Origin of the sequence: Marinobacter sp. SS5-14b, assembly GCF_030541005.1 — a bacterium.
GTDB lineage: Bacteria > Pseudomonadota > Gammaproteobacteria > Pseudomonadales > Oleiphilaceae > Marinobacter.
This window is the reverse complement of sequence record NZ_JASSVM010000001.1, coordinates 1-57,205: the sequence shown is the minus strand read 5'-3', so window position 1 is coordinate 57,205 and position 57,205 is coordinate 1. Positions and strand designations below refer to the sequence as shown.

Below are 57,205 nucleotides of genomic sequence, written 5' to 3'. Positions count from 1 at the left end.
TCGTGGCGCTGAACGCCAGGGCTACAATGGCCAGGCACTGCTGGCGCAGGCCAACATACCCGCCAGCTGGCTGAATACCCCGGAACAGCTGATCACCGAACACCAGCTGACCCAGCTGGTGAAATCGGTATGGCGAACCACCCAAGACGAATTTCTGGGACTATCGACTGAGCAGTGCAACAACGGTACCTTCGCACTGATGTGCGAATACTGCCTGGGCTCGGCCACACTCGGCGCAGTGCTCAGAAAAAGCGCGCATTTTTACCGGGTGATCTGTCGCAATCTTGATATTGCTCTGGAAGAGCAAGGCAAGCAGGTGTTCTTCCGCCTGCACCTGAAAGACGCAAGTAATGATACCGACCACCTGCTGCAGGAATTCCTGATTCTGATGTGGGAGCGGCTGTCCTGCTGGCTGGTCGACCAGCAAATCCCCTTCGCCTGCACCCAGTTCAACTACCTTGCCCCGGCCCACGAAGCCGAGTACCGGGCCATGTACCCGGGCGAGCTGAAGTTCGGGCAGCCAGTGTGTGGCTTCCTGCTGCACGAGAAATACCTGCAACTGCCCATCGTGCGCACGGAAGATGAGCTCCGGCAGTTCCTGCAGGCTGCACCCGCTTACATCCTGCACCGCCCCAGCCAGGACGAAAGCCTTCGCTCCCGGATCAACGCACTGTTATCCAGATTCAACTACCGGGACATGCCGGGGCTGGAGTCCATCAGCCGCGAACTGCATATGACGCCCCGCAGCATCGGCCGAAAATTGCAGGACGAAGGCACCTCGCTACGCAAGATCAAGGAAACCCTGAGGCGGGAACACGCCATCCGGCTTATCACGCTGGAAAACCTGAGCATCGCCGAAGTCAGTGAGAAAGTCGGTTTCTCGGAAACCGCCTCCTTCTCCAGAGCCTTCAAGCGCTGGACGGGCTCCTCTCCGGCCCGCTGGCGCGGCAACCTTCAGGGTTAACGTGCGTATTTGAACGCCAACCCGCTGGTCACAATTTCACACTCAAAATACTTTACGTTTACGTAAACTTTATCTAACCTAAGTCTAACAGAGGATATCAACATGAGCGAAAAGCGAACCTTCAGCATCAGCGAGCTCTCGCAAGAGTTCGACGTAACAACCCGAAGCATCCGGTTCTATGAAGATCAGGGCCTGCTCAAGCCCGCCCGGCGCGGCCAGACTCGCATCTTCAGCACCAAAGACCGGGTTCGGCTAAAGCTCATACTCCGTGGCAAACGCATGGGCTTCTCCCTGGCGGAAACCAAGGAACTGTTCGACCTGTGGGACGAAACCCTCACCGGCAACGAAAAGCAGTTGCTGAAAATGCTGGAAATCCTGAGCGACCGGCGAGCACAGCTCGAACAGCAGAAAAACGACATCGCCCAGGCAGAAATGGAAATCGACACCGCCGAAGCCCGGTGCCGCGAATCACTGGAAGAACTGCAGAAAAAAAAGAAGCAGCAGGTCGCCACACCCAAAGAATCCGAACAAACCGCCACCTGAGGGTGGCTGCGAACTCAGAACCCCATTGAATAACAACAAGGCAGACAACAATGAAATCACAATACTCAGAACTCAACTTCGGCCTCGGTGAAACCCTCGACATGCTGCGCGAACAGATTAACGGCTTCGCCGCCGCTGAAATCGCACCCCGCGCCGAAGACATTGACCGCAACAACGAGTTCCCCATGGACCTCTGGCGGAAAATGGGCGACATGGGCCTGCTGGGTATCACCGTGAGTGAAGAATACGGCGGCTCCGACATGGGCTACCTGGCACACGTCATCGCCATGGAAGAAATCAGCCGCGCCTCCGCCTCTGTTGGCCTGTCCTACGGCGCCCACTCCAACCTGTGCGTGAACCAGATTCACCGCAACGGCACCGAAGAACAGAAGCAGAAATACCTGCCGAAGCTGGTCAGCGGCGAACACATCGGCGCCCTGGCCATGTCTGAGCCCAACGCCGGCTCCGACGTCATCTCCATGAAACTCTCTGCCCGCGACGAAGGCGACCACTTCGTGCTCAACGGCAACAAAATGTGGATCACCAACGGCCCCGACGCAAACACCTACGTCATCTACGCCAAAACCGACGTCAAAGCCGGCTCCAAAGGCGTCACCGCCTTCATCGTAGAACGCGACGCCCCCGGCTTCAGCCGCCACCAGAAACTCGACAAACTCGGCATGCGCGGCTCCAACACCTGCGAACTAGTGTTCGAAGACTGCAAAGTACCCCGTGAAAACATCCTCGGCGGCGAAGGCAACGGCGCCAAAGTCCTGATGAGCGGCCTCGACTACGAACGCCTGGTACTCTCCGGCGGCCCACTGGGCCTCATGCAAGCCGCCATGGACGTCGTCGTCCCCTACATCCGCGAACGCAAACAATTCGGCCAGGCCATCGGCGAATTCGAACTGGTACAGGGCAAAGTCGCCGACATGTACACCTGGATGAACACCGCCAAATCTTACGTTTACATGGTCGCCATGTCCGCCGACCGCGGTGAAACCACCCGCAAAGACGCCGCCGGCGCCATCCTCTACTCCGCCGAAATGGCTACCAAACTCGCCCTGGACGCCATCCAGCTGCTGGGCGGCAACGGCTACATCAACGACTACCCCACCGGCCGCCTGCTGCGAGACGCCAAACTCTACGAAATCGGCGCGGGCACGTCTGAAATCCGACGGATGCTGATCGGACGAGAGCTGTTTCTGAACAAATAGAGTTTTGCGCGGAAATCACTGACCGACTCAAACGAGGCCCTGCGGAAAGCACAATTACCCAGACGGCCAGCACCTAAAGTCAGACAAGGTGCTGGCAGGATGCCCTTCCGGGAATCTCGAAGGCCATGGATGGCCGAAGCGAAGCGCACATGGATGTGCTCGTAGCGTTTCCCGGAAGGGCATCCTGCCAGCGCCGCGCCCCCACAAAAGGGCCGATGCACGGACTATTAAAATGACGATACTCCAAAGCAAAATAAACCCAAGGTCAGACGAGTTCCTGGCCAACCAGAACGCCATGGCCAAAGCCGTCGCCGACCTGCGCGACAAAGTCGCCACCATCCAGCAAGGCGGCGGCCCAAGCTACCAGGAACGCCACATTGCCCGCGGCAAACTGCTGCCCAGAGAACGCATCAACCGCCTCCTCGATGACGGCTCGCCATTCCTCGAAATCGGCCAGTTCGCCGCCTACAACGTCTACGACGAAGAAGTCCCCGCCGCAGGCGTCATCGCCGGCGTAGGCCGCGTGTCCGGCACCGAATGCATGATCATCGCCAACGATGCAACGGTAAAAGGCGGCAGCTACTACCCGCTCACGGTGAAAAAACACCTGCGCGCCCAGGAAATCGCCCTGCAGAACCGACTGCCCTGCATCTACCTGGTCGACTCCGGCGGCGCCAACCTGCCACGCCAGGACGACGTCTTCCCCGACCGAGACCACTTCGGCCGCATCTTCTACAACCAGGCCCGAATGTCTGCCGACGACATCCCCCAGATCGCCGTCGTTATGGGCCTGTGCACCGCCGGCGGCGCCTACGTACCTGCCATGGCGGATGAATCCATCATCGTGCGCGACCAGGGCACCATCTTCCTGGCCGGCCCGCCGCTGGTGAAAGCCGCCACCGGTGAAGTGGTCAGCGCCGAAGACCTGGGGGGTGCCGACGTACACTGCAAAATCTCCGGCGTGGCCGACCACTACGCTGAAAACGATGCCCACGCCCTGGACATCGCCCGGCGCTGCATATCCAACCTCAACCGCCGCAAACCGGTGGACGTGGAAATCCGCAAACCCAAAGCGCCCCTGTACAGCGCCGACGAAATCTACGGCATCGTCGGCACCGACTTGCGCAAACAGTTCGACGTGCGCGACGTGATCGCCCGCATCGTCGACGGCTCCGAATTCGACGAATTCAAACGCTACTACGGCCAGACCCTGGTTACCGGATTCGCCCACATCCACGGCTACCCGGTGGGCATCATCGCCAACAACGGCATCCTGTTCAGCGAGTCCGCGCAAAAAGGCGCGCACTTCATCGAGCTGTGCTGCCAGCGCAACATCCCGCTGCTGTTCCTGCAGAACATCACCGGCTTTATGGTGGGCCAGAAATACGAGGCTGAAGGCATCGCCAAACACGGCGCCAAAATGGTCATGGCCGTGGCCTGTGCCAACGTACCGAAAATCACCGTGCTGATCGGCGGTTCTTTCGGCGCGGGCAACTACGGCATGTGCGGCCGCGCCTACAGCCCGGACTTCTTGTGGATGTGGCCGAACGCCCGCATCTCCGTGATGGGCGGTGAACAGGCCGCCGGCGTGCTCGCCACCGTCAAACGGGAAGGCATGGAGCGCAAAGGCCAGGACTGGAGCAGCGACGAAGAAGCCAAATTCAAGCAGCCGATCATCGACACTTATGAGCACCAGGGCCACCCCTATTACGCCAGCGCTCGGCTGTGGGACGACGGCGTGATCGACCCGGCCCAGACCCGTGAAGTGGTTGCCCTGAGCCTGTCTGCCACCCTCAACCGACCCGCCAAGCCAACACGCTTCGGCGTGTTCCGGATGTGATGGAGGACATCGCCATGACCGATCAGGAACCAGCGGTTCGCCTCAACCACCGCGCCAAGGGTGTCACCGAGGTAATCCTAAACCACCCTGACAAACGCAACGCCTTTGACGACGTGATCATCCAGCAACTGATCAAAGCGCTGGAACAGGTAGACGCAGACAACAACACCCACGTTGTCATCCTGCGCTCCGAAGGCAAACACTTCTCCGCCGGGGCGGATCTGGGCTGGATGCGCCGCATGGCGGACAACAGCCGACAGGAGAACCTGGACGACTCGCGGCAGCTGGCGCGGCTGATGAACGTGCTCAACCACCTGTCCAAGCCGGTGATCGGCCTGGTTCAGGGTGCCGCCTTTGGAGGCGCTGTTGGTCTGGCCGCCTGTTGCGACATCGTATTGGCCACCGAGAAAGCCAGCTTCTGCCTGAGCGAAGTCAAACTGGGCCTGATTCCCGCCGTGATCAGCCCCTACGTGGTGCGCGCCATCGGTGAGCGCCAGGCCCGGCGCTACTTTATTACCGCGGAAATCTTCACGGCCCAGCAAGCCGAACTCTTTGGCCTGGTGCACGAAGTGTGTGAGGACGAAGCCGCCATGGAGCGCCGCTGCGACGAACTCCTGCTGCAGCTGGCCCTCAATGGCCCCGAGGCGATGAAAGCCGCCAAAGATCTGGTCTTCGCCGTCAGCCATAAAGTCATCAGCAAAGACGTGATCGACGACACCGCACAACGCATCGCGGACATCCGGGTGGGTGCAGAGGGTCAGGAAGGGCTCAACGCCTTCCTGAACAAACGCAAGGCCAACTGGGTTCCGGAGGAATAACAACAATGTTCAGCAAAATCTTAATTGCCAACCGCGGCGAAATCGCCTGCCGGATTATCCAGACCGCCCACCGCATGGGCATCCGTGTGGTCGCCGTTTACTCAGATGCAGACGCCGACGCCCGGCACGTGGCCATGGCCGACGAAGCCTTCAACATCGGCCCGGCCGCCAGCTCGGAAAGCTACCTTCGGGCCGACAAGATCATCGAAGTGGCAAAGGAAAGCGGCGCCCAGGCCATCCACCCAGGCTACGGTTTTCTGTCCGAGAACACCCAGTTCGCCGAAGCCTGCGAAGCCAACAACATCGTGTTCATCGGACCGCCCTCCTCGGCCATCGCCGCCATGGGCTCCAAATCCGCCGCCAAAGCCATCATGGAAAAAGCCGGCGTGCCCCTGGTGCCGGGTTACCACGGTGACGACCAGTCCCCGGATACCCTGCGCATCGAGGCCGAAAAGTGCGGCTTCCCGCTACTACTGAAAGCCGTCGCCGGCGGTGGCGGTAAAGGCATGCGCGTGGTCGAGCGCATGGAAGACTTCGACGATGCCCTGGCCGCCGCCAAACGGGAATCCAAGAACGCCTTCGGCAACCCGGACATGCTCATCGAACGTTACCTGACCCAGCCGCGCCATGTGGAAATTCAGGTGTTCTGTGATCAGGAAGGCCACGGCGTGTACCTGGCCGAGCGCGACTGCTCCGTGCAGCGCCGCCACCAGAAAGTACTGGAAGAAGCCCCGGCGCCGGGCCTGAGTGAAGAAACCCGCAAAGCCATGGGCGAAGCCGCTGTCAAAGCCGCCCAAGCCATCAACTACGTGGGCGCCGGCACCGTCGAATTCCTCTACGACGTAGACGGCTCCTTCTTCTTTATGGAAATGAACACCCGCCTGCAGGTGGAGCACCCGGTCACCGAAATGGTCACCGGCCAGGATCTGGTGGAATGGCAGCTGAAAGTGGCCTGGGGTGAGCCGTTGCCATTGGAACAATCCCAGGTAAAAACCCGGGGCCACGCCCTGGAAGCCCGCATCTACGCCGAAGACCCGGACCAGGATTTCCTGCCCGCCACCGGCAACCTGCGCTACCTCAGCACGCCGGATGAAAGCGCCCACGTGCGGGTGGATACCGGCGTGACCGAAGGCGACGAGATCAGCATCCATTACGATCCGATGATCGCCAAACTCATCGTGTGGGACGAAACCCGCGACCAGGCCATCAACCGCATGGTCCAGGCCCTGGAGCACTACCGCATTGCCGGCGTCAAAACCAACATCCGCTTCCTGCACGCCCTGGCCGATGCCCAGCCGTTCCGGGAAGCCGACCTGACCACCGGTTTTATCGACGACCACCGAGAGCTGTTGTTCCCGAAATCAAAACTCGATACCCACAAGGCCCTGGTACTGGCCGCCGGCTTTGTGCTGGAACAGCGCAAATCCCGGGAAGTGATCAGCACAGATCCCTGGTCGCCCTTCGCCCGCCAGAACAGCTGGCGCATGAACTCCGAATACGCCCAGCCATTACAGTTGCAGGTTGGCGAAGAGATTCACGACCTGAAAATTCTGGAGCGGGACGACCGCTACCAGGTCTACGTTGGCGGCAGTGTGTACAACCTCACGGCCAAACTGGACGACGACTACCTGCAGGCGGTCATCAACGGCCATCGCATCAGCATCCACGGCAACCTGCACAACGACCAACTGGTGCTGTTTTACGAAGGCGACACCTTCAACTGCACCGTCTACAAAGAAACTTACGGCTTCGAAGAAATGGCCGGCGACGGCAGCCTGGCCGCGCCCATGAACGGCGCCATCGTGGCCGTGCAGGTCAAAGTGGGCGACACGGTGACCGCTGGCCAGAGCCTGGTAATCATGGAAGCCATGAAAATGGAACACGCCATCAAGGCCCCGGCCGACGGCGTGGTCATCGAGATCTTCTTCGCTGAAGGAGACCAGGTGTCCGAAGGCGCCGAGCTGATCGCCATTGAAGTGACCGAAGACGCAGAAGAGGAGGCCAGCTGATGGCCTTTCCCAAACAGGTACGCCTGGTTGAGATGAGCCCCAGGGACGGACTCCAGAACGAGCCCGGCGCGGTGATTGCCACCGCCATCAAAACCGGCCTGATTGACCGCCTGGCCGACAGCGGCCTGAGCCACATCGAGGCCGCTAGCTTCGTGTCCCCGAAATGGGTACCACAAATGGGTGACGCGGCCGACGTGATGGCCGGCATCAACCGCAAGGCTGGCGTTCGCTACTCCGCCCTCACCCCCAACCTGAAAGGCTTCGAGGGCGCGCTGGCCGCGAAAGCAGATGAAGTCGCCGTGTTCGGCGCCGCCTCCGAAAGCTTCACCAAAAAGAACATCAACTGCACCATCGCCGAAAGCCTCGAACGCTTTGCCCCGGTGATCGAACAAGCCCGCCAACACGGCATCCCCGTGCGCGGTTATGTTTCCACCGTCATGGGCTGCCCGTACGAAGGCGACATCGCCCCGGAACAGGTGGCTAACGTGGCCAAGGCCCTGTACGACATGGGCTGCCACGAAATCTCCCTGGGCGACACCATCGGCGTGGGCACCCCGTTAAAAGCCAAACGCATGCTCGAAGCTGTCTCCGCCCACGTACCCATGGACAAGCTCGCGGCCCACTTCCACGACACCTACGGCCAGGCTTTGGCCAACCTGTACGCGGTGCTGGAAGAAGGCGTCTCGATCATCGACGCCTCCGTCGCCGGCCTAGGCGGCTGCCCTTACGCCAAAGGCGCCTCCGGCAACGTAGCCACCGAAGACGTGCTATACCTGCTGAACGGCCTGGGTATAGAAACGGGCGTTGATCTCGAAAAGTTAGTAGCCACCGGCGACTGGATCAGCAACCAACTGAACCGCCATAACGGCTCAAAAGTCGGCCAGGCATTAGGCGGAAACTGCCAATGATCAAAGTGGAGGGCGGGTACTCCTTCCCGGGACTGTCTGCAGCATGGATGCTGCAGCCAAGCGTACAAGGACGTATTCACAGCGTGTCCCGGGAAGGAGTACCCGCCCTCCACCACCCAGAATCAAGCAGGCTAGGAGCCCAAAAATGAGCAACAAAAACGTAGTGGCCCTCGATCTCCCCATCCCGGAGATCAGCGACATGCCCGAAGACACCCAAAAGTACTTCCAGATCTGCCAGGAGAAACTCGGCATGATCCCCAACGTACTCACCGCCTATAGCCACAACCTCAAACAGCTCGAAGGCTTCACCCGCCTCTACAACGAACTCATGATGGGCGAAAGTGAACTCAGCAAACTCGAGCGGGAAATGGTGGCCGTTGTCGTCTCCTCAGAGAACAAATGCTTCTACTGCCTGGTCGCACACGGCGCCGCCGTGCGGGTACTGAGCGGCGACCCAATCCTGGGCGAACACTTGGTGATGAACTACCGCAGCGCCAAACTCGACCAGCGCCAGCGCGCCATGCTCGATTTCGCCTCCCTGCTCACCCGCACACCCGCCCTCGTCACCGAAGAGCACACCCAGGCCCTGCGAGACGCCGGCCTCAGCGACCGGGGCATCTGGGACCTGAGCAACCTGATCGGCTTCTACAACATGTCCAATCGCGTGGCCATCGCCAGCGATATGCAACCGAACCCCGAATACCACAGCCAGAGTCGCTAGCAGGAATCCAACCCTGCTCGCCCTCAACTACAAAAACAATGGAGGCAGAGAAATGAGCAAGACTCTCCCAAGCTATACCAGTGGCATCGCCGACAAGCCCCTGCTGGGCATGACCATTGGCGACATGCTCGACCGCACCGCCGACAAGTTCCCCAACAACGACGCCTTGGTGTGCTTGCACCAGGACATACGCTGGACCTACAAAGAGTTTGTCGAGAAGGTCAACGAAGCCGCCCGGGCCTTCATGGCCATCGGCGTCAAACGCGGCGACCGCGTGGGCATCTGGTCCCCCAACCGGTATGAATGGACCGTTACCCAGTTCGCCACCGCCAAAATCGGCGCCATCCTGGTCAACATCAACCCGGCTTACGGCGTGCACGAACTGCAATACGCCCTCAACCTGGCCGGCATCACCACCCTGGTCACCGCAGACGCCTTCAAAGCCTCCAACTACCGGCAAATGATCTACGAGCTGGCGCCGGAGCTGAAACGCAGCGCCCCCGGCAAACTCAAAGCCGATCACCTGCCAGACCTGCGCGCCGTGATCAACATGCACGAAGACAAACACGAAGGCATGTGGACCTGGAAAGAGTTTATCGGCTTCGCCAATCAGGTCTCCGAGACCGACCTGAGCGAACGCCAGGGTGAGCTGCAGTTTGATGACCCCATCAACATTCAGTTTACCTCCGGCACCACTGGTAACCCGAAAGGCGCCACCCTCACCCACCACAACATCCTGAACAACGGCTACTTTGTGGGTGAAAGCCAGCGCCTGACCGAGAACGACCGGCTGGTCATCCCCGTGCCCCTGTACCACTGCTTCGGCATGGTGATGGGCAACCTGGGTTGCATCACCCACGGCACCGCCATGATCTACCCGGGCGAAGGCTTTGACCCCAAAACCGTACTGCAGGCCGTGCATCAGGAAAAAGCCACCGCTCTGTACGGCGTACCCACCATGTTCATCGCCGAACTGGCCGACCCGGAGTTCGACACCTACGACCTTTCCACCCTGCGCACCGGCATCATGGCCGGCTCCATCTGCCCGGCTGAGGTGATGAAGAAGGTCAACGGCAAGATGAACATGAAAGAAGTGCAGATCGCCTACGGCATGACCGAAACCAGCCCGGTCTCCACCCAGACCAGCTCCCATGACCCGTTCGAGAAACAGGTCACCACCGTAGGCCGAACCCAACCCCATCTGGAAACCAAACTCGTCGACCCCGGCACCGGCAACGTGGTGCCCCGGGGCGAAATCGGCGAACTCTGCACGCGCGGCTACAGCGTGATGCTGAAATACTGGAACAACGAAGAGAAAACCCACGAAGCCATCGACAACGCCGGCTGGATGCACACCGGCGACCTGGCCACCATGGACGAAGACGGCTACATCCAGATCGTTGGCCGCATCAAAGACATGGTGATTCGCGGTGGCGAGAACATCTACCCGAAAGAAATCGAAGAATTCCTCTACACCCACCCCGCCATCGAAGACGTGCAGGTAACCGGCATACCCGATGAAAAATACGGCGAAGAACTCATTGCCTGGGTAAAACTGTCACCCGACGCCGCACCGGTCACCGCAGAAGACCTGCAAGCCTTCTGCAAAGGCAAGATCGCCCACTTCAAGATTCCAAAGAACTACAAGTTTGTGGATGCCTTCCCGATGACCGTCACCGGGAAAATTCAGAAGTTCAAGATGCGGGAGATTTCCATTGAGGAGATGGGGTTGAGGAAGTAGGCCATCCCCTGCTCCAGTCGCACCCTTCAAACCCCGGCCTTGTGCCGGGGTTTTCTGTTTCTGCGGACGACTTTGCCTTGGGGGGAGTTGTAATCATGAAGCGCGCTTCGTTTTACGCATCGATATTACGAGAATTCTGGCCAGCTGCTTTGCAGGGGTATGATTCATGGGCTATTTTGTTGATTAGCTTACAAACCAAGGCGTGATTGTGGAGCGGTCGCGGGTTTGTTGGCGGTGTGACCGTTATCTAATTACCGTTATGTATTACTGCCAAGGAGTAGGTTCTTTTGCCTGATTTGAAAACCATTGGCCTTTTTCTCGTTACCGCATTGGCAGAAATTGTCGGCTGTTATTTGCCTTACCTCTGGCTGCGCGAGGGCAAAACTATCTGGCTTTTGGTGCCCGGCGCGCTGAGTCTTGCGGCATTCGCCTGGTTACTGTCATTGCACCCCACCGCCGCTGGCAGGGTCTATGCTGCCTATGGTGGCGTTTATATATTCATGGCCATACTCTGGCTATGGGCGGTGGATGGCATTCGTCCAACCGCCTGGGACTTGGTTGGCTCAGGTGTTGCCTTGTTGGGTATGGCAATCATCATATTTGCGCCGCGCACCACATAATCAGTGCATTAAATTCGTTCCGGCCCGATGGGCCTCTTCCGGGAATTTGGCCTGAGCAATGCGCAGAACATATGAGCCTTCTCCCCAGCTGAGCTTGAGCGTTAACTGCCACGGAAAGCCACAATGAAATTTCAAGTATCGAGCAACCTGGACCTCAACCCAGAAGATGTCATGGGGCTGCTCACCATGGACGGAGTGAATGGGGAACTGGGCCCTTTCGTACATATGACGGCGCCTCCGGAATGGTCAAGCAAGGCAATTTTCGAGTGGCCCACAGGCAAAGTGCTCTTTTCAAGCTGGATACTTCTGTTCGGTATTTTCCCCATAGATCGACACAATTTCTTTCTGCAAAGTGTCGATCGTCAATTGGGTTTTGCGGAGAAGTCCAGTTCTTTGACCAATAAGTCGTGGCACCATCGTCGAAGTATCGATAGAAGCGGGGCATCATATCGGGTTACCGATACCGTCGAGTTCCAGTGTCGGTTACCTTTATTGTCATACATTCTGGCACCTGTTTACCGGTTCATCTTCAAGCACCGTCATAAGGTGCTGAGGTTATACTACGGTGGTAGCGCCAGTTAACCAGTCAATTAGGACGTGGACTTCCCCCAATTCAGTGGACACGCATCGCCCGGGATGCCAATAGGCACACACTCTGCTAGACTCGTCCTATGAAGCAAGTTAACTGGAATGCTGAAAAGAACCAGCAGTTGATGAGCGAGCGCGGAGTTTCCTTCGAAGATGTCCTGTTTGCTCTTCAGTCTGGTGGTTTACTTGATGATGGACCTCACCCCAACAAGGACAAGTATCCGAACCAACGCCTGCTTGTAGTTCGGGTTGACGATTACGCCTGGCTGGTACCGTACGTCGAAAATGATAGCGAAATTTTTCTCAAGACGGTCATCCCCAGTCGCAAGGCCACCAAGAAATTTCTAGGGAGGTAGCATGGCTAAGACCAAATTAGATCCCGAAGAGCAAGAACTGCTGGAGGCTTACGAATCCGGAGAGTTCGAGTCAGATCTGGATGCCGATCGTCGGGAGTACTTGACGAAGGCAGCGGAAGAAACGTTCAAGAAGGACAAGCGGATCAATATACGCATCTCCAGTCGAGATCTGGAAGCACTGCAACGTCGAGCCCTAGAAGAGGGACTTCCTTACCAGTCCCTGGTTTCCAGTGTACTGCACAAGTATGTATCCGGCGGCCTCAAAGACATCTGTGCTAACAAGTCGGGCCAGCGGACGCGCTAAAGCGCGCCACCGCCTTCTGCGTTAGCCAGGAAAGATAGCACGGTAATAACGGGTACTTCTTGAAAATGCTGGCGCTGGTAAAAGCACTCTCGCAAAGAGATTAATCGCCAAGCAGCCAGCCCCTCGCCTTTCTCTTGACGAGGTGCATTTCACAACGGGGCCCAGCGGCGTCCGATCCAAGTCTTTTCCATTGGGGCTTCGTCTCCACTCCAAGGCTACCCGTGTTGATAGCGCCAGACCGAAACGAAGACACGGAGCGTCCTCCTGAAAACAAGAGGTCTAACCCGATACGTTTGCTGATGCTCATATTTGTTATCTGAAACAGAGAAAGCCCGGTTTGGCTGTGGCAACCTATGCGAACGGTGTACTTCAGGGAAGAATAGTATTTATGTCAGGAAAAGAGTGTCGTGAACAAAGTCCACAAACAATTTCCATAAGTCGGCGAAGCCCTGTTCTGGGCTTTAGTGTGTCATACAAAAAAGTCATTCCAATCCCCGGCCTGAAACCAAAGTCCCGTGAGGAGCTGGGATATCCGGGAGTTGGCCGTTGGACGCGCAGTGCGCAGGCAACAGGCTCAAAGATTCAGTATCTTGTCGGGCTGTTTTTTCTGCTGTTGCCACTGATTGTCTACGCGGTAACGCTGGGCAACTATTTCCATCCAAATTTGTTGTGCGGTCCGTTTTTCGGCATTTGCATGCTTTCCTCTGGACTGAACACCACCCGGAAACTGTTCAAATACGGCGCCACGCTACTTAAGCTGGACACGGAACCTGAGGTCGGTGGCAACGCTTCAGGAATCATACGTTTCCTGAAGCCTCTGCGAGGGAACCAGTCAATAGACGTGGAGGTGAAGCTGGCTTGTTATGAGAAAGACGCAATCAAGAATGGTGATTATTCGTCGCGTGACGCCGAATACTGGAGCATAAAGCAGCAGATCCGGGTGAAACCCGAAGGCAGGGAGCGTGTTGTGCTGTTCAGTTTTGATATACCTTCAGGACTGCCCGTTAATGACTTTCCATGTTATTACTGGCGACTGGAATTGCGGGGAACGCATGGTCAGAAAAGCCTGTATCGCTCCTGGCGCATGCCGATCGACTCCACCAATAGTGACCGCTCCGAATAGGACTGAGAGGCCGCGCGGAGTGGTGATTTGCCCCTCCCCCGGAAATACCGGAGAAAAGTGCGGGGTATGTGAAGTGGTCAATGAAACCGCATAGACAACAAGGAGGTACCGCCTTGAAAACCATAGGCCTGATCGGCGGAATGAGCTGGGAGTCAACTCAGACGTATTACCGGCTAATAAACCAGAAAGTCAGAGACGAACTCGGCGGGCTCCACTCGGCAAAACTCGTTCTCTACAGCGTGGATTTTGCCGAGATAGAAGCATTGCAACACCAAGGGGATTGGGAAGCGACAGCGGACATACTTGGCTCTGTCGGGCGGTCAGTTGAATCGGCAGGCGCCGACTTTCTGGTTCTCTGTACGAACACGATGCATAAGGTCGCCCCCGAGATTGAACGGGCGGTGAGCATTCCCCTTCTTCACATTGCAGACGCCACCGCCAAAGTCCTCAAAGAGGATGGGGTCACCTGTGTGGGGCTGTTGGGCACACGATTTACGATGGAGCAGACGTTTTACCCGGGTCGCCTCCAGGATCACGGCATTCGGGTTGTTGTGCCAGATGAGCCCCAGAGAGAGTGCATCCATTCTGTGATTTACACGGAATTGTGCCGGGGGGTGGTCAAGCCTGAGTCAAAACGCGCGTATCTGGACGTAGTGACATCATTGGCTGAGCGTGGTGCTCAAGGCGTCATCCTGGGGTGCACGGAGATCGGGCTGCTGATTCAGGGCTCGGATACCAACGTCAAACTCTATGACACCACAGAAATACATGCCGAACAGGCGGTTCAGCTTGCCTTGGGACTAACCCCGGTTCCTGGTCATTTACGGCAAACATAACTCCCCATGGTGCGCCTCCCCCACATAGAACGCCGGTTTGGTTCCGGGAAACGCCCAGAAAGGCGTCATTTCCGAGGAAGGAAACAGGTTCGGGAAGCGCGGGTCTCTCAGTGAGGGGCCGGCAATGGTTTTCTCCTGCACCATGGAGATGTACTGGTCGATGGAGTTCTCCAGGGTGTTGCCGTTTATGATGACTTCCGCGCCAAGCGCTTTGGCGTAATCGGCCACGCCGCTGGCACTGGACAGGTGCGGCGCATAGGCGTCCACACTCACTCCGTTTTCACTGGTCACCCAGAGTCCTTCGTCGGTATGCACAACGATGGAATGGTTGCCTTCGGTATGGCCGGGGGTGTGCACCAGCGCCACGCCGTCGCCCAACATGACGGAACCGTCAAACTGGATGACTTTGCTCTCGGCAATGCCAGCGATGCCGTTGGGGCAGTACCAGTCCGCCTGGTAGGGGTTCAGATCCTGGGTGGAAGCCCATTCCCGCCAGTGCACCAGCAGTTTGGCATTGGGGAAAACGGCGGGCTCGGTACCCGTGCCTAACCAGCGGCGCAGGTCCTGGGTGTGCAGGTGGTCGTAGGTGATGTAGTCGATGTCTTCCGGCTTCAGGCCGATGCTGGCAATGATCTCCGGAACGGTGCTTTGCCTCTGGGTGATCAGTTTGGTGAGAAAATCCGGGTTCTTGTCCTGCAGGCGTCGGAAGAACGGCGTTTCGCCGCCCCTTTCGTGGTCGGAGGGTGAAACCAGCAGGGTCTTTACACCGTCGGGGGTGTCGAACTGCACCACAAACAGGCGATTCTGGATGTGCATGAATTCCACCCATTTTTCCCGGGAAAAGGCGTTGCGCAGGCCGAAACGGGAGGGGTAAGGAACCTTGATCAGATCAAACGAACGAAAGTAGCGAGCCTTGGGCCCGGCCAGCATGGCGGCACGGAAGGTTTCTGCTGCAGCGCGTGTGTCTTCCACCCGGGCCTGCTGGCCGTAGGCGTTGCGCGACCGGTCAAAATCGGTGATTTGCTTGAACGTGGTCATATGTCTTTTCTCCCTGCGTTCATCAGAAGTTGTCGGAACTAAAATTCTTGCGGCCGCGCTTAAAGGCGCGTCGGGTCATGTGCAAAAAGAAGCCGGGCATGACGTTGCAAACCTTACCCACGATGCCTTCATGCCAGGGTAAGAAACACTCCAGCGGGCGTTTCGCTAGTACCGGGCCCAGGATTGTTTCAGCCACTTCTTGCGTGGTGAGCGCCCGCTGCCCGGAAAAGGTCAGCGCGGCATTGTCATCGCCCCGCTGCTGTTCCAGCATGCCGGTTTTGACCGGGCCAGGGCCCACCAGGGTGACCGCAATGCCATGGGGACGAAGATCACCGGCTGCGGCAATGCTGAACCCCCGCACCGCAAACTTGCTGGCGGCATAGATGGTCGTGCCTGGTGTGGCATACAGAGAGGCGATCGAGCCGACGTTGATAATGTGGCCTTTGATACCTTGAGCGATCATATGTGCGGCAATGGCGTTGGCACCCAGAATGGCACCCTGCACATTCACGTCCAGCATCAGGCGAACGTCCTCACTCTTGATATTGCCCGTGCGCCCGCTTCGCAATACGCCGGCCACATTCGCCAGCACGTCGATGGCCTGGTCTTCACTCTCAAGCTTGCGGACCAGGCATTGCCACTGGGCGTCGTCGCGCACATCCAGAGCTTCGCAGCGCACGGACGGCTGGTTTTCCCAGCGCTGCTTGAGCGCCGTAATATCCACATCGGTCGCGATAACCTGATGCCCTTTATGAACCGCCAGCTCAGTCAGGCTGGCACCGATACCGTTGGCTGCGCCGGTCACCAATAGCTGCATGTTTCCATCCTCGTAACCCTGTTGTTGTAGGCCTACTTTGGCGAAATGGTGAGCGACTTGCTTGACAGGGCCTGCCATCAATTTAACACTTTACGCCAAATGGATTGACGGATATCCAAGATGCCCATGAATGCTCCCCATCGACGCCGCATACCGGCCAGTTTCGCTTTGGCTTTGTACGAGTACCTGGACGCAAAGGGGCTGGATAGCGATGCATTGCTGCCACAATCCCGGCCCTCGACAGATATCGCCTTGAATGCCGATCTACCCATCGATGACTGGCGTCGGCTGCTAGAGTGTGCAGCAGGCCACCTGAATGACCCGCTACTGGGCCTCCATCTTGGGCAGACTCTGAGCCTCCGCCACGTTGGAGTGCTGGGCTATGTGATTATGGCGTCGCAGAATCTGGGGGACGCGCTGAATCGCCTGAACCGGTATCAACGGCTGGTCTACGACGTGACCCCGATGGCAATCAGGGCCAACGGTGGTGGAGTAGAGCTTGTCTGGGATGCCGAGCATGGCCGGCCGGGGCCGCTGGTGGATGAGACCGCGATCACGGCGCTGGTGCACCTGTGCCGGGGCCTGACACGCCCAGGGTTTGCGCCGGCTTATGTTTCTTTTATCAACCCGACGCCCGCCGTTATCGGTGAATACACGGAGTTTTTCGGCTGCCCGGTCGAGTTTGAGCAAGTGGATACGGTGATACGTCTGGATGCGCAAACTCTGTTGGAGCCTCTTCAAACGGCAGATCCGGCCATGCTCGCCATTCTGGAGGATCAGGCGGACGCCCTGCTTGCGCGCCTGCCGGATCAGTCACCCTTGATTGATGAGGTGCGCCGTCGCATTGGGCGACTGCTACCTGAGGCCAGTCCGGAGATTACCTGTGTTGCCGAAAGCATGGACTTGTCTGTGCGTACCCTGCAACGCCAACTCACGGCCGCCGGCACCAGCTTTCTGAAAGAGGTGGCGGCGGTGCGCCAGGAAATTGCGGAACGCTATCTGCGCGAAACCCGCCTGGGGCTGGTGGATATTGCCTTGCTACTGGGCTACTCCGAACACAGTGCATTCACCCGCAGTTTCATCCGCTGGACGGGTATGACACCGCAGGCATATCGGCAGCGGCATGGCTGAGCGTTAAACAGAGCGTCGGTTTATTTATCCTGATCCGGGGCCGCGATTTTGACGGCCCGATACGGCTCACCCTGCTCCGTCTGAAGCTGATAATCGTAAGCCGCCTGCAGACCGGTTTCGTCCTCACCCTCTTCTTCTGAGCCCTGTTCAAGGGACCGCGGGTACAGCGGCGAAAGCAGTGCCGCCAGAATGCCAATGGCCGCAAACATGGCAAACGCATCCGCGTAACCGAACTCGTTCACCAGCATACCGACAATCGGCGAGCCAGCGGCCTGGCCCAGCGATACGGCCATAAAGGGCAACACCGGCCCCATCGACAACCGGCCGGGTAACAGGCGGATACCAGTCATCAGGTACAGTCCGGTCAGGCTCATATAGGCCAGGCCAAACACCAGCGCAGAAAACACAGCAATCATCAGGTTGCCGGGGCTGGCTGCCAGCAGCGCCAGGCTTGCAGACAGCATCATCAGCATCAGCGCCTGGGTGATGGGTGGGTTATTGCGATCGGCAAGGTCTGCAACCACCGCACCGCCCAGGCCAGCAATGCCCACACCCAGCCACAACCAGCCGGTGGCACCCGATGGCAAATCACCGAGGGTAACCGCCATATCGGGTGCGAAGATCCAGTACGCCGAGGAAACAAAGCCCATAACAAAGGCAAACAGCGAGAGCCGAAGCAGGCGTATCCACTGCAGGGTACTGATCGGAATGGGCGGCGCTGCGTTCGCTGGCGTGACCCTGGACACCGACGGGATGAAATACCAGGTTGCCAACACCCCGATAACCGCCAGCACTGCAAACGAGAAATAAGCATAGCGCCAGGCACCGGCCAGGAACAGAACCGCGGGCACCGCAACGGCCACCCCCACGCTGGTGCCGGCGTTCATCACCGAACTCACCCGCCCATGCAAGGAGCGTTTTACCAGCGCCTGCATGGCGGCGGTCAGTGCCGGCATCATCAAGCCCGTGCAGATACCGCAGGCGAAGACGCCCGCTCCCAACGACAGAACACCCGACGCCTGGCTGATCAATACCAGGCCAACCGCACCAAAACCGCCCGACAGTACCGCCGTGTTGCGGGCACCCAAGCGATCCGCCGCCAGCGGCGCGACCAGGGTCGCCAGAACAAAACTGATGAGAGGTAGCGCACCGATGATGCCGATCATGTCTGCCGACAGTTCCAGCTCTGCCCTGATCGGCGGTACAAACAAACCAAACGCAAAGCGAGCCAGTCCGAAGCTGATCGCGATCAGGGCCGCACCCAGAAGTGCAAACGCGGTACTTGAAGGAAACCTCATGTCACCTCCGCCCGGCACGCCCGACGGTCGTCAGGGTGCAGGTACTTTAGTGTCTCTTTACGCTTTCAACATGAGTCAGCATAGACAAGAATCAACGCATCAGCTTGATGATTGGTCTTATCCGGGAACAGGCGGGCAACCAAGCAGGGTATACCGGGTATGCCCTGCACCGGCATAAAGACTATAATCACGGCCCGAGCCAGACCCACTCTCCTTTTGCACTCCAAGTCCCAGGCCTATTACTGTGAGCACCCCCCATCGAAGTAAGAAAAGCCACGCCCGGCCAGTACGCAAGGGGCTTCACCCTAGAAATGTGCACAACCAGGGCTATGACTTCCCTGCTCTGGTTAAAAGCCACCCCGCACTCGCCCCCCATGTGAAACCCAACGCGCACGGCAATCTGTCCATCGATTTCGCAGACCCAGTGGCAGTAAAAACCCTCAACGCCGCGTTATTAAACCGGCACTACAACGTTGTCGATTGGGATATCCCGGAAGGCGCGCTCTGCCCGCCAATACCGGGCAGAGCGGACTACATCCATTACATCGCGGACCTTTTAGGTTCCGGGCTCGATCAGCCCGGCATCAAGCTGCTTGATATAGGCACTGGCGCAAACGGAATCTACCCGCTACTGGCGTGCCAGATTTACGGGTGGCAGTGTGTCGGCAGTGACATTAACACCGAGTCGCTTGCCAACGTTGCCAGGATTATCGCCAACAACCCCGCACTCAAAGACCGCTTCACGCTGCGCACGCAGCACGATAAAAACCACATGTTTGAAGGAATCATTCAAGCGGGTGAGTTCTTTGACGTCAGCGCATGCAACCCACCCTTCCATGCCTCGCCCGAGAAAGCATTGAAAGGGAGCCAACTTAAACTGAACAACCTGGCCCGCAGTCGCGGTGAACAAAAAGCAAACACCCAATCCCCCACGTTGAATTTTGGCGGATTGGGCGCAGAGCTTTGGTGTAAGGGGGGCGAACAGCTGTTCCTTAAAAAGCTGGTAAAGGAAAGCCAGGTGTATTCAACTCAATGCCGCTGGTTTACCAGCCTGGTGTCCAAAGCTGACACTGTTAAGCCCTTAAAAAAGCTGATTCGCAAGCTCGGCGCCGTTGATGTACGGGAAATAGAGATGAAACAGGGCAATAAAGTGACAAGAGTATTGGCCTGGACGTTCATGTGAGCGCAGCGCTGGCAGGTTTTCCCAAAGCAAACTGGTAAGCGGTTTGACCCGAGAAGCCTGCCTGCGTGAACCCGGATTACTTCGCCGTCGCCACCTCCTGCTCAGAGACGATTCCCGTGGTAACAAACTGCTGCACTACGGATGCAATGGTGGGGTCCCTGACAATTTTCCGATGCCCCAGATCATTGGCAGACCAGACTGTCGCGCCCGACAGGGTCCGCTTAATGGTCGCAACCGCCTCGTAGGGTATCTCGCGATCGTTGCGGGCGTGCACCAGCAACGGGGCGGGAGTGTGGCCCGCCATCAGCCGCGCCACATCCAGGTCGCGGGCGGACCGCCCGACTTCGCGTTCCACATGGCGAACGAAGCGCTTTGTGCAGCCGGTCGACAATCCCATAAAATTGCAAAATGCGATCAGCGTGTCGTACAGGCACGCCGGGGACGAAACCAACGCATAACGCCCCAGGTTCGCCCCCGCCTCCCGGGCAATGGCCAGCGCGACCGCGCCCATAGAATGACCGACGGCGCCATCAAAGGGCCCCAATTCCCTGTCGGCGGCGACAATCGCCTGAGCGAAGGCTACCGGGCTGGTGCGCTTACCCTTGGACCGGCCATGAAGGGGTGCATCGATGGCAATCACCTGACAGCCATCGGCAGCCAGTGCCGACGCCAACCCGTACATTTGGGTAGCCCGGCTTTCCCAGCCATGCATCAGCAGTATTTTCCGTTCGCCGCTTCCCCAGCGGATTGCGCTCAGGCCATCGCCAAAGCCGAAGCGTGTGCCTTGCTGCTCTGCCTCCTTTTCCCACTCCTTTAACGGAAAGGTCCTGGGGCTCAGGAACAACCGAGCATTGTCCCGAACCACTTTCTCGGGCATGACCATTCCCAGGGCCCGGTTCTTCATGCGTATTAGCGTGATGCCGTTCATAACGATTTCCTTTTGTTGGTGTTTTAAAGAGGATCAAAAGGCGGTTTCCCAGCCCAACAGCAACCGGTCTGTGTCCCGGAACTGGCCGAACGGACCTGCCCTGTCACCAAAAAAAACATCGGCCCCAGCCCATATTTCCCAGTGGTCAGTCAGCTGATAGCTGACCTTTCCCCGCACCTGTCCATCCTGGTAGTCCTGGTTGAGCAGAGCGAACAGCTCAGTCTCCAGAGTTTCGTTCCACGACTTCTTTTTCAGCAGGAGGGTGTGGCGCAAGGTGGTACGCTTGCGGACAATCCGGTCGTCATAGTCCGTTAACGTGCTTTGGAACCACTGGTAGCTGATCATCCAGTTGGTGATACCGTGATAATCCAACCCGACCACTGACGCGACTTCCGGCGTGTTATGGATGCCTCGGTTCTCAAGATCCGAACGCACCTGATATGAATCGCTGATGCCGCCAAGCTCAAGGCGTAGCACCAGATCTCCGAACGCGTTGCTGGCCGTGATACCTGCCAGGTGGCTGCGTTCATAGGTAGGCGCCACCCTCACCTGGCCATTGGCAAACGCCCGGTAGATCACCGGGTTGTCCTGGAAGTAATAGAAATAGTTGGTTGAAAGGTCCCACCCATTCACAAACGCCGACCAGCGCACTCCGGTTTCGAGGTTGCCCCCGGCGGGCCGGCGGGTCCGTTCGACGGTTACCGGCACGCCGGTTGCCGGAGCGGGTACTAACTCAGGACTCGTCATTTCAAACGTACTCCCGGGGTCTGCCAGTTCGTTAAACGTCAGATCCGGAATGACCAGCAGCTGAACGGACGAGTCCACGCCGGTGGGTATTTCGAGATTCAGCATGGAAGTGGGTATGCGGGAGTCTTCAAAGTCAGGCAGATTGAACTCCCGCAGGCTCTGGGGGTTAATCACGTCAAGTACTTTCAGGCCGTCAGCCTGCCCCCAAACCACCTGCTGTTTACCCAGCCGCATACTGCCCCAGCCAAGGTAGTGGTCGGTGTAGGCTTCGGCCAACTCGAGCCGAATGCTTGGATTCTCCTCGATCGGCCCGTTAATGCGGGAGTAGTTATCTGGTCGTCGAGTGTCGGTGTCCAGGGCATCAGCCAGATCCATTCGGCCCCGAGGTATCACGGTAAAGCTTGTCGTTTTACCAAGAGAGCCTGTCCATTCCAGATCAAGCACCGCCTCGGTCTTGCCGATATCACCGCGCTCCCATTCGTAGGCGGCCTCGGTGGTCAGTTTCGCCCGCACATCCGCCAACGCCGATGGGTAAGAAAGGCTCAACACCGAGCAAGCGAACACCCAGCGTATCCGATTGAGAAATAGTGGCGATGACATGGCTTACAGTCCTTTGACCAGTGCCCGGGAGGTAAAGAGCCTGTCACGCACTGCGGTCTGATAATCCACATCTGAGAACAGGAACCGGGAGCGGTGTCCGGTCAGGTGGTTTTCAATATCCAGCTGATGCCTGGTCCAGATACCATCCACCTGCCGGATGTCTGACGCCCTGTAGGTTTTCAGGCGATTGCCCTTCGGGTCCCAGAATTCGTTTTTGACCACAACCCAGTTGTCGGTATTGACCCACAACCGGGTTTTGCCATACCCCAGCTCATCGGCGATCTCTTTGGTCTTTGGAATGGCCTCCACATGCAACACGTCGATCACTTTACCGTCGACTTCAAGAGTGCCTTGTCCATCGACGGTAAAGGTGTAGTCATCCCTGTCCACGCGACCGGAGAGCTTGATGTCTTCGTAGGTAAAATCTGTTCCCAGGAAGTAATCTCCCCGGTTAGATGCGGAAATGCGACGCACTTTTCTCAAGGCCGGCAAGTAGAGCCACTGGTCGTCATCCTTGTCGGCATCGGGATAATCGTACGTGAGAAACGCCGTCCCCCTTACGTTAGCGGGCTCCTTGAAGAACAGGACGGTTTTCTTCTCTTGCCCGAAGTACTTGCGGTAACTGGTCACATGGCGCTTCCGCTCCTTACCGCTTGAGTCCGTCAGGATCATGGCCATTTCACTGGTCGCATGTTGGCCTTCGTCCACCGCGTTGATGCGTTGCGCAACCTCACTACCGTCCGAGAGTTGGTCATTTGCCTCGGCCGGGGCCGTGCCGATCAATCCGGCAGCGCCAATTGCCGCCAGCATCAGGATCGGAAGCAAGCCGTTCACCGAGCCCAGCACACTGGCAGGGCGCTGCTGCGTTTCGCTTTGGGTAGCTGCCTTGCCAAAGATGAATGCCGGCCGGACCACCATCACCAACGCCGGCAGCAGGGTTATCGCGGCCAGGAAACTCATGGTCACAGACAAGACCACCACCGTTCCGAAATGGGTCAGGGGCACAACCTTGGAGCTGATCAAAACACCAAAACCAAAGGCAATGGCCAGGTAGTTAAACAACAACGCCCGGCCTGTGGAGGTGTAGAGCTCGGCCAGTAACGTCGTCATATCTGCGACGCCCTCTTCCACCAGCGTCTTGATGCGCTCCAGGGTGTGGATGGAGAAGTCGATTCCCAGTCCGATCGCCACGGAGGCAAACATTGAGGTGCCAATACCCAGGTTGATGCCCAACAGCACCATCGCCGAGTAAACCACGAGGATTGAACACACCACTGGAACCGCCGCCATCAGGCCCGCCGACAAGGATCGGAAAAGCAGGGCGGAAACCAGGCACACAAAAACCAGCGCCACAATCACCCCCAGGAAGTGGCTCTGCCCCAGGTCTTTTATCCAGTGGTAATTAACATTAACCCGACCACTTAACGTTGCGCCCGCCTTATCGCTATCGAACTGGGTATCGATGTAGCTCTGAAGCGCTTCAATCACTGGGCGGGTGGCGACAAACTCTGCGGTATCGAGATGCAGCCGGATATTCGCCAATCGGTAGTCGTAATCAATCACTTCCTCGAAGTCCGATGGATCACCACTGGCGGCGTAGAGTAGAAAATACTGAGCCACCAGAGCGTCGCTTTCCGGCAGGGCATAGAAGTCCTGCCGGCCCTCATTGAGGGACTTGTTCATCTGTTTCAGATAATCCACCACCGATACCGAGCCATTCACGTGTGGAAGAGTCTCGGCATAGGCCTGCAGCGCTTCGACGCGACGCAACACCTCAACATCAAAAAGGCCTTCCACTTTCGGCGTGGTGATAACGATATCAAGGGTATTGGTGCCATCCAGATGCTCATTGATCCGCTTGTCCGCCTGGTAAAGGGGCTCGTCGGCATGAAAGGTGTTGATGCGGTTTTCATTGACCTGCAACTGCGTAGTCAATGCAATTCCAACCAGCGCCAACGCGGAAAACACAGCGATCGTAACCGTCGGTCGACGTGTCGCCAGGCGACCCAATACGTTCACACCACGGGAAAAGACATCACGCCGACTGTTACGCTCCAGCTCAACCCAGCGCTGGCTGACCGTGGGCTTGAACAATCGGATCAATGCAGGAAGGACAAAAATCGAGTAGAGCCACGCCACTAGGACGCCAAACGCGGTAAACAGACCGAAGTACTCGAACGGAGGCATGTAGGACGACGCATACAAACCGAGAAAGCCGGCGATGGTGGTCAGCGTGGTCAGGGTGACCGGTCGAAACATGACCAGAACGGCCTCTTCAATACAATCTTGCAGCGACCTGTCGGGGTTTTTCGCCTGGCACTCGTAGTAGTGGCTGAGGATATGGATGGTGTCGGCCACCGCGATACCGATCAAAATCACCGGCATGGCGTTGGTGATCACGAAAAAAGGCACGCCGCTGTAGGCCATGAATCCGACCGTCATCAACACCGATGCCGCAATAACGGCATTGCCGAGTAACGCCGGAAGCAATCGGCGAAACGCAATGATCAGCATGATAGTGATGATCAAGCCCGCCATGGGGTTCAGGCGACTGGCATCACGATCAATATAGTGCCCCAGGAAGCCAAGGACAGCGCCTTCTCCTGCCACGTGAATACTGACAACAGGATCGAGTTCAATCGCATCCGTCAGCGCAACAATAGATTGGTAAGCTTCCTCTGCCAGTTCATCATCGTAGAGCTCAGCAACGATGACAGTCATGGCATCGTCATCCGACACCAGCATGCCGTGGTATAACGGAAAATCACCCACGGCTTTGCGAACAGCCCCAGGGCTGCCGCCATCCTCCAGGAGCTCCAGGAAAGGAGTGACTTCAAGTCCATCGGGTACGCCGACAATGTTGCTTTCGGTGGCAAGGCTGATGGTGCGCGCCGCGTTGACGCTGTCTAACTCGTTGACCTGATCGGTCAGGTTGGCGACCAGTTTCAGGGTTTCAAGGCGAAAAACACCCTCTGTCGATAGATCTTCAATGGCAATGACCAGGGGGTCACTCAATCCAAAGATCTCCTGAACTTTATTCTTATAGAGCAGTGCCGGGTTGTCCTCCTCCAGAAAGGCATCTGCACGGCTGTCCTTATAGATTTTGGTCAGGCCACTGGCCAGGCCAGCCATTAAGAGCAACCCGAGGATCAACACCATCCATGGGCGCCTTACACCAATCAGTACGATATTTTCCTTCATCTTGTTGTCCTCACGTCGTTACATGTATATGCATCCTTATAGATGTATATGCATGTATCTGTCAAATTTTTACTGTAATTTGATGACGGCGTCGGCAACGTCCAGCAACTGGCCACTGAGCTCAGCTCCGAGTTTCTCGGACACGCTTTCCTGAGCGAGCGTCCACTTTTTCAGGGCCTTGTTGAACAACTCGATACCGTCATCGGTCAATGACACCAGAGTTACTCGTCGGTCCTCAAGGCTTGGTGACGTGGCGATATAACCGGAACGGATCAAGGGTCGCAGATTGCGGGTGAGTGTTGTCTGTTGCAGTACCAGAACTTCCTGCAGGTCTTTCTGGGAGGTTTGCTTCATGTAGAAGAGTGTACGAAGGATCGAAAACTGGGCAATGGTCAGCCCCAGTTCACGCAGATAACTGTCGTAATGATTGGTCAGTACGCGATTCGCCTGCCGCATTTTCAAGTTAAAACAAGGCTTTATTTCCACACCCCCCTTCTCCCTGTCGCGAAATAGTCGACCTAATATAGCAGCTTCAACATGAAAACTCCCCGCCGCACGAGCAAACTGCCTCGACAGGGAGCAAGAGGACCAATAGACAAGAACAGAAATCAGCCGGGGGCAGCCTTCATCCGCTCCGCCAGTTCATCGTCCAGCGCGTTGGCTCGCTTGGCAGCGGCGCCAGGTTCTTCTCAGGAAACTTGCCTGCCAGATAGGCGCAGATTGCAGCCACTTCGGTCAACAAGACAGAGCCATGCCTGATCGCGGGCCTACGGGTGACACGCTTGCTTAACTGCACTCAAAACTAAAAAGCCCTTACTGCGCGGGCAGACAAGGGCTCTTGGTCAAGCTAAAACAGGAACGCCAACGACTTATTTGGCGCTTTTAACCGCTTTTCTTCGGGAGACGGTGATACCCGCAAGGCCCAAGCCAAGTAAAGCGAGAGTGCCGGGCTCAGGCACCGTTGCTGCTTCACTGTAGTCCGTCTTACCAGAGCCGAACATAGCCTCCTGACTGAGAGTATCGAATCCGACTTTACCCGACATGAATGCTGTGTCAGCAATGCTAGCCGAAAAAATCGTAGACTCGCCTTGCTTGATACTGGCAAAGATATTGCTGCCGGACCGCCCAACCTCAAAGTCGTAAGCAACACCACTACTCCATGTTGTGGCATCCGAAGCCAGGATTGTTCTGACACCACCGACTTCCTTATAAAGACCAATACCGTTAAAGCTATAGGTGCTGCCTAAACCACCACCATTCCATCCGAGGCCGTAAGAATTATTGCTGTCCTGCCAGCCAAAGACGACGCCCATATAGTCGTTATCGTTAATACCTTTGACGAGCGTGCTGAATGTGAAGTTACCTGCAGACTCAAAGTCACTTACCAATGCTCCGTTATAATTTCCACCATTGGTAATGGCATTTCCAGAAGCACTCCAATTCGCATTATTTGTAATATCGTAGACAACGGTTTTTTCTGAACTCCAATCAGCAATGATGTCACTTTCGCTGATGAGTGCGGCCTGAAGTGATGACCCGACCAATGATGCGCCAACGAACGCAGCTACTTTTTTTATTAGAATATCCATAACCTTAGATGTTCTCCGATACTTATAAGTTTAATACCATGTTCGGTAGTGTATGCTTCCCGAGCCGGCACAAAACCGCAAAGATCATTCCACAACAAAAAATAGCTATGCTTTACACTGTGATAATTTATATCAAAAACACCACCTGTAAATAATTTCGACACATATTAACAAGCTCTCGGCCCTCTGATTCACCCGTCGGTCACCCCAGGTTCTTTCGCATGAACTTCTGAATCTCCCCCACAATCCCACTGCGGAACGCCAGCACGGTCAGCACAAAGATGCCGCCAAGGATCGGGTCAACCCAGTCCCGTAATGGCCCCTGGGACAACTGGTATTCCACGTTGACCACAAAGGTGGAACCGATCACCGGGCCAAGCAGTGTGCCCAGGCCACCCACCAGCGTCATAAGGATGACTTCACCCGACATATGCCAGTGGGCATCGTTCAGCGAGGCGAGCTGGAATACCACCGACTTCAGTGAGCCGGCCAATCCGGTCAGCCCGGCGGAGATAACGAAGGCCAGTATTTTGTAGCGGTCCACGTTGTAACCCAGTGACACGGCCCGGGGTTCGTTCTGCTTGATGGCTTTGAGCACCTGGCCGTAGGGGCTGCTGACGATTCGCTGCACCAGCAGGTAGCAGGCGATGAACACCGTCAACACGAAGTAATACATGTTCATGTTGTCGGACAGATCAATCACACCGAACAACTCGCCTCTGGGAATACCGTGCAGACCGTCTTCGCCGCCAGTGAATTCTGACTGCACGAAGAAGAAGTAGACCAGCTGGGCCAGCGCCAGCGTGACCATGGCAAAGTAAATTCCCTGCCTGCGAATCGACAACAAGGCGAACACAAGCCCCAACGCCGTCGCCACCAGGGTGCCGGCAATGATCCCCATTTCGGTCGTGAGGCCAGAGTAGTTGCTGAGCAGGTAACCAGTGGTATAGGCGCCGCTGGCGAGAAACGCCGCGTGGCCAAACGACAGCAGGCCGGTGAAGCCAAACAGCAGGTTAAAGGCCACTGCAAACAATGCGAAGCACAGGATTTTCATCAGGAAAACCGGGTACAACGCGAAAGGTGCTGCCAACAACAAAAGCAGCAAGGCGCCGTTAAGCAGCATTTTTCTGCGGTCCTGTGACTTTTGCTGTTCTAGCATGGCCTTGTGAACGTCAGCGGAATTGATGGGCTGGCTCATCATTATGCCTCCTTACCGAACAGGCCGTTGGGTCGGAACATCAGCACCACCACCATGACCAGGAAAATGACCGCGGAGGATGCGGGCGGATAAAAGGTTTTGGTCAGGCCCTCTATCACCCCCATCAAAATGCCGGTGATGATTGCCCCGCCAATAGAGCCCATACCCCCGATGACCACCACGGCAAACACTACGATCAATGTCGTCGAGCCCATGGTCGGTGTGACCGAGTAAATGGGGGCGGCAAGCACGCCGGCAAACGCCGCCAGTGCCACACCAAAGCCGTAGGTCAGGCTGACCAGCAGCGGCACGTTGATGCCAAAGCCCTGCATCAGTTGAGAATCTTCCGTACCCGCCCGGAGATAGGAGCCAAGCTTGGTTTTTTCGATCATAAACCAGGTGCCAAAGCACACCAGCAGCGCCACCACAATCACCCAGGCGCGATAGTACGGTAGGAACATGAAGTCCAGGTTGAAGCCGCCCTTGAACACATCAGGCATGGCGTAGCGCAGACCGGAAACGCCGTAGATATTGGTGAGCACACCCTGAAGAATCAGCGCCACCCCGAAGGTGAGCAACAGGCTGTATATGTGATCCTGCCCGGCAATACGCCGTAGCAGGAAGTATTCGATTAGTACCCCAAAGACGCCCACCAGCAAGGGCGCAAGAAACAGCGCAACCCAATAGTTGACGCCCAGAGCGTCGAACAGAACAACCGTCACCAGAGCACCGAGCATATACATGGCGCCATGGGCGAAGTTGATGATCTTCAGCAGGCCGAAGATGACTGCGAGACCCAGGCTTAACAGGGCGTAGAAGGCGCCATTGATGATCCCGATCAGGAGCTGGCCGAGAAGCACAGCAAGAGGGACGCCGAAAATCATGGACATGGGTTTAACTCCACAAGCAGCACGTACGTTGGTATTGAGCGTGTTGGCCCGGCGGTTTGCGGGGCGCACCCTGCCCTGTTGCGGGGTGCGCCACAGCAACCGTCAGCCTCAGTTGTTGACCAGTTTGCACTTGCTCTCGGAGAGTGGGCGGTAGGCTTCATCGGCCGGGATGGTCCGCAGAATCTTGTACAGATCCCATTCGTTCTTGGACTCCTCGGGCTTTTTCACTTCCGCCAGATACATGTCGTGCACCATCCGGCCATCCTCACGGATGCGACCGTTCTTGGTGAACATGTCGTTGATGGGTGTGTCCATCATCTGCTTGCGCACAGCTTGAGCATTATCAGAACCCGTCGCCGCCACAGCGTTCAGGTACTGCAGGGTGCTGGAGTAGATACCGGCGTGCACCATGGTAGGCCGTACACCGGTTTCTTTCATGAACCGGTCTGACCATTCGCGGGTCTCGTCGTTCATGTCCCAGTACCAACCGGTCGTGAGCTGGATGCCCTGAGCGGTGTTGACACCCAGTGCGTGTACGTCGGTCAGGAACAGCAGCAGGGCTGCCAATGTCTGGCCGGCCTGAGTAACGCCGAACTCACTGGCGGTGGTGATGGCGTTGGTGGTGTCTGAACCCGCATTGGCCAGGCCAACCACATCCGCGCCGGAAGCTTGGGCCTGCAGCACGAAGGATGAGAAGTCCTGGGTCGGGAACGGATGGCGCACAGAACCTACGATTTCGCCACCGTTGGCTTCCACTACACGGGTGACATCGGCCTCAAGAGCATGGCCGAAGGCGTAATCCGCAGTCATCAGGTACCAGCTTTTACCGCCCTCTTTCACCACGGCACTGGCGGTGCCGTTGGCCAGCGGATAGGTGTCGTACACATAGTGAATGTGGTTGGGGGTACAGTGCTCGTTGGTAATGCTGGAGGCGGCAGAGCCGGAGACAATGCCCAGCCGGTCGTTTTCCTCGAGAATCTTGCTGACCGCGATGGTGACTGAAGAAGCCACCATACCGGCCACCATATCGACCTTGTCGTTCTCTACCCAGCGGCGAACGGTGCTGGAAGAAGAATCCGGGTTGTTGCGATCATCGGCGCTGACCACTTCAATAGTGGCGCCATTTACCTTGCCACCGAAATCCTTGATGGCCATTTCCAGAGCCTTGAGGCCGTTAGGGCCGGCCAGATCACGATAGGTACCAGACATATCCGCCAGGTAGCCAATCTTTACCGTGTTGTCGGAAATGGCTGCCTGAGCGCCACCCACCATCAGGGCTGATGCAACGGCTGAGGTCAGAAGCTTTTTGGTCATTGTCATTGTTGTATCTCCGCTACTGTCTTGCGTTGGTTCGTGTTGTTGTTGGTTTTGTTGCTTTCGTTCTATCCGGAGATCAGACCCCCAAATAGCCGTCCAGCACCGATTGTTTAGCACTCAGTTCATCGGCGCGGATTTCTTCCACGATCTGCCCATGCTCAACCACGTAATGCCGGTCAGCCAGGGGGGCTGCAAAGTGGAAATTCTGTTCAACCAGGATGATGGTCAGGCCCTTGTTTTTCAGAGCCATCAGCACCTCGCCCAGCTTCTCGACAATCACCGGGGCCAGCCCTTCGGTGATTTCATCCAGCAAGAGCATGTTGGCACCGGTGCGCAGGATTCGGGCCATGGCCAGCATTTGCTGCTCACCACCAGACAGCTTGGTGCCCTGGCTGAACCGACGCTCATACAGGTTGGGAAACATGTTGTAGATTTCTTCCAGGCTCATACCACCGCTGCGTACCACGGGCGGCAGCGTAAGGTTTTCCTGGACGTTGAGTGAAGAAAAAATGCCCCGGTGTTCGGGGCAATAACCCACACCCAACCTCGCAATATGATGCGGCGCGCACTTCATGGTTTCTTCGCCGTTGATCATGATGGAGCCGGTACGGCGACCCACCATGTTCATGATGGCCTTGAGCGTGGTGCTGCGACCGGCACCGTTGCGCCCGAGCAGGGTGACCAGTTCGCCCCGTTTAACCACCAGGTCAATGCCGTGAAGAATGTGCGATTCACCGTAGAAGGCGTGCAGCCCAGACACCCGAAGCTGTTCGTAGTCTTTCTGAGAGTTCTGGGTCATTGCGCCGCCTCCGCCTGCTCTGCAGGACTGCCACCGCGCTCGCCGCTGCCATCACTGCCCATATAGACTTCGCGCACTCTTGGGTCGGCAGACACTTCCTGATAATCGCCCTCCGTCAGCACGGCCCCCTGGGCCAGCACGGTAATGCGATCACACAGTTTGCTGACCACGCTAAGATTGTGCTCCACCATCAACACGGTGCGGCCTTCGGCGGCCTTGCGTACCAGTTCCACCACCCGGTCGACGTCTTCCGAGCCCATGCCCTGGGTTGGTTCGTCCAGCAGCAACAGCTTTGGCTCCATCGCCAGAGTGGTCGCCAGTTCCAGCGCCCGTTTGCGGCCATAAGCAAGTTCAACGGTGGTGGTATTGGCGAATTCGGTCAGGCCCACGGACTCGAGCAGTTCCATGCAACGCTGGTTGAGCTTGTTCAGGGAGTTACCGGATTTCCAGAAGCTGAACGACGTGCCCTCTGCGGCTTGCAGAGCCACGCGGATATTCTCCAGCGCGGTCATATGGGGAAATACAGCAGAAATCTGGAAAGAGCGAACGATGCCCTTGCGGGCAATGGCGGCGGACTTCAGGGCGGTGATGTCTTCACCCTGATAGAGAATCTGGCCCCGTGTGGGGCTCAGGAACTTGGTCAACAGGTTAAACACCGTGGTCTTGCCGGCACCATTAGGGCCGATCAAGGCGTGAATATTGCCCTGACGGATCTGCAGGTTGACGTTATCAACCGCCACAAATCCTTTGAATTCCTTGACCAGGTTACGGGTCTCGAGAACGAACTGTTCACTCATGAGCCACTTCACCTTTTGTTATTGTTGTATTTCTCAATTAGCCTACAGATTAGATTGACGTATACGTAAACGTCAATAAATAACTGCGTTATTTTTCCGGCGGTATGGAATAGGTCATGGTGGAATGTGCGACCGGCTCTTCCACACCTTCGGAATACACAAAAACCTCACCTACGCCCATGGTGCGACCCACCTTGAGCATAGTCGCCCTGGCCCAAATAGGCGCATGGGCGACGGGCTTTCTGAGAAAGTTAATGTTCAGGTTGGCAGTCACCGCCAGCGGCACCAGGCCAATCCGGCTGAGCAGCGCGGCGTACATGGTCACGTCCGCCAGCCCCATCATGGCGGGGCCAGCTACCGTACCCCCGGGCCGAAGATGCTCTTCGTCCACGTCGAGTTTCATTTCGGCCCAGCCATCGCCCAGTTTCTGCAGGGTGCCGTAGGAGGCCCCCTGCGGAAACTGTACCTCAAGGAAATGGCTCAACTCCTCAAAGGTAATCTTCATGCACCGGCTTCCTCCTGGGCACGATTGCGCAGCACAAACCGCTGGATCTTGCCGCTGGGGGTCTTCGGCAACTCGTCTACAAATTCGATTTCCCGAGGGTAAGCGTGGGTCGACAGACGGCGGCGAACCAGCTCCTGGAGCTCCTCTTTGAGCACGGCATCGTCCGCAGGCTCCTGGCCGGCCTTGATGACGACATAAGCCTTGATCACCGAACCCCGCTTTTCATCTGGCTTGGCCACCACGCCGGATTCTGCCACCGCTGCGTGTTCCAGCAGTGTGCTTTCCACATCTGCAGGGCCTACCCGGTAACCGGCGGTGGTGATGATGTCGTCGTCTCGTCCGCTGAAGGAGAAACTGCCGTCGCCGTGGCAGGTCACCATATCGCCGGTCAGGTAATAGCCGTTCACAAACGGATCTTTCTCGCCCCAGGTGTAGCCATCAAAATGGAACAGCGGAGAGGCCTGAATATCGACCGCCAACTGGCCGTTTTCACCTTCGCCCACGACTTCGTTCTTTTCATTCAGAGCAACCACCTTGTGGCCGGGGGAGGAGTACCCCATGGCACCTTGTCGTACCGGATGTTCCAGGCCGTGGAAGTTACAGCAGGTCATACCGGTTTCGGTCTGGCCGTAATGATCTTTCACCGGACAGAAGTGGCGCTGCTTGATCCAGTTGACCACCTCTGGATTCAGGGGCTCACCGGCACTGCTACATACCCGCAGGCCCAGGTTCTCGCCTTGCGGCAACACACTGTCGTTGGCCTTCAGCAAGCGGTAGGCGGTGGGTGCGGCGGCCAGGTTGGTGATCCGGTATTTGCGGATCATGGCGTAGGTGGATTCCGGGGTGAACGGGTTGGGGTTGAAATGGGTGGCATGGCCCATCAACAGCGGCCCGGTGACGGCGTAATACAAACCATAAGCCCAGCCTGGATCGGCCACGTTCCAGAACACATCGTCTTCACGCAGGTCGATGGCGTATTTCATGTAAACGTAGAATGCCAGCAAGGCTTTCGCGGGCACAGCCACCCCTTTTGATTTGCCCACGGTGCCGGAGGTGAACATCTGCAGAAATGGATCGTTGCCGGTGATCATGGCCGGTTCGAACTGATCAGACTGCTGCGCCATGGTCTGATCGAAATCGGGCACATCCGCTCCGGTCGCAGCGGCATTCACACATAACACCGGTGGGCAGTTATTGACCTCGGTGAGCTTGGGGTAGTTGTCCGGATCGGTAACCACCAGTTTGGTGCCGGCCCGTTCCAGGCGGTATTCAATGGCGCCAGAACCAAAAGCTGTAAACAGTGGCTGGTAGACCGCGCCCAGGCGAAGTGTTCCGGCGATCACGACCAGCAGCTCCGGCCCTCTTGGCAACAAGGCCGCCACGCGGTCGCCCTTGCCCACGCCCAGGCTTTGAAGGTAATTGGCAAACCTGGCAGAAGCCGCTTTGAGCTCGGCGAAGGTAAGCGCACCGTCGCCACCGTCGGTCGTTTCGTAGTACAGCGCCACCTTTTGGGGGTCTGTGGCCCACTTGTCGCAGATTTCATGGCACACGTTCAGGCCGCTGTCGAGGCGACCGTCCAGAATCTCCGCTTCCAGAGCGGCCACATCAAAGTTGTTGTACACCTCGGCGTATTGCGGAAGGCTCATTGTGAACTCCTGTTATTGTTGTCTTCAGCTGCACAAGATTTAGACAAGGTTTAGCACACGTTTCACTTTACGTAAAGGTAAACTAAAGGCTAATAAAAAGGGGCAGCTCAAGCTACCCCTCTGTAATTAATCCGGTTTGTAAAGCCGCTGAATGCTTGAAAAATCCAGCTCTCCGTTGCCCTGCCCCGCATGCAGTTGGAACAGGTTGCGGGCCAAAGAGCCCATGGGAATGGACGCCTGACTCTTCACCGCATTATCAAACGCCAGCCCGAGGTCCTTGGTCATCAGATTAACAAGAAACCCGCCCTGGTAATCCCGAGACGCCGGCACCCCTTCCATCACACCCGGCCAGGGGTTATACACGTTCAGCGCCCAGTTACCACCGGAGCTCTGTTTCATGATTTCCGACAGTACCGCAGGGTCCAGGCCATTTTTCGCGCCCAGGGCCAGGGCCTCGCTGGTGCCGGCCATCAGGATGGCGAGCAGCATGTTGTTGCAGATTTTCGCCACCTGCCCGGCGCCATGGGGGCCGGCGTGGAAGATGTTCTTGCCCATCCCCTCAAGAATCGGCCTGGCCTTGTTGAAGGTACTTTCTTCACCCCCGCAGATGAACGTCAGGGTGCCGGCCTTGGCCCCGCCCACACCGCCGGAGACGGGTGCATCAATGAATTCCAGATGCTTGGCGGTGGCCGCTTCTGCCACCTTGCGTGCGGTTTCCGGAGCAATGGTGGAAGAGTCAATTACCAGGGTGCCGGCTGGCAGCGCCTCCAGCAGTCCGTCGTCACCCAGATAAACCGCTTCTACATGCATGCCCGCGGGCAGCATGGTGATCACGCATTCAGCGCCTTCCGCTGCCGCCTTGGCAGACTCGGCGGTTTTCGCCCCCTGTGCGACCAGTTCGTCAACAGCGGTTTTGGAGAGATCAAACACCGTGACCTCATTGCCGGCCTTGACCAGGTTGGAGGCCATGGGCCCACCCATGTTGCCCAGGCCGATAAAGGTGATTCGTGCCATCGTTGTTCCCCTTATTGTTTTCGTTCAGCGAAAGAAACTGTCTATCCATTGCGGCTCAATCTGCCCTAGCGAGGCATAGCGCCAGCGGGGCTGCATGTCTTTATCAATCAGCAATGCCCGGATGCCCTCGGCAAACTCACCTTTGCTCAGGCAGTTATGAGACATCACCAGTTCGTTATCCAAAACCTGCTTCAGGCTGTGGTGGCGGCTGCGGTAAAAGTGCTGCCACATCAGCGCCAGCGAAGTGGGCGAGGCATTGCCGATGCCTTTGGTGGATTTACCCAGCCAGTCGTCACGGGCGCTCAGTTCTTTAAGCTGGCTGACCACTTGCTCCGGCGTGTCGGCATCGGTCGCCCGGTTAATGTCATCCAGATGCTGGCGCACGGGCGAGTCCGGCAGGGCATCCTGGCTTTGTTGCTCAAACCGCCGGAGCACGCTTGAGATAACCGAATGAGCATTACCTGCCAGCCAATCCGACGCTTTCAATGCCTCAACCACATCATTCTTGAGGTCATGCCTTACAAATCGATCCGCCATGCCCACAAACAAGGCATCTGCGCCGTTCATTCTGGCGCCGGTCAGGCCCAGAAACAGGCCGGCACGCACCGGCATACGGTTAAGAAACCAGCCGGCACTGACATCCGGGTACAGTCCGATACTCACTTCCGGCATGGCCAGTTTGGAGTGTTCTGTGACTACCCTGTGGGATGCCCCGACCATCAACCCGATGCCGCCACCCATGGCAATGCCATTACCCCAACAGATGATCGGTTTGGGGAAGGTGTGTATCTGATAATCCAGCTCGTATTCCTCGCTGAAAAAATGCTCGCCGTCGCCCAGTTTGCCGGGCTCGGTCATGCTGCGGTACAGGGCGACAATATCTCCGCCCGCGCAGAAGGCTTTGTCGCCTTCGGCTTCCAGCCAGACCGCACACACTTTGGGGTCGTCAGCCCAGCGCTGTAGCTGGGGCTTCAGCAGATGGATCATGTCCATCGACAGCGAGTTGAGGTTGCGGGGTGTGTTCAGGCGGGCCACCGCAATCACTTTGTCGCCGGCCGCCTGCCATTCCTCGAATACCATCGGTTGGTCGCTCATAACTGCCTCGCCTGTTACCGGTTCTTCCACTCGGGTTTGCGCTTGTCGAGGAACGCATTAACGCCTTCTTTCTGGTCCTCGGTGTGGAACAGTTCTACGAACAGCTCCCGCTCCATCCGCCAGCCATCACTGTGGCTGCGACCCTCCCGGGCACTCATCACCAGCTGTTTGCAGCGGGCAATGGAGGACGGGCTTTGTTTGCAGGCGCCCTCCGCCAGTTGCAACGCTTTTTCCAAAGCCTGGCCGGAGGGAACAACCTCCTCCACCAGGCCGATCTGCAACGCTTTGGCGGCATCCACCCGCTCGCCGCACAGAATCATGCGCTTGGCCCAGCCTTCACCCACCAGCCAGGGCAGGTTCTGGGTGCCACCGGCGCATGGCAGCAGGCCGACACTGGCTTCCGGCAGTGCCATCTGGGCATGCTCTTCGGCAACGCGGATGTCGCACGACAGCGCGCATTCCAGGCCGCCACCCATGGCGTAGCCGTTGATCGCGGCAATGGAAACGCCCCGGAAGGCGGTCAGGGCCGCGAAGGCTTCACCAAAACGCTGGGCCATTTCGTTGGCCATGGCCCGGTCGCCGTCGGCAAAGGTTTTGAGGTCGGCTCCGGCGGAGAAGAACTTTTCGCCCTGCCCGGTCACTACCAGGGCAAAGATATTCCGATCCTGGTTGAGTTGTTCAACCGTCTTGGCCAGAGCCGCCAGAGAGTCGGCCGTCCAGGTGTTGGCCGGCGGGTTGGCAATGGTGATGATCGCGATGTGGTCGCGTTTCTCGAGTTGAATCAGGTCACTCATCATAGATTCCTTGTGTAAGTCGTTGGCCGATTACTGGATGGCTTCGGCGACGCCATCGTCCAGCAGCCGGCGGGCAATGATCAGACGCATGATTTCGTTGGTACCTTCCAGGATCTGGTGTACTCGAAGGTCTCGCACATAGCGTTCCAGCGGATACTCCCGGATATAACCATAGCCGCCATGCAGCTGAAGGGCTTCGTTCACCACCTCAAAACAGGCGTCGGTGGCGAAGCGCTTGGCCATGGCACAATGCAGAGTGGCTTCCGGATCACCGCTGTCCAGTTTGAACGCACCCAGGCGCACCATCTGGCGTGCAGCCACCAGGTTGGTCGCCATGTCCGCCAGTTTGAACTGCAGCGCCTGAAACGCCGCCAGCGGTTTACCGAATTGCTGGCGTTCATGCAGGTAATTGCGGGCCCGCAGCAGCGCCGCCTGGGCGCCGCCGAGTGAACAGGTGGCGATGTTCAGACGGCCACCGTCCAGGCCTTTCATGGCAATGGCAAAGCCGTCGCCTTCTTGCCCTACCCGGTTGGTGGCCGGAATGCGCACGTCTTCCAGCGTCACCAGGCGGGTTGGCTGGCTGTGCCAGCCCATTTTCTCTTCGTTCTTGCCGTAGGACACACCCTCGGCATCGGCCGGAATCACAAAGGTCGAGATTCCTTTGGCCCCACTGTCGGCATCGCCGGTCCGGGCCATCAACACCAGAATATCGGTGGCGCCGGCGCCGGAGATGAACATCTTGCTGCCATTAATCACATAGCTGTCGCCGTCCCGTACTGCGCGGGTACGCAGGTTGGCCGCATCCGAACCGGCCCCCGGTTCGGTCAGGCAGTAGGACGCCAGCCATTCGCCGCTGGCGAGCCGGGGCACGAAGGCCTGCTTCAGATCATCAGTCCCAAAGCTCGCCACCATCCAGGTGGCCATGTTGTGAATCGTCATGAAGGCGGCCGTGGAGGGGCAGGCCATGGCCAGCTCTTCCACGATCACCGAGGTATCCATGCGAGACAGGCCCATGCCACCCAGGGCTTCCGGGGTATACATGCCCATGAAGCCCATCTCCCCCGCGGCTTTCATAACGTCAACCGGGAAGATGTGTTCGGCATCCCATCGCGCCGCGTGGGGCGCCATGGATTTTTCTGCGAAAGCCCGGGCCGCAGCCCGGAACGCCAACTGGTCTTCCGTCAGGTTAAAGTCCATCGCTTGGCTCCTGCTTGTCCGGCCGCTGCGCGGTTAGCGCAGCTGAATGGAGAAGTTGGCTTCGGAGGACGTGGCCTCACTTGAGAACCAGCGCGAGGTAACTGTTTTGGTTTCGGTGTAGAAGCGGACAGCCTGCTTACCGTAGGCATGCTGATCGCCGTAGAACGAACCCTTCCAGCCAGTGAACGAGAAGAACGGCAGGGGCACCGGAATGGGAATGTTCACACCCACCTGGCCCACATCAATCTCGTGCTGGAATCGGCGGGCTGCGCCACCGTGATTGGTGAAGATCGAGGTACCGTTGCCATAGGGGCTCTGGTTGATCAGCTCAATGGCCTCACCCAGATCATCAGCGTTCATACAGGTGAGAACCGGACCAAAGATTTCTTCATTGTAGATATCCATCTCCCGCGTCACGTTGCTGAACAGCGTTGGCCCTACCCAGTTGCCATCCGGCAGACCATCGACCGTGCAGTTGCGGCCATCCAGCAACAGGGTCGCGCCCTGGGCTTCTCCGGTGGCGATCAAAGCTTCAATACGCTCCTTGGCTTTCGGGCTGATGACCGGGCCGTAGCTGGCACCCGAATCGTTCCAGGCACCGGGGCGCACTTTTGCCATAGCCTCTTTCAACTCCGGAATCCACTCCTGAGCCGCGCCCACAAACACGGCCACAGAAATCGCCATACAACGCTGGCCAGCGGCACCGACTGAGGCGCCAACCAGAGCATTGATTACCTGCTGCTTGTCGGCATCCGGCATGATCACCATGTGGTTCTTGGCGCCGGCGAAGCTCTGTACTCGCTTCATGTGGCGGGTGCCGGTTTCATAGATGTAACGACCAACCGGCACTGAGCCCACAAAAGAAATCGCCTTGATGGCGGGATCGGTCAGCAACGTATCCACCTGCTCTTTGGCACCATGCACCACCTGCAGCACGCCCTTGGGTGCGCCGGCTTCTTCAAACAACTCGGCCAGGCGCATCGGGGTCATCGGGTCCTGCTCGGACGGCTTCAGGATAAAGGTGTTACCGCAGGCAATGGCCATGGGGAACATCCACAGAGGAATCATCGCCGGGAAGTTGAACGGGGTGATACCGGCGCATACGCCCAGGGGCTGAATCCAGGAGTGGGTGTCCACTTCGCGGGCAACGTTCTCAACGGTCTCGCCCATCATCATGGACGCAACGTTGGCGGCGTGTTCAACCACTTCAATGCCACGCCAGACATCGCCCTTAGCATCGTCGAAGGTCTTGCCGGTTTCCTGGGACAGGACTTCAGCTATCTCGTCGTGGTGCTCTTTCAGCAGGGCCTGGTAACGCAGCATCACACGGGCCCGGTCTGACACCGGCGTTTCCTTCCAGCTTTTGAACACTTCTCCGGCCTTGTCGATCGCCAGGCGCATTTCATCAGCCGTGGCGCACGGTACTTGAGCAATGACTTCGTTAGTGGCGGGATTGGTGACGTCGATCCAGTTCTGGGTCTGGCTCTGAACGAATTCACCGGCAATGTACTGGGGAATCTTCTTCATCGTGGTGGTCCCTGTTTGTTGTTGTTCAGGAGAGCCTGGCTCACTCGGGCACAGGCGTTATTTGAATCAAGCGTAGCACGGGGTTTACCAAGGTGTGATTGACTAAGTTTCGATCATGATGGATTATTTTTCGATGCAGACAGTTTCCAGAAACACACAAGTCACCCAAACCTCGCAATGGCCCGTGCCATCGGACAGCGTGCGTTATGTGGTGCCTGAGCCCAGTATTCATATGCTGGCCAGCCATCCGCTTACCCGGGAGCTTTATCCGCTGGCGTTTGGCCACTACCGGAAAGCTGTGGGCCACCACATGCACCGGGAGCACCATCGTGACAATCTTTTGATCTACTGCACGGAGGGTAAGGCGTTTCTGAATGTTGGCGGAGAGCCCTATACCGTGCGTGCCGGGGACCTGCTATTGCTCCCTGCGGGCGCAGCCCATCGCTACACCTCAGATCCTGACCACCCCTGGACCATTCACTGGGTGCATTACACCGGCCCACTGGCTGAAGCGTTTCATTCGCATATGGGCTTTGATAATCAGACTCGCATTCGCCACCTTGGCCGCCAGCCGCGTTTACTGGTCGACTTCAATGGCCTGTTGTCGGTGCGGCAAACCGGCTTCCGTTCGCAAGGGCTGATCCACGCCAGCAACCGCTTGCGACAATTGCTGGCGGCGGTGCCCCTGAATGCAGACGAAACCGATCACGCCAAGCAGGCGGAACTTGAAACCATCCATAACTACATGCGGGAACATCTGGAAGATCGCCTGACACTCAACCAGCTGGCCGAACTCTCCAGCCTTTCGCCGGCGCATTTTGCAACCCGCTACCGGGAGCAGACCGGCACTTCGCCCATTCAACACTTCCTGCATCTGAAGGTAGAGCGGGCCTGCCAGTTGCTGGACACCACCAGCCAGAGCTTTGCCGACATCAGCCGGCAACTGGGTTACGACGACGCCTATTACTTTTCCCGCCTGTTCAAGAAGGTAATGGGGAAGTCCCCCAGTGACTATCGCCATACGGCCCGGCACTGATAAATTGACCCACCAGGAAAACCTGCAACGAACACAACTGGAGCCCCCATGCAGCCACTGGACACCAAAGTTATTGAACAAGCCCTGCACTGGTGTGACGAGGGCCATGATTTCTGGTTTTGCACCGTGGTGAGCACCTTCGGTTCTTCACCCCGCGAGCCCGGCTCCTGGCTGATCGCCAGGCGAGACGGCGCTCATTGCGGGTCACTCTCTGGCGGTTGTGTTGAGGAAGATTTTCTGGCCCGCCTTAAGCAAAACGCCTTCACAGGGCGCATCAATCGCATTCGCTACGGGGCCCCCGGTGGGCCGGACAACCCCAGAGTGGCACTCCCCTGCGGCGGCATACTCGATGTGTTGATTGAGCACTGGACTGCATCCTCCGATACCCGAGACCATTTTCTGGCGCTCCAGGCTGCGTTGGCAGGCCAGGGAGCGATCGCTCGCCTGGTTTCAACGGAGACTGGCGAAGCGCACATTGCGCCCGAGCTGGAATTGGGCCCCCGGGTCACTGAGGATACGGACCAGGCCATCCTGCGCTTGCGCGTTGGCCCAGTCTCACGGTTGGTTGTTGCAGGCCTGTCACCGGTCGCCAATGCGTGTGCCAGCTTCGCCCACAGCCTTGGATTCGAGGTTATTGTGTGCGACCCAAGGCCAGAAGAAGTGCGCCACTTCAACCTCCCGGGCGTATCACTTCAACAGGAATTGCCGTCCGTGTTTATCGCGCGGGAGGGGTGCCACCAGGCGACCGCCGTCGTCGCCCTGACCCACGATCCGCGCATTGATGACACGGCCATGATGGAAGCGGTGAAAACCCAGGCGTTTTACATTGGCGTGATGGGATCCCTGAACACATCAGGCAAACGCCGGGAGCGCCTGGCTCGCGTTGGTGGCCTGACTGAGCAACAGATCAACCGCATCCACATGCCCGTTGGTTTGAACATCGGCAGCAAGACGCCGGCGGAAATTGCCCTGGCGGTGATGGCTGACATTATCCGGGTCCGACAAGGCATTCCTCGCAACCAATTATAAATGTACAGGTTTGACCGTTGAATCGTTGCGATCATTAGGCTCAAATGGGCGCTCGCAACCTACCCGCGGCCGACCAACTGAGGCGTGCATGCACTCTGACCGTCAACAAACTGCTCATCTTCAAAGCACCGCTGAAGTCACGGACATGATTCGCCGGGTCGCTCAGCAGGACCGCGAGGCCTTCGGGCGCCTTTATGAAGCCACGGCGCCGAAACTTATGGCCACCGTGCTGCGTATCCTCAAAGACCGGAGTTGGGCGGACGACGTAATGCACGATACCTATGTCAAGATATGGCATAAAGCCGACCAATTTGATGCGAAGCTATCGTCCCCGATTACCTGGTTGGCCGCCATTGCAAGGCATGGCGCTATCGACGAACTGAGACGGCACCCGGCAAGACGAGAAAGCTCCGGCGACGAAATTGATGACATCGCCGATTCAGCACCCGCGGCCCATGACCAGATAGCAGACCATCAAACGGTAAAGCACTTGAACCATTGTATTGACCAGCTTGAGAAAGATCGCCAGGACATGGTCCGTCTTGCGTATCTGAATGGTTGGTCTCGAGATCAGTTGGCGCTGCATTTTGACCAGCCGATCAACACGGTGAAAACGTGGCTGCACAGAGCCCTGAAACAGATCAAAAGGTGCCTTGAGCCATGAGCGAACGCGACGATCTGGAGATGCTGGTTGCGGAGTTCGTTCTGGGAACTCTGCCCAAGGAAGAGCGCGAGTCATTGCAGGCTCGCCGCACCCGGGAGCCTGAGATTGAGGCTCTGATTCAGCAATGGGAAACCCGACTGGCAGGCATGCTCGACGCGATTGAGCCTGTTGAGCTTGGCCCGGATCTGTTGGCCCGGATTCAGCGCACGATTGAACAGCAGCAATCCGCGCCAGAAGCGACGAACCCGACGCCAGACAACGTGGTCAGCCTCCGTAAGCAGGTCGCCCGCTGGCGCTGGAGCACTGCCGTCGCCTCGGCAGCGGCACTGGTGCTGGTTGCCGTGCTGGCGACTCAGCCGGAGCCCGAGCCACAAACTCAATCCTTTGTAGCGGTGTTCCAGCACAACGATGAGCAACCGGCGTTTCTGTTGACCGTGGACCTGGACAGTCGCCAGTTGAACATCCAGCCGGTCACCGCTGAACCGAAGCAGGACAAGTCTTATCAGCTTTGGATTGTGGCGGAGGGGTATGGCCCGAACCCACGATCGGTGGGCGTGATGAGCGACAACTTCACCCTGGACCAGGCTGCTCTTCGTGAATACGACCCGGAAACTCTGAGGGACGCCACCTTTGGCATCAGCCTGGAACCCAAAGGTGGTTCGCCCACAGGGCAACCAACTGGCCCGGCTATTCACGGTTTCCTTTACCCCACCGCTGCCAACGAGACCTCCGGGCAACAATAAATCGTGAACGCGCCTGAAACTTTTCAGGCGCCGCTCCGTAGCTGCTTGTACTCCCATCAAAACAAGGTGATGGATGGGTACAACCGAACCTAAGGAGCACACAATGAAGAAGCACATCAAAACTACTGCATTCCTCGCGGCCACCCTGGTTTCCGGCGCATTCGCCTCTGGATCAGCGCTGGCGATGGATCACAGCAACAAAGTGGGTGTCTGGGGCGATGACCAGTCGGTATCCGAAGGCACGGTAACCGCCAAGAAAGTGGTGACTGAAGAGAACGGCTGGCTGGTAGTGCATCGCACCGACGAAGCCATGAAGCCCGGCCCGGTCGTAGCCTTCGCCCCCCTGAAAAAAGGCAAGAATATGGACGTCGCGGCCATCCTGACCGAAGAAATCGCCAACGGCGACAAGCTGATGCTGATGATTCACAACGAAGAAGGCGGCAGCAAGACCGGTATTTTTGAATACACTCTGGGTGCCAAGGAAGACGGCCCGATTCGTCGGGATGGCAAGCTGGTGATGACGGTGATTACTGCTCAATAAACTTTACTTCTGGCCTTGTGATCGCGTGTATCACAAGGCCAGAAGCGAATGGTAGTCCGCCCGAAACCGGGCAAAGCTCAAATACCGCCCCCGATGATCCACCAACTCCATGGCATCAAACGCCTCCACAAAGGCCCGTGATTCACCCGAGCTGATCAACCCGCGGTAATCACCCGTCCAGTCCATGAACTGGACCAGATCCAGCAGCAGGGTCATTTCCAGAGCACCGTTTGCTCGTTCCAGGTAGCGATAGGCCAGTGCGTAGTGCTCGAAGCGGTAGCTGACACTACTGGCATCGTTTCTGGTTGCGTCTCGCAGGGGATCATAGTCGTAATGCTGGTAGGCAGGTGCCACGGGATAACCCGACACCAGAGCTGCCTGACCTTCAGCAAACCAGTACGGCAGCAAAGACGTGGATGCATTGTGGCGGCTCAGGTTTTCCTGAACGTGGTGGGCCAGTTCATGGGTAAATATCTGCCCGGCCTCATAGGGCCAGCTTCTGTGATACGGGGCAATGGCTACAGCTGCCAGGGTGCCAGAGGCAAGGTCGGCATTGGTCACCCTCGGGCTCAAGCAAGCCACCACCTGTTCCGGGTAGGGCACCGCAGAGCTGCGCTCACCCACAAAATCACGCCAGCTCATCTTGAACCGGTTCAGCACGTCGTCTATGCGAGTGTTCAGTTCTGTTGCAGCGGCCCGAAAGGTGTTCTCGCTATAGGCCGGCGAACCATAGACACGCACCCGCCCGTCATCGGTCTCGAAATACAGAGTGTCGCCAACGCATACTTCGGCCTCACTGTTCAGGCTCCAGCGACCACTGGGAAAGTAACGCCCGGTGTCTCGGGCATCCAGAAAATAGCCAAGGCTATACCGCGTCTCGTCATGATCATAGTACCGATCTCTCGATGTGGCACTCACTTTACAGCCAGACAGTGTTACAGCGGCCAGCACCAGTAATGCTGCTGTCCACAACCTCCGCGACTTTTCCATCTGTATGCTCCGGGCTCTGTTATATGGAGCTATATTCGCGAAGATCCCGCGCTGTGTCCGTCAACCGGTGTAAAGAGCAGGTAAAGACAGTTACGGCCTGCAGTTCCGCCCCAGTGCCCCCTATACGCACAACCCCCAATCCCCGCATTGAAATTTTTGTAGCGCGCGCCGGGTTCTCGTGTTAAAAATCGCTCGAATCCCACCAAGAACCGCGTGCGTCCTGCGCGCTTTGTATCCATCCCTTTTAAGTGAGGGACACCATCCAATGTTGAAGTTGTGTAAGCCACAGGCGCTTGCCGCCGCTGTTGCGTTGTCTCTGGGTGCCTCCTCGGTTTTTGCAGCCGAGGAAGTGCGTGTTTATAACTGGTCTGACTACATCGCCGAGGACACCCTGGCGAAGTTCACAGAAGAGACCGGCATCAAGGTTATCTACGACGTTTACGACAGTAACGAGGTGCTGGAGGCCGCCCTGTTGTCTGGCCGCTCCGGCTATGACCTGGTTGTGCCCTCTAACCACTACGTAGCCAAGCAGATTTCTGCCAAGGCTTTTGTCGCACTGGACCACGGCAAGCTGCCGAACATGGCTAACCTCAACCCAGACCTGATGGATGATCTGGAAAAGGTGGACCCGGGCAGCCAGTTCTCCCTGCCTTACCTGTGGGGCACCAACGGCTACGGCTATAACGAAGGCCGCGTTCAGGAAATTCTGGGCGAGAACGCTCCCACCGATTCCTGGGCTCTGGTATTTGATCCGGAAGTGACCGGCAAACTCGCCGCCGGCGGCTGTGGCATTGCCATGCTGGATTCCGGTGAAGAGATGGTGCGTGCCGCCATGGCCTACATTGGCCTAGACCCGAACAGCAACAACGCCGACGACATCCGCAAGGGTGGTGATGTGATCAAGGCCGTGCGCCCGAACATCACTTACTTCCACTCGTCCCGATACATTGGCGACCTGGCCAACGGTGACCTGTGCGTGGCTGCCGGCTACTCTGGCGACATCCTGCAGGCGGCTGCACGCGCCGAGGAAGCCGAGAATGGCAATGTGATCCGCTACACCATCCCCAAAGAGGGCGCGGTGCTGTGGTTTGACATGATGACCATCCCGGCCGGCGCGCCGAACGTGGAAAATGCTCACAAACTGATGAATTTCCTGATGCGTCCGGAAATCATCGCCGATGTGACCAACTACGTGTGGTACGCCAACCCGAACAAACCGGCCAACGAGTTTGTGGACCCGGAAATCCTCAATGACACCAGCATCTACCCCACCGATGAGGTGATGAAGAAGCTGTACATCATGGAAGGTCGGCCTCAGGACGCGCAGCGCCTGATGACCCGTACCTGGACCAGCGTGAAATCCGGTCGCTGACGGTGGCCGTGATCAACAATACCTCCGCGCAAGCGGAGGTGCTCCTCAGCATCAAGGGTATTTCCAAAAGCTTCGACAGCACCCTGGCGGTGGACGACGTGAGTCTGGACATCCACAAGGGCGAGATTTTCGCCCTGCTGGGTGGTTCCGGCTCTGGCAAGTCCACCCTGCTGCGCATGCTGGCGGGTTTTGAAACCCCGGATTCCGGTCGCATTGTGCTGGACGGCCAGGACATCACCGCCCTGCCCCCTTACCTGCGCCCCACCAACATGATGTTCCAGTCCTATGCCCTGTTCCCCCATATGACGGTGGAGCAGAACATTGCCATGGGCCTGAAACAGGACAAGCTGCCGAAAAACGAAATTGCCGACCGCGTGGCCGCCATGCTCAAGCTGGTGAAGATGGAAGCCTACGGCAAGCGCCGGCCCCAGCAATTGTCTGGCGGCCAGCAGCAGCGTGTGGCCCTGGCCCGCTCGCTGGCGAAACGGCCCAAGCTGTTGTTGCTGGACGAGCCCATGGGCGCGCTGGACAAAAAACTGCGCACGGAAATGCAGCTGGAGCTGGTGGATATTCTGGAGAAAGTGGGCGTGACCTGCCTGATGGTGACCCACGACCAGGAAGAAGCCATGACCATGGCCAGTCGCATTGCCATCATGTCTTACGGCCGGATTGCCCAGGTGGGCTCCCCCATCGATATCTATGAGAGCCCGAACAGCCGCATGACGGCGGAGTTCATCGGCTCGGTGAATATCTTCGAGGCGAACATCCTGGAAGACAACTCCGACAGCATCTCGCTGACCAGCGACCTGCTGGACGCTCCGGTGTTTATCGACCGGGGCGTGACCACGCCTGCGGAAACCACGGAAACCCTGATCGCCCTGCGCCCGGAAAAGATCTACCTGACCACAGAGAAACCCGAAGGCGACACCAACTGGAGCTGCGGCACGGTAGACAACATTGCCTATCTTGGCGACATCACGTCTTACTACGTGAAGCTGGCCAGTGGCAAGCGGGTACAGGCCACCATGGCCAACGTGGAACGCCGGGGTGAGCGGCCTACCTGGGGTGATCAGGTGTTCGTGTCCTGGGAAGCCTCCAGCCCTATCCTGCTCTGGAACTGACGCCATGACGAAGAAGCTTCTGGCAACCCCCTTCGCGGAGCGGGTGCGTGCGGTGGTATTCCATCGCCGGGTGGTATTCGGCGTGCCGTTCGCCTGGCTGCTGCTGTTCTTCCTGCTGCCGTTTGCGCTGGTACTGAAGATCAGCCTGACCTCGGCAGTCATGGCGATTCCGCCTTATGAGCCGGTGTTCCGGTGGGTGGAGAACACCCTGTCGGTGGTGGTGAACTTTGGCAACTACCTGTTTCTGGCCTCCGACAGCCTGTACATCGCCGCTTACTGGGGCTCCGTGAAAACGGCCTTCCTGGCCACCCTGTTCTGCCTGCTGATCGGCTACCCCATGGCCTATGCCATGGCCCGGGCGCCCAAGCACTGGCAACTGGTGTTCCTGCTAATGGTGATGCTGCCGTCCTGGACCTCGTTCCTGATCCGCGTGTATGCGTGGATGGGCATTCTCGGTAACCAGGGCCTGCTGAACACGTTCCTGATGTGGCTGGGGCTGATCGATGCGCCACTGAAAATGCTGAACACCAACTTTGCGGTGATTCTGGGCATTGTCTACGCCTACCTGCCGTTCATGATCCTGCCCATCTACACCAATCTGGTGAAGCTGGACGTACGCCTGCTGGAAGCGGCGTCGGATCTTGGCTGCCGTAGCCTGACTACCTTCTGGGCCATCACCCTGCCGCTGTCCAAGGCCGGAATCCTGGCGGGCTCCATGCTGGTGTTCATTCCTGCGGTGGGTGAGTTTGTGATTCCGGAACTACTGGGCGGGCCGGATACCCTGATGATCGGCAAGGTGCTGTGGGAAGAGTTTTTCAACAACCGCGACTGGCCGGTGGCCTCTTCGCTGGCGATTGTCATGCTGGCGCTGCTGTTGATTCCGATTGTGCTGTTCCACCGTTTCCAGGCTCGGGAGATGGAAAAGAATGGTTAAGCTGAAAGCCCCCGGCTTCTCAAAATCCATGCTATTGCTGGGCATGCTGTTCCTGTACCTGCCAATGGTGGTGTTGATCGTTTACTCGTTCAACTCCTCGCGGCTGGTGTCTGTGTGGGCCGGCTTTTCCACCAAGTGGTACGGTGCGCTGTTTGCCAATGAACAGATTCTGTCTGCCGTGTGGATGAGCCTGCGCATTGCCTTCTATTCCGCCAGCATGGCGGTGTGCCTGGGCACCCTTTGTGCCTTTGTGATTACCCGGTTCAAGAAGATGCGTGGCCGCACCCTGCTGTCCAGCATGATCACGGCGCCGCTGGTGATGCCGGAAGTGATCACCGGCCTGTCGCTGTTGCTGCTGTTTGTGCAGATGGCGCAACTGATCGGCTGGCCGGTGGACCGTGGCATGGCCACCATCTGGATTGCCCACACCACTTTCTGCAGTGCTTATGTGGCGGTGGTGGTGAGCGCGCGCTTGCGGGAGGTGGATTTGTCCATTGAGGAAGCGGCAATGGATCTGGGTTGTACGCCGTTGAAGACTTTCTTTGTGATCACGCTGCCGGTGATTGCGCCGGCGCTGGTTTCGGGGTGGTTGCTGGCGTTTACTTTGTCGCTGGATGATCTGGTGATTGCGAGCTTTGTGTCCGGGCCGGGGGCGACGACGTTGCCGATGGTGGTGTTCTCCTCCGTGCGGATGGGGGTGTCGCCGGAGATTAATGCGTTGGCTACTTTGATTATTGCGGCGGTTTCGGTGATCGCGTTTATGGCGTGGTTCTGGATGCGGCGGGCTGAGAAGCGGCGATTGCGGCCTCGCTGAGCTTGGGTTCCAATCCGTGTAGTTCTGGGGGCGGGCTGGGAGGTGGGGAGGGATTTTCTTCTGGAAAAAACAACTCGCTTCGCTCAGACATCTTTTTTCCTGCCAGAAAATCCCTCCCCACCTCCCGCCGGCTTAACTTTATGGAAACCTCTCCCGCCGGCTTTTCTTCGTTCGCCTACATGGCTTGTCTGCGGAATAGGTTCTGCAGGTTAAGGCACATCTTCTGATTTGAGGACGTGAGTCAGGCCGGTGCATTCCACCATGGGGTCGTCGTAGTTCACTACTATGTCGGACTTTGCGATGACGTAGGCTTTGCCGGTTATGTTGTTTTTGACGACCTGATACTCCCTTTCCTTTTCCACTGCAGTGAATTCTCCGATAAAGCCGGTTTCCCTCAGGGATATGGTTTCGAGTTTGTCGCCGGGTTTGATTTGGCCTTCGAGGTTCATTAACGCCAATCTTGCGGAGGTTCCGGTGCCTGTGGTGCTTCGGCAGATGACTCCGGGGTGAACGTAGGTGGCAGATCTTGATCTGTAGCAGCCTTCAGCCACGTGTTCTACGGGGCCCATGAAGTGGAGGAACGGGAGGGGGCCTACGTCGCCCAGGGTGTAGTGGGAGAAGCCTCTTTCGGCCTGTATGGCTTCGACGATGGCGTGGGCGGTTTGGGCTAGTTGGTGCTCTTCGTCCAGTGTCAGGTCGAAGCCGAGGGATTTGGCGTCTACCAGGGCGTAGAAGCCGCCGCTGTAGGCGACGCTGTAGTTGACCTTGCCGATGCCGGGTACGTTGATGCTGGTGTTGTGGGTGTGGATGTAGCTGGGCAGGCCTTCGCAGGTGATGGCTTCTACTACGCCGTTGTGCACGGTGGCTTCTATGTTTACCAGGCCGGCTGGGGATTCGAGTTTGAAGTGTTGCTTGCCTTCCTGTTTGGGGACTATGCCGGTTTCCAGAACTGCCGTTGCCGTGCAGATGGTGTTGGAGCCGGAGTAGATGGGGTAACCCATGACTTCCATGATGATGTAACCGGCGGCGGCTTCGGGGTTGGTGGCGGGCACCAGCAGGTCTACGGACATTTCGGGGATGCCGTAGGGTTCTTCCAGCAGCAACCGCCGCAGGCCGTCGGCGTCGTCGCGCAGGTATTCCATCTGGGCCCTTACCGTATTTCCCGGCAATTCGATGATGCCGCCGGTGACGATTCGGCTGACGTCACCGCCGGCATGGGTATCCATCAGTTGAATGGTGAGTTCCGGTTTCATCTGCCCGCCTCCACGGCAAAGGGTTGGCCGTGTGCCGGCCACTGGGCATCCGGCACGATCACGATCTTGCCCAGGTAGTTGCTGCCACGGTTCACGAAATACTCTTCGGCTTTGTGCAGGTCAGACAGCTTGAACGCGCCGTGCAGGACGGGTTTCAGCTGGCCATCGCGTATCCAGGTCATCAGCTGGTTTGCTTCTTCGCGGGTGCCGTGAGACACGCCGAAGATCTGCACCTGGTACAGGTAGATTCGGGTCCACAGGATTTCGCTGATGTTGCCGCCGCTGGCGCCGGCGATGCTCAGGCGCGGGTAGGTGCTGCGGGCGTTCATGTCGAAGATCATGGCGTCGATGAACTTGTCAGTCATTTCGCCGCCTACCAGGTCCATCACTGCGTCCAGGGGTTTGCCATCCGTTTCGGCCTTCACCCGGTCTACGAATGTGTCCATGTTGCTGCGATCCAGCACCGCTTCGGCGCCGAGGTCGAGCAGTGCTTTTGCCTTGTCTTTCTGGCTCAGTGCGTAGGGAATGGCACCAATAATCCGGCAGAGCTGGATTAATGCCGTGCCCACACCGCCACTGGCACCCGTGACCAGCACCCGCTCGCCCGCCTGTACATTAGCGGAGGTGAGCATGTGGTAGGCGGTCTGATAGGAACACATGCCCATGGCCGCCAGTTCGGCATCCGCCAGCTCCGGGTTAGGGATGTGATGGAACTGATCGGATGGCAGGGCGACGTATTCGGCATAGCCGCCATCGGCACCATGGCCGTAGTAATCCGGGGTCAGATTGATGTCGGTGCGGTCGTTGGCGTAGATGTTGAAGTCCAGCAGGCCTCGCTCCCCGATACGTTGTTCGCTGACGCCCTCACCCAATGCGACTACACGGCCCACAATATCGGCACCCTGAATGCGTGGGAAGGTCAGCGTGGGTTTGCCGCCCATCTGGAATGAGGTCATTTCGCCCTTTTTGGTGGGGTACAGGCCTTCACGGGCTTTGCGGTCGGTGTTGTTCTTGGCGGTGGCGGTTACCTGGACCAGAACCTGGCCGGCCGTTGGTGTGGGCACGGGAAGGTTCTGGTATTGAAGTTTTTCGATGCCGCCATGGCCGGTAAGCACCATGGCTTTCATGGAGGTCGGGATCATTGGGCAATTACCTTATAGACCGGGCGAAGTCGTGGAATCTGTTTCAGTACCACCTGAATAACGGTCATCAGAGGGACCGCCAAAAGCACACCCACGGGCCCCCATAGCCAACCCCAAAAAAAGATGGAAACGAAGATGATGACGGGGTTGATGGCCATGCGAAAACCATGAATCCAGGGTTCCAGGAAAAAGCCTACGATGGTGGTTAGCAGGATGAAACTCAGGGGTGCGACGGCCATCATCCAAAGGGTGTCCAGCATGATTGCCGAGACTATAGCCAGTAACGCAATGGTCAGCATGTTGCCCAGGTAGGGAATGAACCTGGCCAGACCGGCTATCAATCCCCACATGGCAGGATCGGGCAGGCCAATAGCCCAGCAAATCAAGGCAGTGAGCACACCAACAGACGCATTGCTGACACCCAGCACTGCCAGGTACTGGGCAATTTCACGCTGCGAATAATGGGCGATTCTGAGAACCGTTTTGCGCTGGGGGCGTGGAAGCTGTTTGACAAAATTGCGAACCAGCCGATCGCCGCTGACCAGCAGAAAATAGGTCAACGCCAGAGCCAGGGCCAGCCCTGCAACACCATCGCGGGCTTTGGCCATCAACTGACTACGCCAGGATTCGGTTTGCAGTACGACCGTTGTAGGCTTTTTCTCGGCACTGTCTGACAATCCTTCCACCGACTTTTCAACTTGCTCGGCCGAGCGGCTCACCTTGTCCAACTGACGCATGATCTGGCTGTCGCCCACCAGCAAACGGGAAATACCTTGAGGCGCTTTTTCCGCCCATTCCAGCGCCGGGGTAGCTACCGCTGCGCCAATGCCGACAATGCCGGCCAGCACCAACAACACCAGAACCAACGAACTGACCACTCTCGGCACCCGGAATTTCAAATAGGCTTTTTTGACCAACGGTGCTAACAGCATACTGGTCAGAACGGCCAGCGTGATGGGCAACACGATCTGGTGAGCAAGGTACAGGGTGTAGAGAATACCGAGCGTAAAGAGCCCGTATATGGGCGTGGATAACTCGGACAGCGAGAGCTTCACCGGTTGTTTTTCAGACGCATTGTTTTCGGGTAAACGATCATCCATGGAAAACCAGACCTTGGTTAGGGACCCAAACCTGGAAACCGGGCCACTGAGGGTTTCAGCCCGTTTGCTCGGGACTCAGAAAAGTCTAGTCTATCTGTCACGGGAGTGGCCTGCATTACCCCCGAATAACAAATACCGAATGAACCGCCAGGCACATGTCATTCGTACATCCTAATAGTCTGATGAAACCTGACGAGAGATAGTGATGGACGGTGATCTACCCAATCTCGAACCGAATCTATGAGAGTTGGGCAGACCGGCGCTACGAAAAGAAATACGCTTGCGCTATGAGGGCCGCGCCGTAAGGCGGCTCACCCTGCCATTTTGGGGAGAAACGAGGTATCGACCCAGTACTTCTTCAAGTTGCTCTCATCCACCAGTACCGGCAGAGTGTCATGCTTGATGTAGTCGGTCGGATCAAACCAGATATTGTCGCTGCGGAAGATGTGCACCTCTCCGGTTTGGGGATGCTGCCATTGGCAGACTACCTGGAAAGGGCTGCGGCCATTGACGACCAGGCCAGTATTCCTCTCTACTGACTGGAAACTGGCGGGCACCTCTACCCCATTTTTCTGAAGACGGGACTTTGATCGGCCTTTCACAACGCCAACCAATATCATACCGCTTCCAATCAGGCCGAATACCAGGCCAAGACCGCCGACAATAATTGCCCCGCCCCAAAGGGAAAAGAAACCGTTGATTCGGGCACTCTCGGGTGCGGACGTTTCGTAAAGCACCGAAATTCGCTCGCCCCGACTGTACGATGCCGGGTTCGAGCCTGAGTTTGACTGAAACTCTACCTCGCGACCATTGCTATCCTGAAACACAACAACCGGGTAGTAAGCCCTGGAATCGCTGGAGCGGGAAAGAATCAGGTCAACAACCACGCCCTCGGTTTCGACCGCGCGATCAACAAAAGAGCTGGTACTGCTATAGAGGGCATAGGCGCCGAATAGCATGCCGGCACCGATAACAGTAAAAACGTACTTGAGGATATTGAGGGCTTTCACCGATTCATTCCTTTTAATCGATTGGGGGGATAATGTGCAGCGCCAGGCTGATGAAGATGTGCATTCTACGCATACAGACTGGCGAGTCTCAAACGCGGTTCAAATTTTCGGGACGCAGAGACTCTCGGCGAATCTGAAATGGACGAAATCCGTTGATTAGCCCCTCATATCGGCTGACCGATTTCAGCACCGTCCGGGACAAGAGACGGCATCTGGGGCTCACGGTCCTTCAGCATGTTTGCCAAGCGGCGCTCTCGCACCTTGTGAACAGAGGGATCAAGCCTGAGAACCTTAAGAGGCACAGGATCACCTTCGCGGAGCTTATCGAACGTCTCGACTTTACTCAGATAGAAGGCCCCGTTGTGATTTTGGCCTTTGAACTGAAAATTGAACTCAACCAGAAGGTTACACTCGTAGTGTCCCTCTCCCTTTGGTTCATTATTGTGGTCGTACTCCTGATAAAACTGGCAGTCCGCTTCTTTTTTTGTCAAAACGCCATCCAGCTCTATACCGTGTTTACGTAACAAAGCCTGGCCGTAGTCGTGGCCAATACTCGAGTAGGTGACTACGATAGAAAGTAGAACGATGCCAGCGCCGATCAACGCGAAAAAACCACCGGCAATCATAGCGCCCCAGTCGCCAAAGTCGGCGTAGAAAATGCCACCGCCTACCATGGCGGCAATCAGCCCGAAGCACAGTATCGCCAACGCAATACCGAGATTAACCTTAATTACTGACCACAGGAGCGACCAGTCAATCTTGTTTTTTCTGAGCATCTTTCTGGAATTGGTAGGTTAGTTAATGTGTTCTGGTATAAGAAAACCTTGCGCCTATATCCCGAACTTGACTTCATTTTCTCAAGGGTTTCATCATGTAAATCCAGCCGTCGTGCATCTCCCATAACTCACTATCCCGGACTTCAAGGTTTATGAGCGCCTCCTCGCCGGCATCCCCTTTGCCATAAACGTGAACAACCTCTATAAATTCCCGATCCAACCCAAACCCGTAAAAATCACTCCAGCGATTTGGACTGATTTCTCCCTCTCGCTGTGGTGGGTAACACGCAAACTCATACGAAGGATCTTGAATGACCACATCTCTGACTTGAAAGGCATTAAGATCAACCAAAACCTTTTCGCCAACATGAGCTTTCGCGGAAGCCTCCGAAGTGAGCCCTCCACGATACTTGATGACATCATAGATCACATAACTAGTGTACAGGTCATCCAAAGACCGATCTGAACATAGTAATTCGCCATTCTTGGCGCCAAAGGCGAAACAGCCTGATGAAATCAGGCCCAATGTGAGGCCTACAATGAACCTGATCAAAAAAATCACCCTTTAATACATCATACCTATTAGAGAGACATTCATCGCGACCAGCCTGCCAACATCCCGACAAAACTCAGCTTTATCTCATCAGCATTTTTTACATATTTACCAGACAATGATACCCGTGCCAAAACTCCCATATAAGTAATCAGGAGGTCACAGCTTGCATTATGCAAAGCGCCCGAAGAACCAGAGGACCAACAACCAGCAACCCATTCAGACTCAGCTTTGCCACCACTCAGTGGTGACGTTCTAAAAAACTCCCAGAAAACAGGGTATCCAGACGCTGGATAAATCCTGAATAGATCTGCTTTGTTATCAAACTCGATAACTCTTTCTTTGAACAGCCCTTCTCCATACCATGCCGCTAACCCGCTAGGCAAAACAGAAGGTTTTCCTGACATGTCATTACGCTCGCTAATCAGAACCACAATATCTGATTCAGCATCAATGGTAGTGTCCGGATTCAACTCGAGATCTGTCAGGGGAATTTTCAAAACAACACCAGAACCCGTATCCAGCTCATTAATAGCAACCATCGACATTGGAAGGTCCGCCAACAAATAATCGCTGGGTATAAGATAGGACACATTGCCTAACTCTAGCCGGGTCTTTGAACCAACCTCTTCAGAATAGTCTGACGTACAGCCTACATAGAGGAATGGTACGCAGAGAGCAAAAAGCGACTTCAATATCCTAATTCTTGCTTGCACTCTATCTCGCTTTACCGTGTCAGGGTTTTACGCATCCGCTCGTGAAGCTCGTCCAGCTCCCTCTGCTTTTGCGCCATGTAGTCTTCTTCGATATCGATCAGACGCGTTGTTGTGCCGTTTGGGCCAGGAGCCCCTGCACCACTGTAATCTCCTCATGAGCTTTTCACCACGATGAACTACCAATAGCGCACATGAGTATTTACGATTTAATTCACAGCTTCGGCAATCTCCGTGGCCCATGAAAAGCAAACTCTGTAAACTATGACCGTCAAAAATCTTCGGAAAGGACACCGAACCCACCATGCAGATCTCGCTTATCCGCCGTCTTTCTCTTGCCGCTGCCGTTATGCTTGCCACCGCTGGATGCAGCGCTTATTACGAATACCAGGCTAAAGATATGGTCGAGCGCCAGATGGACGCGATGGTGTTTGTCGAGGGCGGCGAATTCATGATGGGAAATCCCGGTGGATGGAGTGTCCGGAGTGATACGTTGCCCGCTCATAGGGTCGTTCTGGATGATTTCCATATTCAGAAATATGAAGTGACACAGGGGGATTTCGAGCTTTTTCAGGCAGTGACCAGCTACGAGAACTCCCATCCCTTCTACGACAAAAAACGCGACGAAAGGCCTGAACGGTTCGAATCTGAACTACCAGCTGCAGCTTCCTGGGAGGATGCGATGGCCTTCTGTCAGTGGCTGGGCGATCAAAGCGGTGAGCCCGTCACACTGCCAACCGAGGCGCAGTGGGAGTACGCGGCCAGGGCGGGAGGCAGAATGATTCGGTATGCAACAGAAAACGGTGAAGCGCAAGAAGAAGTAACCATGGCCGCGGGCCCGACCTTTCATGCCCGGGACGGAAGGCCTTTCAATGAAATGCTACCGAATCCACCCGGCACGTTCCCCCCCAATGCCATTGGTCTTTATGACATGTCGGGGAATGTTGCTGAGTGGGTTCGAGACTACTACCGAGAGGACTATTACAGTCAGTCTCCGGTCAACAACCCGGAAGGGCCAGAAAGAAGGCTAAGAGCTGGATTTGAAGGAGACACCTACACGGTTCATGTCCTGAGGGGTGGCGATTACCAGGATTTCATCGGTAACACTACAGTGACGCGCCGCGAGGGCGTGACAACTCTTGGCAGTCGACGAACAGGTTTCCGTTGCGGTTATTGAGAAGCAGATGCAGAGAAACAGTTTCATCCGTATAAGTTACGAAGCCATTCTTCAGTTTTTGCAGACTGCTGTGATTTAAACAATCTTTGAAACATAAGAATGGCGTAATTCGTTCTCAAATCATTAAAGTCACCTTTGACACCATCTTTCCCCATACGTTTTAAGACTTCGATAAACTCCCGGTGACTCGTAACCGTTTCTAAAATTTTAAGGGCAGTGTAGTGGTTCAATGATTCCGGACACCAACGTAGGTGGTAAGATCGCCACCATAAACGAGGTGTCTGATGACCAGAAAGCGACGTTCTTTTTCTCCTGAGTTCAAACAGGAAGCAGCCAGC

The 57,205-nt window shown here is 57.0% G+C and carries 56 protein-coding genes (1 of these 56 cut by a window edge); 27 read left to right on the top strand and 29 right to left on the bottom strand.

The features are described from left to right. The 15 genes from QPL95_RS00280 to QPL95_RS00210 all read left to right on the top strand — a co-directional run. On the top strand, positions 1-964 hold the 3' portion of the coding sequence (locus tag QPL95_RS00280) for an AraC family transcriptional regulator (RefSeq protein WP_303289020.1). It extends 74 nt beyond the left edge of the window; the window shows 964 of its 1,038 coding nt (coding positions 75-1,038); its start codon lies beyond the left edge, outside the window; it ends in the stop codon at positions 962-964. 102 nt (positions 965-1,066) lie between these two features. Beyond that, on the top strand, positions 1,067-1,507 hold the full coding sequence (locus QPL95_RS00275; RefSeq protein WP_303289019.1) for a MerR family DNA-binding transcriptional regulator: 441 nt from the start codon (positions 1,067-1,069) through the stop codon (positions 1,505-1,507). Positions 1,508-1,557: 50 nt separating this feature from the next. Then, positions 1,558-2,724 carry an isovaleryl-CoA dehydrogenase gene (locus QPL95_RS00270; protein ID WP_303289018.1) on the top strand — a complete coding sequence of 389 codons (1,167 nt, stop codon included), beginning with the start codon at positions 1,558-1,560 and terminating at the stop codon, positions 2,722-2,724. Between the two features lie 232 nt (positions 2,725-2,956). Beyond that, positions 2,957-4,564: a carboxyl transferase domain-containing protein gene (locus QPL95_RS00265; protein ID WP_303289017.1), complete on the top strand. Its 1,608-nt coding sequence runs from the start codon at positions 2,957-2,959 to the stop codon at positions 4,562-4,564. 14 nt (positions 4,565-4,578) lie between these two features. Beyond that, positions 4,579-5,382, top strand: a complete 804-nt coding sequence (locus tag QPL95_RS00260; RefSeq protein WP_303289015.1) for an enoyl-CoA hydratase-related protein — start codon at positions 4,579-4,581, stop codon at positions 5,380-5,382. A 5-nt stretch (positions 5,383-5,387) separates the two neighbouring features. Next, complete coding sequence (locus tag QPL95_RS00255; RefSeq protein WP_303289013.1) at positions 5,388-7,391, top strand: acetyl/propionyl/methylcrotonyl-CoA carboxylase subunit alpha; 2,004 nt, start codon at positions 5,388-5,390, stop codon at positions 7,389-7,391. Continuing rightward, positions 7,391-8,299 carry a hydroxymethylglutaryl-CoA lyase gene (locus QPL95_RS00250; protein ID WP_303289011.1) on the top strand — a complete coding sequence of 303 codons (909 nt, stop codon included), beginning with the start codon at positions 7,391-7,393 and terminating at the stop codon, positions 8,297-8,299. Before QPL95_RS00255 ends, QPL95_RS00250 begins: the two co-directional genes overlap by 1 nt. Before the next feature lie 145 nt (positions 8,300-8,444). Further along, complete coding sequence (locus tag QPL95_RS00245; protein WP_303289009.1) at positions 8,445-9,020, top strand: peroxidase-related enzyme; 576 nt, start codon at positions 8,445-8,447, stop codon at positions 9,018-9,020. A gap of 52 nt (positions 9,021-9,072) precedes the next feature. After that, positions 9,073-10,761, top strand: a complete 1,689-nt coding sequence (locus tag QPL95_RS00240; protein ID WP_303289007.1) for an AMP-binding protein — start codon at positions 9,073-9,075, stop codon at positions 10,759-10,761. A gap of 287 nt (positions 10,762-11,048) precedes the next feature. Next, positions 11,049-11,381, top strand: a complete 333-nt coding sequence (locus tag QPL95_RS00235) for a YnfA family protein (protein WP_303289005.1) — start codon at positions 11,049-11,051, stop codon at positions 11,379-11,381. 123 nt (positions 11,382-11,504) lie between these two features. After that, a complete protein-coding gene (locus QPL95_RS00230) occupies positions 11,505-11,963 on the top strand; it encodes a hypothetical protein (RefSeq protein WP_303289003.1) in 459 nt (152 codons plus the stop codon). Between the two features lie 89 nt (positions 11,964-12,052). After that, entirely contained in the window at positions 12,053-12,325 is a 273-nt protein-coding gene (locus QPL95_RS00225) for a DUF4258 domain-containing protein (RefSeq protein WP_303289001.1), read from the top strand. A 1-nt stretch (position 12,326) separates the two neighbouring features. Further along, on the top strand, positions 12,327-12,629 hold the full coding sequence (locus QPL95_RS00220) for a CopG family antitoxin (protein WP_303288999.1): 303 nt from the start codon (positions 12,327-12,329) through the stop codon (positions 12,627-12,629). 388 nt (positions 12,630-13,017) lie between these two features. Next, positions 13,018-13,752 (top strand): hypothetical protein, encoded by a 735-nt coding sequence (locus QPL95_RS00215; protein ID WP_303288997.1) that lies wholly within the window; start codon positions 13,018-13,020, stop codon positions 13,750-13,752. 113 nt (positions 13,753-13,865) lie between these two features. Then, the gene (locus tag QPL95_RS00210) at positions 13,866-14,588 is read left to right on the top strand and encodes an aspartate/glutamate racemase family protein (RefSeq protein WP_303288995.1); all 723 of its coding nucleotides are present in this window, start codon (positions 13,866-13,868) and stop codon (positions 14,586-14,588) included. Here QPL95_RS00210 and QPL95_RS00205 read toward each other — a convergent pair. Together QPL95_RS00205 and QPL95_RS00200 are read right to left on the bottom strand one after the other, a co-directional pair. After that, positions 14,574-15,626, bottom strand: a complete 1,053-nt coding sequence (locus QPL95_RS00205) for a hypothetical protein (RefSeq protein WP_303288993.1) — start codon at positions 15,624-15,626, stop codon at positions 14,574-14,576. The genes QPL95_RS00210 and QPL95_RS00205 overlap by 15 nt on opposite strands. Positions 15,627-15,648: 22 nt before the next feature. Continuing rightward, the gene (locus QPL95_RS00200) at positions 15,649-16,521 is read right to left on the bottom strand and encodes an SDR family oxidoreductase (protein WP_303288991.1); all 873 of its coding nucleotides are present in this window, start codon (positions 16,519-16,521) and stop codon (positions 15,649-15,651) included. Positions 16,522-16,563: 42 nt separating this feature from the next. Between QPL95_RS00200 and QPL95_RS00195 the strand changes: the two genes are divergently transcribed. Beyond that, positions 16,564-17,574 (top strand): AraC family transcriptional regulator, encoded by a 1,011-nt coding sequence (locus tag QPL95_RS00195; protein WP_303288989.1) that lies wholly within the window; start codon positions 16,564-16,566, stop codon positions 17,572-17,574. Positions 17,575-17,594: 20 nt separating this feature from the next. Here QPL95_RS00195 and QPL95_RS00190 read toward each other — a convergent pair whose 3' ends face one another. Further along, on the bottom strand, positions 17,595-18,872 hold the full coding sequence (locus QPL95_RS00190; protein ID WP_303288987.1) for a nitrate/nitrite transporter: 1,278 nt from the start codon (positions 18,870-18,872) through the stop codon (positions 17,595-17,597). A 244-nt stretch (positions 18,873-19,116) separates the two neighbouring features. On the opposite strand from QPL95_RS00190, the gene rlmF reads away from it, so the two are divergent. Further along, a complete protein-coding gene (gene rlmF, locus QPL95_RS00185; RefSeq protein WP_303288984.1) occupies positions 19,117-20,055 on the top strand; it encodes a 23S rRNA (adenine(1618)-N(6))-methyltransferase RlmF in 939 nt (312 codons plus the stop codon). 76 nt (positions 20,056-20,131) lie between these two features. Here rlmF and QPL95_RS00180 read toward each other — a convergent pair whose 3' ends face one another. The 17 genes from QPL95_RS00180 to QPL95_RS00100 form a co-directional block, all read right to left on the bottom strand. Further along, positions 20,132-20,983: an alpha/beta fold hydrolase gene (locus QPL95_RS00180; RefSeq protein ID WP_303288982.1), complete on the bottom strand. Its 852-nt coding sequence runs from the start codon at positions 20,981-20,983 to the stop codon at positions 20,132-20,134. 33 nt (positions 20,984-21,016) lie between these two features. Further along, positions 21,017-22,330 (bottom strand): DUF1302 family protein, encoded by a 1,314-nt coding sequence (locus tag QPL95_RS00175; protein WP_303288980.1) that lies wholly within the window; start codon positions 22,328-22,330, stop codon positions 21,017-21,019. A 3-nt stretch (positions 22,331-22,333) separates the two neighbouring features. Next, positions 22,334-25,531 (bottom strand): outer membrane lipoprotein-sorting protein, encoded by a 3,198-nt coding sequence (locus QPL95_RS00170; RefSeq protein WP_303288978.1) that lies wholly within the window; start codon positions 25,529-25,531, stop codon positions 22,334-22,336. A gap of 69 nt (positions 25,532-25,600) precedes the next feature. Continuing rightward, positions 25,601-26,017, bottom strand: coding sequence for a MarR family winged helix-turn-helix transcriptional regulator (locus QPL95_RS00165; protein ID WP_303288976.1), 417 nt, complete (start codon positions 26,015-26,017; stop codon positions 25,601-25,603). A 383-nt stretch (positions 26,018-26,400) separates the two neighbouring features. Then, entirely contained in the window at positions 26,401-27,120 is a 720-nt protein-coding gene (locus QPL95_RS00160; protein ID WP_303288974.1) for a PEP-CTERM sorting domain-containing protein, read from the bottom strand. Between the two features lie 202 nt (positions 27,121-27,322). Next, positions 27,323-28,318 (bottom strand): branched-chain amino acid ABC transporter permease, encoded by a 996-nt coding sequence (locus QPL95_RS00155; RefSeq protein WP_303288972.1) that lies wholly within the window; start codon positions 28,316-28,318, stop codon positions 27,323-27,325. A 2-nt stretch (positions 28,319-28,320) separates the two neighbouring features. Next, complete coding sequence (locus tag QPL95_RS00150) at positions 28,321-29,208, bottom strand: branched-chain amino acid ABC transporter permease (protein ID WP_303288970.1); 888 nt, start codon at positions 29,206-29,208, stop codon at positions 28,321-28,323. 108 nt (positions 29,209-29,316) lie between these two features. Next, positions 29,317-30,528 carry an ABC transporter substrate-binding protein gene (locus tag QPL95_RS00145; RefSeq protein WP_303288968.1) on the bottom strand — a complete coding sequence of 404 codons (1,212 nt, stop codon included), beginning with the start codon at positions 30,526-30,528 and terminating at the stop codon, positions 29,317-29,319. Between the two features lie 73 nt (positions 30,529-30,601). Beyond that, positions 30,602-31,324: an ABC transporter ATP-binding protein gene (locus QPL95_RS00140; RefSeq protein ID WP_303288966.1), complete on the bottom strand. Its 723-nt coding sequence runs from the start codon at positions 31,322-31,324 to the stop codon at positions 30,602-30,604. Then, positions 31,321-32,121, bottom strand: coding sequence for an ABC transporter ATP-binding protein (locus tag QPL95_RS00135; protein ID WP_303288964.1), 801 nt, complete (start codon positions 32,119-32,121; stop codon positions 31,321-31,323). The genes QPL95_RS00140 and QPL95_RS00135 overlap by 4 nt, the downstream gene beginning before the upstream one ends. Before the next feature lie 88 nt (positions 32,122-32,209). Next, positions 32,210-32,626, bottom strand: a complete 417-nt coding sequence (locus QPL95_RS00130) for a PaaI family thioesterase (protein ID WP_303288962.1) — start codon at positions 32,624-32,626, stop codon at positions 32,210-32,212. Continuing rightward, positions 32,623-34,272, bottom strand: a complete 1,650-nt coding sequence (locus QPL95_RS00125; protein ID WP_303288960.1) for an AMP-binding protein — start codon at positions 34,270-34,272, stop codon at positions 32,623-32,625. The genes QPL95_RS00130 and QPL95_RS00125 overlap by 4 nt, the downstream gene beginning before the upstream one ends. A gap of 126 nt (positions 34,273-34,398) precedes the next feature. Next, on the bottom strand, positions 34,399-35,286 hold the full coding sequence (gene mmsB, locus QPL95_RS00120; RefSeq protein ID WP_303288958.1) for a 3-hydroxyisobutyrate dehydrogenase: 888 nt from the start codon (positions 35,284-35,286) through the stop codon (positions 34,399-34,401). Between the two features lie 24 nt (positions 35,287-35,310). Continuing rightward, the gene (locus QPL95_RS00115; RefSeq protein WP_303288956.1) at positions 35,311-36,381 is read right to left on the bottom strand and encodes an enoyl-CoA hydratase/isomerase family protein; all 1,071 of its coding nucleotides are present in this window, start codon (positions 36,379-36,381) and stop codon (positions 35,311-35,313) included. A gap of 14 nt (positions 36,382-36,395) precedes the next feature. Continuing rightward, positions 36,396-37,175: an enoyl-CoA hydratase gene (locus QPL95_RS00110; protein WP_303288954.1), complete on the bottom strand. Its 780-nt coding sequence runs from the start codon at positions 37,173-37,175 to the stop codon at positions 36,396-36,398. Positions 37,176-37,205: 30 nt separating this feature from the next. Next, positions 37,206-38,372 carry an acyl-CoA dehydrogenase family protein gene (locus QPL95_RS00105; RefSeq protein ID WP_303288952.1) on the bottom strand — a complete coding sequence of 389 codons (1,167 nt, stop codon included), beginning with the start codon at positions 38,370-38,372 and terminating at the stop codon, positions 37,206-37,208. Positions 38,373-38,405: 33 nt separating this feature from the next. Then, positions 38,406-39,899: a CoA-acylating methylmalonate-semialdehyde dehydrogenase gene (locus tag QPL95_RS00100; protein ID WP_303288950.1), complete on the bottom strand. Its 1,494-nt coding sequence runs from the start codon at positions 39,897-39,899 to the stop codon at positions 38,406-38,408. 133 nt (positions 39,900-40,032) lie between these two features. Between QPL95_RS00100 and QPL95_RS00095 the strand changes: the two genes are divergently transcribed. From QPL95_RS00095 to QPL95_RS00075, 5 genes are all read left to right on the top strand, one after another. Further along, positions 40,033-40,935, top strand: coding sequence for an AraC family transcriptional regulator (locus QPL95_RS00095; protein WP_303288948.1), 903 nt, complete (start codon positions 40,033-40,035; stop codon positions 40,933-40,935). 48 nt (positions 40,936-40,983) lie between these two features. Continuing rightward, positions 40,984-41,964 (top strand): XdhC family protein, encoded by a 981-nt coding sequence (locus QPL95_RS00090; protein ID WP_303288946.1) that lies wholly within the window; start codon positions 40,984-40,986, stop codon positions 41,962-41,964. Positions 41,965-42,052: 88 nt separating this feature from the next. Next, complete coding sequence (locus QPL95_RS00085; RefSeq protein WP_303288944.1) at positions 42,053-42,628, top strand: sigma-70 family RNA polymerase sigma factor; 576 nt, start codon at positions 42,053-42,055, stop codon at positions 42,626-42,628. After that, the gene (locus tag QPL95_RS00080; RefSeq protein WP_303288942.1) at positions 42,625-43,371 is read left to right on the top strand and encodes an anti-sigma factor; all 747 of its coding nucleotides are present in this window, start codon (positions 42,625-42,627) and stop codon (positions 43,369-43,371) included. The genes QPL95_RS00085 and QPL95_RS00080 overlap by 4 nt, the downstream gene beginning before the upstream one ends. Before the next feature lie 103 nt (positions 43,372-43,474). Next, positions 43,475-43,912 (top strand): hypothetical protein, encoded by a 438-nt coding sequence (locus QPL95_RS00075; RefSeq protein ID WP_303288940.1) that lies wholly within the window; start codon positions 43,475-43,477, stop codon positions 43,910-43,912. Positions 43,913-43,942: 30 nt separating this feature from the next. Here the strand turns inward: QPL95_RS00075 and QPL95_RS00070 are convergent, their stop codons facing one another. Further along, positions 43,943-44,902 (bottom strand): hypothetical protein, encoded by a 960-nt coding sequence (locus QPL95_RS00070; protein WP_303288938.1) that lies wholly within the window; start codon positions 44,900-44,902, stop codon positions 43,943-43,945. A gap of 265 nt (positions 44,903-45,167) precedes the next feature. Here QPL95_RS00070 and QPL95_RS00065 point away from each other — a divergent pair, with 265 nt between their 5' ends. The 4 genes from QPL95_RS00065 to QPL95_RS00050 are packed head-to-tail and all read left to right on the top strand — an operon-like array spanning position 45,168 to position 49,143. Further along, complete coding sequence (locus tag QPL95_RS00065; RefSeq protein WP_303288936.1) at positions 45,168-46,274, top strand: polyamine ABC transporter substrate-binding protein; 1,107 nt, start codon at positions 45,168-45,170, stop codon at positions 46,272-46,274. A 2-nt stretch (positions 46,275-46,276) separates the two neighbouring features. Next, a complete protein-coding gene (gene potA / locus QPL95_RS00060; protein ID WP_303288934.1) occupies positions 46,277-47,395 on the top strand; it encodes a polyamine ABC transporter ATP-binding protein in 1,119 nt (372 codons plus the stop codon). Between the two features lie 4 nt (positions 47,396-47,399). Beyond that, positions 47,400-48,329, top strand: coding sequence for an ABC transporter permease subunit (locus tag QPL95_RS00055; RefSeq protein WP_303288932.1), 930 nt, complete (start codon positions 47,400-47,402; stop codon positions 48,327-48,329). Further along, complete coding sequence (locus QPL95_RS00050; RefSeq protein WP_303288931.1) at positions 48,322-49,143, top strand: ABC transporter permease subunit; 822 nt, start codon at positions 48,322-48,324, stop codon at positions 49,141-49,143. The genes QPL95_RS00055 and QPL95_RS00050 overlap by 8 nt, the downstream gene beginning before the upstream one ends. Before the next feature lie 209 nt (positions 49,144-49,352). On the opposite strand, the gene QPL95_RS00045 is transcribed toward QPL95_RS00050, so the two are convergent. From QPL95_RS00045 to QPL95_RS00015, 7 genes are all read right to left on the bottom strand, one after another. After that, positions 49,353-50,396 (bottom strand): proline racemase family protein, encoded by a 1,044-nt coding sequence (locus tag QPL95_RS00045; RefSeq protein WP_303288929.1) that lies wholly within the window; start codon positions 50,394-50,396, stop codon positions 49,353-49,355. Beyond that, positions 50,393-51,538, bottom strand: a complete 1,146-nt coding sequence (locus QPL95_RS00040; protein ID WP_303288927.1) for a zinc-binding dehydrogenase — start codon at positions 51,536-51,538, stop codon at positions 50,393-50,395. Before QPL95_RS00040 ends, QPL95_RS00045 begins: the two co-directional genes overlap by 4 nt. Further along, positions 51,535-52,638 (bottom strand): AI-2E family transporter, encoded by a 1,104-nt coding sequence (locus QPL95_RS00035; RefSeq protein WP_303288925.1) that lies wholly within the window; start codon positions 52,636-52,638, stop codon positions 51,535-51,537. Before QPL95_RS00035 ends, QPL95_RS00040 begins: the two co-directional genes overlap by 4 nt. Positions 52,639-52,949: 311 nt before the next feature. Then, complete coding sequence (locus QPL95_RS00030) at positions 52,950-53,648, bottom strand: DUF3592 domain-containing protein (RefSeq protein ID WP_303288923.1); 699 nt, start codon at positions 53,646-53,648, stop codon at positions 52,950-52,952. 164 nt (positions 53,649-53,812) lie between these two features. Continuing rightward, positions 53,813-54,424, bottom strand: coding sequence for a DUF3592 domain-containing protein (locus tag QPL95_RS00025; protein ID WP_303288921.1), 612 nt, complete (start codon positions 54,422-54,424; stop codon positions 53,813-53,815). Between the two features lie 73 nt (positions 54,425-54,497). Then, positions 54,498-54,977 (bottom strand): hypothetical protein, encoded by a 480-nt coding sequence (locus tag QPL95_RS00020; RefSeq protein WP_303288919.1) that lies wholly within the window; start codon positions 54,975-54,977, stop codon positions 54,498-54,500. 41 nt (positions 54,978-55,018) lie between these two features. Beyond that, on the bottom strand, positions 55,019-55,525 hold the full coding sequence (locus QPL95_RS00015) for a hypothetical protein (protein WP_303288916.1): 507 nt from the start codon (positions 55,523-55,525) through the stop codon (positions 55,019-55,021). Between the two features lie 469 nt (positions 55,526-55,994). On the opposite strand from QPL95_RS00015, the gene QPL95_RS00010 reads away from it, so the two are divergent. Continuing rightward, the gene (locus QPL95_RS00010; RefSeq protein ID WP_303288914.1) at positions 55,995-56,867 is read left to right on the top strand and encodes an SUMF1/EgtB/PvdO family nonheme iron enzyme; all 873 of its coding nucleotides are present in this window, start codon (positions 55,995-55,997) and stop codon (positions 56,865-56,867) included. Positions 56,868-56,890: 23 nt separating this feature from the next. Here the strand turns inward: QPL95_RS00010 and QPL95_RS00005 are convergent. Beyond that, the coding region (locus QPL95_RS00005) for a hypothetical protein (protein ID WP_303288912.1) at positions 56,891-57,205 on the bottom strand (315 nt) is incomplete at its 5' end.

What these genes read in the sequence shown, in the direction of transcription:
- QPL95_RS00275 (WP_303289019.1), top strand. Translation starts at nt 1,067, where the DNA reads ATGAGCGAAAAGCGAACCTTCAGCATCAGCGAGCTCTCGCAAGAGTTC.
- QPL95_RS00270 (WP_303289018.1), top strand. Translation starts at nt 1,558, where the DNA reads ATGAAATCACAATACTCAGAACTCAACTTCGGCCTCGGTGAAACCCTC.
- QPL95_RS00265 (WP_303289017.1), top strand. Translation starts at nt 2,957, where the DNA reads ATGACGATACTCCAAAGCAAAATAAACCCAAGGTCAGACGAGTTCCTG.
- QPL95_RS00260 (WP_303289015.1), top strand. Translation starts at nt 4,579, where the DNA reads ATGACCGATCAGGAACCAGCGGTTCGCCTCAACCACCGCGCCAAGGGT.
- QPL95_RS00255 (WP_303289013.1), top strand. Translation starts at nt 5,388, where the DNA reads ATGTTCAGCAAAATCTTAATTGCCAACCGCGGCGAAATCGCCTGCCGG.
- QPL95_RS00250 (WP_303289011.1), top strand. Translation starts at nt 7,391, where the DNA reads ATGGCCTTTCCCAAACAGGTACGCCTGGTTGAGATGAGCCCCAGGGAC.
- QPL95_RS00245 (WP_303289009.1), top strand. Translation starts at nt 8,445, where the DNA reads ATGAGCAACAAAAACGTAGTGGCCCTCGATCTCCCCATCCCGGAGATC.
- QPL95_RS00240 (WP_303289007.1), top strand. Translation starts at nt 9,073, where the DNA reads ATGAGCAAGACTCTCCCAAGCTATACCAGTGGCATCGCCGACAAGCCC.
- QPL95_RS00230 (WP_303289003.1), top strand. Translation starts at nt 11,505, where the DNA reads ATGAAATTTCAAGTATCGAGCAACCTGGACCTCAACCCAGAAGATGTC.
- QPL95_RS00225 (WP_303289001.1), top strand. Translation starts at nt 12,053, where the DNA reads ATGAAGCAAGTTAACTGGAATGCTGAAAAGAACCAGCAGTTGATGAGC.
- QPL95_RS00220 (WP_303288999.1), top strand. Translation starts at nt 12,327, where the DNA reads ATGGCTAAGACCAAATTAGATCCCGAAGAGCAAGAACTGCTGGAGGCT.
- QPL95_RS00215 (WP_303288997.1), top strand. Translation starts at nt 13,018, where the DNA reads ATGTCAGGAAAAGAGTGTCGTGAACAAAGTCCACAAACAATTTCCATA.
- QPL95_RS00205 (WP_303288993.1), bottom strand. Translation starts at nt 15,626, where the DNA reads ATGACCACGTTCAAGCAAATCACCGATTTTGACCGGTCGCGCAACGCC.
- QPL95_RS00200 (WP_303288991.1), bottom strand. Translation starts at nt 16,521, where the DNA reads ATGGCAGGCCCTGTCAAGCAAGTCGCTCACCATTTCGCCAAAGTAGGC.
- QPL95_RS00195 (WP_303288989.1), top strand. Translation starts at nt 16,564, where the DNA reads ATGCCCATGAATGCTCCCCATCGACGCCGCATACCGGCCAGTTTCGCT.
- QPL95_RS00190 (WP_303288987.1), bottom strand. Translation starts at nt 18,872, where the DNA reads ATGAGGTTTCCTTCAAGTACCGCGTTTGCACTTCTGGGTGCGGCCCTG.
- QPL95_RS00180 (WP_303288982.1), bottom strand. Translation starts at nt 20,983, where the DNA reads ATGAACGGCATCACGCTAATACGCATGAAGAACCGGGCCCTGGGAATG.
- QPL95_RS00175 (WP_303288980.1), bottom strand. Translation starts at nt 22,330, where the DNA reads ATGTCATCGCCACTATTTCTCAATCGGATACGCTGGGTGTTCGCTTGC.
- QPL95_RS00170 (WP_303288978.1), bottom strand. Translation starts at nt 25,531, where the DNA reads ATGAAGGAAAATATCGTACTGATTGGTGTAAGGCGCCCATGGATGGTG.
- QPL95_RS00160 (WP_303288974.1), bottom strand. Translation starts at nt 27,120, where the DNA reads ATGGATATTCTAATAAAAAAAGTAGCTGCGTTCGTTGGCGCATCATTG.
- QPL95_RS00155 (WP_303288972.1), bottom strand. Translation starts at nt 28,318, where the DNA reads ATGAGCCAGCCCATCAATTCCGCTGACGTTCACAAGGCCATGCTAGAA.
- QPL95_RS00150 (WP_303288970.1), bottom strand. Translation starts at nt 29,208, where the DNA reads ATGTCCATGATTTTCGGCGTCCCTCTTGCTGTGCTTCTCGGCCAGCTC.
- QPL95_RS00145 (WP_303288968.1), bottom strand. Translation starts at nt 30,528, where the DNA reads ATGACAATGACCAAAAAGCTTCTGACCTCAGCCGTTGCATCAGCCCTG.
- QPL95_RS00140 (WP_303288966.1), bottom strand. Translation starts at nt 31,324, where the DNA reads ATGACCCAGAACTCTCAGAAAGACTACGAACAGCTTCGGGTGTCTGGG.
- QPL95_RS00135 (WP_303288964.1), bottom strand. Translation starts at nt 32,121, where the DNA reads ATGAGTGAACAGTTCGTTCTCGAGACCCGTAACCTGGTCAAGGAATTC.
- QPL95_RS00130 (WP_303288962.1), bottom strand. Translation starts at nt 32,626, where the DNA reads ATGAAGATTACCTTTGAGGAGTTGAGCCATTTCCTTGAGGTACAGTTT.
- QPL95_RS00125 (WP_303288960.1), bottom strand. Translation starts at nt 34,272, where the DNA reads ATGAGCCTTCCGCAATACGCCGAGGTGTACAACAACTTTGATGTGGCC.
- mmsB (WP_303288958.1), bottom strand. Translation starts at nt 35,286, where the DNA reads ATGGCACGAATCACCTTTATCGGCCTGGGCAACATGGGTGGGCCCATG.
- QPL95_RS00115 (WP_303288956.1), bottom strand. Translation starts at nt 36,381, where the DNA reads ATGAGCGACCAACCGATGGTATTCGAGGAATGGCAGGCGGCCGGCGAC.
- QPL95_RS00110 (WP_303288954.1), bottom strand. Translation starts at nt 37,175, where the DNA reads ATGAGTGACCTGATTCAACTCGAGAAACGCGACCACATCGCGATCATC.
- QPL95_RS00105 (WP_303288952.1), bottom strand. Translation starts at nt 38,372, where the DNA reads ATGGACTTTAACCTGACGGAAGACCAGTTGGCGTTCCGGGCTGCGGCC.
- QPL95_RS00100 (WP_303288950.1), bottom strand. Translation starts at nt 39,899, where the DNA reads ATGAAGAAGATTCCCCAGTACATTGCCGGTGAATTCGTTCAGAGCCAG.
- QPL95_RS00095 (WP_303288948.1), top strand. Translation starts at nt 40,033, where the DNA reads ATGCAGACAGTTTCCAGAAACACACAAGTCACCCAAACCTCGCAATGG.
- QPL95_RS00090 (WP_303288946.1), top strand. Translation starts at nt 40,984, where the DNA reads ATGCAGCCACTGGACACCAAAGTTATTGAACAAGCCCTGCACTGGTGT.
- QPL95_RS00085 (WP_303288944.1), top strand. Translation starts at nt 42,053, where the DNA reads ATGCACTCTGACCGTCAACAAACTGCTCATCTTCAAAGCACCGCTGAA.
- QPL95_RS00080 (WP_303288942.1), top strand. Translation starts at nt 42,625, where the DNA reads ATGAGCGAACGCGACGATCTGGAGATGCTGGTTGCGGAGTTCGTTCTG.
- QPL95_RS00075 (WP_303288940.1), top strand. Translation starts at nt 43,475, where the DNA reads ATGAAGAAGCACATCAAAACTACTGCATTCCTCGCGGCCACCCTGGTT.
- QPL95_RS00070 (WP_303288938.1), bottom strand. Translation starts at nt 44,902, where the DNA reads ATGGAAAAGTCGCGGAGGTTGTGGACAGCAGCATTACTGGTGCTGGCC.
- QPL95_RS00065 (WP_303288936.1), top strand. Translation starts at nt 45,168, where the DNA reads ATGTTGAAGTTGTGTAAGCCACAGGCGCTTGCCGCCGCTGTTGCGTTG.
- QPL95_RS00055 (WP_303288932.1), top strand. Translation starts at nt 47,400, where the DNA reads ATGACGAAGAAGCTTCTGGCAACCCCCTTCGCGGAGCGGGTGCGTGCG.
- QPL95_RS00050 (WP_303288931.1), top strand. Translation starts at nt 48,322, where the DNA reads ATGGTTAAGCTGAAAGCCCCCGGCTTCTCAAAATCCATGCTATTGCTG.
- QPL95_RS00045 (WP_303288929.1), bottom strand. Translation starts at nt 50,396, where the DNA reads ATGAAACCGGAACTCACCATTCAACTGATGGATACCCATGCCGGCGGT.
- QPL95_RS00040 (WP_303288927.1), bottom strand. Translation starts at nt 51,538, where the DNA reads ATGATCCCGACCTCCATGAAAGCCATGGTGCTTACCGGCCATGGCGGC.
- QPL95_RS00035 (WP_303288925.1), bottom strand. Translation starts at nt 52,638, where the DNA reads ATGGATGATCGTTTACCCGAAAACAATGCGTCTGAAAAACAACCGGTG.
- QPL95_RS00025 (WP_303288921.1), bottom strand. Translation starts at nt 54,424, where the DNA reads ATGCTCAGAAAAAACAAGATTGACTGGTCGCTCCTGTGGTCAGTAATT.
- QPL95_RS00015 (WP_303288916.1), bottom strand. Translation starts at nt 55,525, where the DNA reads ATGTCGATGGTTGCTATTAATGAGCTGGATACGGGTTCTGGTGTTGTT.
- QPL95_RS00010 (WP_303288914.1), top strand. Translation starts at nt 55,995, where the DNA reads ATGCAGATCTCGCTTATCCGCCGTCTTTCTCTTGCCGCTGCCGTTATG.